The organism is Phenylobacterium sp. (genome assembly GCF_965229015.1).
Classification (GTDB): Bacteria; Pseudomonadota; Alphaproteobacteria; order Caulobacterales; family Caulobacteraceae; genus Phenylobacterium.
In genome coordinates this window covers 1,158,204-1,212,742 of sequence record NZ_CBDDIM010000001.1, presented here as the reverse complement: position 1 = coordinate 1,212,742, position 54,539 = coordinate 1,158,204, and the positions used below count along the sequence as shown (strand labels likewise).

Genomic DNA, 54,539 nt, shown 5'->3' with positions numbered 1-54,539 from the left:
GGTCGGTGATCACGACCTGGACCAAAGTATTGGCCAGGCGAATGATTCGACCACCACCCGCAGATGGCGCGACGAAAAACCCCAGGCCGGGCGGCCTGGGGTTCATGTCGTTCCGAACGTTCGGCCTGGGACCTTAGTCCGCCAGTTCCGGGGCCGCGTTGGCCGCGTCCTCGGCGGGGTTCTCGATGACCGGCGCGCCGGGCTCGTGACCCTCGCCCTCGATCTCGAAGGCCAGCTTGGAGTCCTTCAGCACCACCTTGACGTGGCCACCCTTCACCAGCTTGCCGAACAGGATCTCGTCGGCCAGCGGCTTCTTGATGTGCTCCTGGATGACCCGGGCGAGCGGCCGGGCGCCGTAGAGCTCGTCGAACCCGTTCTTGGCCAGCCAGTCGGCGGCCTCGTCCGTGGTCTCGATGGTCACGTGACGGTCGGCCAGTTGCGCTTCCAGCTGGATGACGAACTTCTGGACGACCTGGCGGATGATGTCCTGGGTCAGGGGCTTGAACTGCACCACCGCGTCGAGGCGGTTGCGGAATTCCGGCGTGAACAGGCGCTTCAGGGCCTCGTCGACCTCGTCCTCCTGCTTCCCGCGGCCGAAGCCGATGGAATTGCGCTGGGCGTCGGAGGCCCCGGCGTTGGTGGTCATGATCAGGACCACGTTGCGGAAGTCGACCTTCTTGCCGTTGGAGTCGGTGAGGACCCCATGGTCCATGACCTGCAGCAGGATGTTGAAGACGTCCGGGTGGGCCTTCTCGATTTCGTCCAGCAGCACCACGCAGTGAGGATGCTGGTCGACGGCGTCGGTCAGCAGGCCGCCCTGGTCGAACCCGACATAGCCGGGGGGCGCGCCGATCAGGCGGCTGACCGTGTGGCGCTCCATGTACTCCGACATGTCGAAGCGCAGGAGCTCGATGCCCATGGTGCCGGCCAGTTGCCGCGCAGTCTCGGTCTTGCCGGTGCCGGTGGGGCCCGAGAACAGGTAGCAGCCGATCGGCTTGTTGGGATCGCGCAGGCCCGCGCGGGCCATCTTCATGGCTGCCGACAGCTGCTCGATGGCGTCGTCCTGACCGTAGACGGCGCGCTTGAGGTCCTCATGCAGCTGCTTCAGCGCCTCGGTGTCGGTCTTGGACACCGACTTCGGCGGGATGCGGGCGATCTTGGCCACGACGGCCTCGACCTCCTTCAGGCCGATGGTCTTCTTGCGACGGCCCTCCGGCAGCAGCATCTGGCTGGCGCCGGCCTCATCGATGATGTCGATGGCCTTGTCGGGCAGCTTGCGGTCGGTGATGTACTTGGCCGACAGCTCCACCGCCGCCTTGATGGCGTCGTTGGTGTAGCGGAGCTTGTGGAAGTCCTCGTAGTAGGTCTTCAGGCCCTTGAGGATCTTGATGGTGTCCTCGATCGTCGGCTCGTTCACGTCGATCTTCTGGAAGCGCCGGACCAGGGCCCGATCCTTCTCGAAGTGCTGACGGAACTCCTTGTAGGTCGTCGAACCCATGCAGCGCAGGGAGCCCGAGGCCAGGGCCGGCTTCAGCAGGTTCGACGCGTCCATGGCCCCGCCGCTGGTGGCGCCGGCGCCGATCACCGTATGGATCTCGTCGATGAACAGGATCGCATCGGCGTGGTTCTCAAGTTCCTTGACCACCTGCTTCACGCGCTCTTCGAAGTCGCCGCGATAGCGAGTGCCGGCCAGCAGGCTGCCCATGTCGAGGGAGAAGATGGTGGCGCCCGCCAGGACCTCGGGGACCTGGTGGTTGACGATCTTGCGCGCCAAGCCCTCGGCGATGGCGGTCTTGCCGACGCCCGGGTCGCCCACCAGCAGGGGGTTGTTCTTGGTGCGGCGGCACAGGATCTGGATGCAGCGCTCCACCTCGGCCGACCGCCCGATCAGGGGGTCGACCTTGCCCTGCTTGGCCTTCTCGTTGAGGTTGACGCAATAGGCCTCGAGGGCCTCGCCGCCGGTCTTCACCGCAGGCTTGTCCTCGTCCTCGGAACCCTTGACGGGCTTGGCCGCGCCTTCGGCGCCGGCCTTCTTGGCGATGCCGTGGGCGATGTAGTTCACCGCGTCGTACCGCGTCATGTCCTGCTCCTGCAGGAAATAGGCGGCATGGCTCTCACGCTCGGAGAAGATGGCGACCAGCACGTTGGCGCCGGTCACCTCCTCGCGGCCCGAGGACTGCACGTGGATGACCGCGCGCTGGATCACGCGCTGGAAGCTGGGGGTGGGCTTGGCGTCCTCGCCGTCGTCCACGACCAGCGAGCGCAGCTCGTTGTCCACGTAATTGGTGAGGGTTGTCTTCAGCGACGGGAGCTCGACGTCGCAGGCTTTCATCACGCCGGCGGCGTCCTCATCGTCGATGAGGGACAGGAGCAGGTGCTCCAGGGTCGCGTATTCGTGCTTTCGCTGATTGGCGAAAGCCACCGCGCGGTGGAGGGACTCTTCGAGGTGGCGTGAGAATGACGGCAAGCTGGGCCTCAATCCTTTTCCATGGTGCATTGCAACGGATGCTGATGCCGGCGCGCGGTATCAACGACCTGGGCCACCTTTGTTTCCGCCACTTCGTAAGTGAACACGCCGCACACGCCCACACCGTGTTGGTGGACATGCAGCATGATCCGCGTCGCGTCTTCGCGCGACTTATGGAAGTACTGCTCAAGCACGTACACGACGAACTCCATGGGAGTGTAGTCGTCGTTGAGGAGCAGCACCCGGTACAGAGACGGCTTCTGCGTCTTCGGCTTGGTCTGTGTGATGACCGCCGATTTCACGCCCGTCTCCTGATCACCTTGCTTTCGCTCGGCCATCGAACAGGTCTCCTCGGCGGTCACGGGACCGCCCTACAGATGGATTAGATATGGAAAAGATGGCCCTTTGGAAGGGTCGAAATGGTCGCGCGGGGCGAGATCGTTCCAAAGGCCGCAGTTTTCACCATGCTAACAGGGGGCCAGATGGGTCTGCGGCCCCTGGTTTTCAATCCTGGGCCGAGGATTTCCCGTGTAGGGCGCGTGCCGACGTCAGGGCCTTGGCTCCGAATCGCGCCCGGATCGCGTCGGCGGTCTTCTCTCCGGCCAGGGTCCGGCGCTCGTCGCCGCCGAAAAAGTCATCTTCCACGTCCTGCGGCTCGATCAATTCAGTGATCCCGACCCCGATCAGGCGCCAGGATCGGTTCGTCCCACCCGCCTTCAGTTCGGCCGCCAGGAGTTCCTTGCCGATCGCCAGGATGGTTCGCGTCGTCTGGGTCGGAACGGGCAGGGTCTTGCGGCGGGTGATGATCTTGAAGTCGGCGCCCCGCAGCTTCAACGTCACCACCCGGCCGGCGACGTTTCCGCCCCGCGCCTGGCGACCGACCTTCTCCGCCAGCCAGGGCAGCTGATCCTCCAGGTCGGTTTGGCTGCGCAGGTCCTCGTTGAAGGTGGTCTCGGCGCTGATCGACTTGCGGATCTGGTCGGGGTTCACGACCCGGGTGTCGCGACCGTGGGCGAGGGCGTGCAGGCGCAGGCCGTTGGGGCCGAACCGGGCGGCCAGGTCCTTGACGTCGGCCCGGGCGATGTCGCCGACCGTGACGTAGTTGGAGCTTTCCAGGCTGGAGACCATGGCCGGCCCCACCCCGGGCAGGATGCCCACGGGCCTTGGGGCCAGGAAGGCCTGGGCTTCGCCGCCGATCACCGAGAAGCCGCGGGGCTTGTCCAGGTCCGAGGCGATCTTGGCCAGGAACTTGTTGGCCGCCAGGCCGATGGAGACGGTGATCCCCACCTCGGTCTCGATCCGGGCCTGCAGGCGGGCCAGGGTCTCGGCCGGCGTCGCCCCGTGCAGGCGCTCGGTGCCCGACAGGTCCATCCAGGCCTCGTCCAGGGAGAGCGGCTGAACCAGGGGCGTCAGGTCGGCCATCATCGCCATGATCCGCCGGCTCTCGGCGCGGTACTTGGAGAAGTCGGGCTTGATGATCACCGCCTGGGGGCAGGCCTTGATGGCCTTGAACATCGGCATGGCCGAGCGCACGCCGTTGATCCTGGCGATGTAGCAGCAGGTGGTCACCACCCCGCGCCTGCCGCCGCCGACGATCACCGGCACGTCGCGCAGTTCGGGCCGGTCGCGCTTCTCCACCGAGGCGTAGAAGGCGTCGCAGTCCATGTGGGCGATGGAGAGCCGTTCCAGCTCGTCGTGCGCCACCACCCGCGGCGAGCCGCAGGCCGGGCAGCGGCGGGTGAAGTCGCCGTGGGTGAAGCAGTCGCGGCAGAGCGCGTTCACGCCCCGTCCTCCAGCGGCCAAAGCCAGGCCGCGCCCCGCACGCCGGAGGAATCCCCGTGCAGGGCCGGTCGCACCGGCGTGGTGAAGACATCCGAGAAGACGTGAGGCGCGATGGCTCCGGGCAGGCGGTCATAGAGGGCGCCGACATTCGACATGCCGCCCCCCAGGACGATGACGTCGGGGTCGAGGATGTCGCAGACCACAGCCAGGCCGCGGGCCAGGCGGTCGACATAGAGATCGAGGGCGGCGACCGCCTGGGCGTCCCCCGCCTCCGCGGCGTCCACGATGGCCTGGGCGCTCAGGCCCTGGCCATGGTCGCGGGCGAGTCCGGACCCGGAGACATAGAGCTCCATGCAGCCGCGCCGGCCGCACCAGCAGAGCGGGCCCGGATGCTCGGCCTCGGTGGGCCAGGGCAGGGGCATGTGGCCCCATTCGCCCGCGAAGGCGTTGCGACCCTCGATGATCTGGCGATCCACCGTGGTCCCGGCCCCGCAGCCGGTGCCCAGGATGGCGGCGAACACCACCCGGCTGTCGGCGCCGGCGCCGTCCGTCGCCTCCGACAGGGCCAGGCAGTTGGCGTCGTTGGCGTAGCGCACGGGCCTTTCCAGCACCCGGGCCAGATCGGTGGGGAAGGGGCGGCCGTTCAGCTCGGTGGAATTGGCCCCCCGCATCAGGTCGCCGGCGGGGGAGACCGAACCTGGTCCGCCGACCCCTATGCGCGCCGCCCGGGCCCCGGCCTGGCGCTCGGCCTCGGCCACCAGGTCGCGGACGGCCAGCAGGCCGGCCTCATAGTTGCGGGGCGAGACGCCGCGGACGCGCGCGACGAACCGGCCGTCGGCGTCCAGGGCCGCCGCCTCGATCTTGGTGCCGCCGAAGTCCACGCCGATGCGGATCATCGTTGAAGCATACCCGATTTGTTCTTCAGGCGATGGCGTCTTCGATGGCCGCGCGCAGCTCCTCCCAGTCGTCGATCCGGGTGTGAAGGTCGGGCTTGGCCGGCGCCAGGGGGCGCAGCCGGGGGTCGGCCACGTGCTGGAAGCGGCTGATGGCCGGCGCGCTCTCGGCCACCGAGTCGAGATTGGGGATCAGGTCGTCGATGAACACCGCGCGCCCCGCCGTCTGGGACGCCAGGCCGGCGGCCAGGGGGCCCTTGGGGCCGGTGTTGAGGATCAGGGGGTAGTCCATGCCATGCCGGCCCAGCCAGCGGGCCCGGGCCAGCCTGGCGGGCCCCGGGGCGTTGGTCAGGATCACGACCCCGGCCCGCTCCGACAGGCGCCGCAGGGCCTGGGCCCCGCCCGGCGTCGGCGTCATGTCGCCGCACCCATAGCGAAAGAAGTCCTCGTAGTGCTTACGTCCCTGGTCGATCTCCAGGTGTTCGGCGTCGCCGGGTCGGTAGATGTTCTGAAAGAGGGCGAACTTGTCGACGCGGAACTCCAGGCCCCGATCCTCCAGGAAGCGCCCGAACCCTTCCATGAACAGGCCCAGCACCTCGTCGACGTCGACGATCAGCAGCGGTCGGGCGGTGTCGACGCCGATGTCGGACAGTCTGGGAGCGCGGAGCGGTTCGGCCACGGGGCCTCCGAATGCGACTAACGCGAGTTTAAGGATATCCGTGAGATCAAGAGGCTCAAGGTGAGATCGGTTACCGATTCGCCAGACCGAAGGATCGTCGGGACGAAAATGGCCAAGAAGGTCCTCATCGTCGAGGATAACGAGCTGAACATGAAGCTATTTCATGATCTCCTCGATGCCCAAGGCTACGAAACGCTGCAGACCCGCGAGGGACTGCAGGCGCTGGCGCTCGCGCGCGAACACCGTCCGGACCTGATCCTGATGGACATTCAGCTTCCCGAGATCTCGGGGCTGGAGGTCACCAAATGGCTCAAGGAAGACGATGACCTCGCCCACATCCCGGTGGTGGCGGTGACCGCCTTCGCCATGAAGGGGGACGAGGAGCGCATCCGCGAGGGCGGCTGCGAGGCCTATATCTCCAAGCCTATCTCGGTGTCGCACTTCCTCGACACCATCCGCCGCCTGTTGGAATAGCCGCCATGACCGCGCGTATCCTGGTCGTCGACGACATCGAGGCCAATGTCCGCCTCCTCGAAGCCAAGCTCTCGGCCGAGTACTATGAGGTGCTGGTGGCCTATGACGGCCCGACGGCGCTCGCCATCGCGGCCAAGGAAAAGCCCGACATCGTCCTGCTGGACGTCATGATGCCCGGCATGGACGGCTTCCAGGTGTGCCGCCGCCTGAAGGACGATCCGGAGACCCGCCACGTGCCCGTGGTCCTGGTGACCGCCCTGGACGGCCGTGCCGACCGGATCGCCGGCCTCGAGGCCGGAGCCGACGAATTCCTCACCAAGCCCATCGACGACATCATGCTGTTCGCCCGCGTGCGCAGCCTGACCCGCCTGAAGATGGTGATCGACGAACTGCGCGACCGGGAGGCCTCGGGCCGCCGTATGGGTGTCATCGCCGGCGCGGCTTCGCGCCTCGGCGGCACGGGCGGCCGGGTGCTGATCGTCGACGACCATGAGCGCCAGGCCCAGCGCATCGCCGCCGAACTGGCCATCGAACACCGCCCGATCATCGAGAGCGACCCGGAAAAGGCCCTGATGACCGCCAAGGGCCCCGTGGACCTGGTGATCGTCAACGCCGCGGCCCGCTCCTTCGACGGCCTGCGCTTCACCGCCCAGCTTCGCTCCGACGAGGCCACGCGCCACCTGCCGGTCCTGGCGATCGTCGACTTTGACGAACGCCAGCGCCTGGTGAAGGCCCTGGAGATCGGGGTCAACGATATCCTCTCCAAGCCGATCGATCCGCAGGAGCTCTCGGCCCGGTCCAAGACCCAGATCCGCCGCAAGCGCTACACCGACTATCTGCGCGACAATCTCGACCATTCCCTGGAGCTGGCGGTCACCGACCAGCTCACCGGCCTGCACAACCGCCGCTACATGGTGGGGCAGCTGGAGGCCCTGGTGAAGCGCGCCAGCCTGGGAGGCGATCCGGTCGCGGCCCTGCTGATCGACATCGACCACTTCAAGAAGATCAACGACGGCTACGGCCACGACGTCGGCGACGAGGTGCTGCGCGAGTTCGCCGTGCGCCTGGCCTCCAATGTGCGCGCCATCGACCTGCCGTGCCGCTACGGCGGCGAGGAGTTCGTGGTGGTCATGCCCGACACCAAGATCGAGGACGCCGAGCGCATCGCCGAACGCATCCGGCTGCACGTGGCCGGCTCGCCCTTCCGGGTGATGGGCGGCGCCGAGCTGCTGACCGTCACCATCTCCATCGGGGTGGCCGCGACGCTGGGGGCGGGGGACAAGCCCGAGGCCCTGCTCAAGCGCGCCGACGAGGCCGTCTACGAGGCCAAGGCCTCGGGCCGGAACAAGGTCATCGCCCGCGCGGCTTAGCTCTAGGTGTCATCCCGGTTTCCGCGCAGTGGAAGACCGGGACCCAGAAGCACAGATCTATCCTGCATGCCCCGCGCCTATGGGTCCCGGACAACGCTTCGCGTTTCCGGGATGACACCCGTGGGTGCTCAAACGGCGCTCTGAAACGAAAAACGCCCGGTCCTGCGACCGGGCGTCTCGGAATCTCGTTTGGGTCGGCAGACCTACTTGATCTTGCCTTCCTTGAACTCGACGTGCTTGCGCACGACGGGATCGTACTTCTTCATGACCAGCTTGTCGGTCTTGGTGCGGGCGTTCTTCTTCGTCACGTAGAAGAAGCCGGTGTCGGCCGACGAGTTCAGGCGGATCTTAATTGAGGCGGGCTTCGCCATGGTCGGTCCTCGCGCGGCCGGCTGCGCAGTCGCGCCGGCTGGGTTCTAAAGAGCCGCGGACAATACGAATCCCGAACCCAAAGTCAATCCGCTCCAGGGGAAAGCCTAGAGATGGGTGATCTGCGACCCCTTGCGGACGAACCGCATGTAGGGGATCGGCCGTTCGGGGACCTCCAGGCGGTGGGCCACCTCGCGCACCACGAAGCGGGTGACGCCGGGCAGGTCGAGGGCGAGCGCCTCGTCCAGGTCCACCCAGGCGATCTCGTCCAGCTCCCCGCAGTCGGCCTGGCGCTCAAGGCTCATCAGGCGGTCGGCCTCGGCCATGAAGAAGCGGGCGTCAAAACGCTTGCCCACCATGGGCGGGGTCACGGCGCGGGCGACGAACTGCATGGCCGCGAGGTCGGGGGCGGCGCCCTGTTGCAGGAATTCCCGCCAGGGGCCGGCGCCGGGGCGCTCCGGCGCGGGCTTGGCCAGCAGCAGGCCGGCTTCCTCGAAGGTCTCGCGGATGGCGGTGAGCGCCAGGGCGCGGGCCCGCCGCTCCGGGGTGCCATGCATCAGCTTGAGGGCCACCTCGGGGCTCAGGTCGGTCGCGTAGGGGGCGTTGAAGTCCGAGCGGTCGATGCGGCCGCCGGGGAACACCCACTTGTCGGGCATGAAATCGTGACCCTTGGCGCGGCGGCCCATCAGCAGGCGCGGCTTCTTGGCGTCGCGGCGCACGATGATCAGGGTGGCGGCGTCCCGGGGACGCACGGCCCGCTGGCCCGGCTTGCGGGGCGGTCCGCCACCATTGCCGCGGCCGCCCAGTGGGTTCTCGGATTCGTTTTGGCTCTCTGACATCAAACAAGTGTATGACCGCCGCCGCCGGCCTGGGAAGCCTGCCCCTGCGTCAAGCTCACATTTGCCGCGGCCCGTCGGGTCTCGGCTAGTGACGCTTGCCCTTGCGGACGCCCTTGGGCGGCCCGCCACGGCGCTTGGCGTCCTGGGAGCCCGGCGCCCGCCGGATCGCGCCGAGGCGAGGGCGCGGGGCGTTGGGATCGCGCGGCTGGGGCTCGCTCAGCATCTCGAACAGCAGGCCGCCGGTGATGGGGGTGGCCTCCACCAGCTTGACCTCCACCGTCATGCCCAGCGGCCAGCGGGCGCCGGAGCGCTCCCCCACCAGGGCGTGCATGCGGTCGTCGTGGATGAAGAACTCGCCGCCCAGCCGCGAGACCGGCACCAGGCCGTCGGCCCCGGTGTCGGCCAGCCGCACGAACAGGCCAAAGCGGGTCACCCCGGTGATCCGGCCGTGGAAGGAGGCCCCCACCTTGTCGGCCAGGAAGGCCGCCACATAGCGGTCGGTGGCGTCGCGCTCGGCGGCCATGGCCCGGCGCTCGGCGAAGGTGATGACCTCGGCGGTGTCCTTCATCTGGCTGATGTCGCGGTCGGTGAGGCCGTCGTCGCCGAGCCCCAGCGAGCGGATCAGCCCCCGATGCACCACCAGGTCGGCATAGCGCCGGATCGGCGAGGTGAAGTGGGCGTAGCGCTGCAGGTTGAGGCCGAAATGGCCGATATTCTCGGTGGAGTAGATGGCCTGCATCTGGCTGCGCAGCACCACCTCGTTGATGATGTCGGCGTGGGGGCTCTCGCGGGTCTCCCCCAGCAGCTTGTTGAAGCGGTCGGTGCGCGGCGCCTCGCCCTTGCTCCAGGGGATGTCCAGGGTGGCCAGGAACTCGGCCAGGGAGCTGATCTTGTCCAGGCTGGGGGTGTCGTGGATCCGGTAGATCAGCGGGGTCTTCTTGGCCTCGAGGGTCTCGGCGGCGCAGACATTGGCCTGCACCATCATCTCCTCGATCAGCTTGTGGGCCTCCAGAGCCGCGCGCGGGGTGATCGAGGTGATCTCGCCCTCGGTGTTGATGATGATCCGCCGCTCGGCGCTTTCGATGGCCAGGGGCGAGCGGGCGAGCCGGCCCTGCAGCATGCAGTGATAGGCGGCCCACAGAGGCTCCAGGATGGGCTTGAGCAGCGGCTGGGTCACATCGTCCGGCTGACCGTCTATGGCCGCCTGGGCCTGCTCGTAGGAGAGCTTGGCGGCCGATCGCATCAGGCCGCGGACGAAACGGTGGCCCTTCTTGCGTCCGGAGCGGTCGAAGACCATGCGGACGGCCAGGCAGGCGCGGTTCTCGCCCTCGCGCAGGGAGCACAGCCCCGCCGACAGCCGCTCGGGCAGCATGGGCTCCACCCGGTCGGGGAAGTAGACGCTGTTGGACTTCTCGCGGGCGGCGATGTCCAGGGCCGAGCCTGGCCGCACATAGGCCGCGACGTCGGCGATGGCGACCCAGACGATCCAGCCGCCCTTGTTGCCGGGGTCGGTGTCGGGCTCGGCATAGACCGCGTCGTCGTGGTCGCGGGCGTCCGGCGGGTCGATGGTCACCAGGGGGACCTGGCGCAGGTCCTCGCGGCCGCTGAGGGTCGGCGGCTTGGCCGCCTCGGCCTCGGCCTCCGCCTCCTTGGAGAAGCCGGTGGGGATGCCGTGGGAGTGGATGGCGATCAGGGAGGCGGCGCGGGGCTGGTCCTCGCGGCCCACCACCTCCAGCAGCTTGCCCCGCTTGGGGCCGTACCGCTCATGGGCGACGCCCACCTGGGCCACGACCAGGTCGCCGTCGCGCAGCTTCTGGGCCTCGGGGTCAGTGAGGATCAGGCTTTCCTTGGACTTGCGGTCCACGGGCTCGACCCGGACCTCGCGGTTCGACTTGCGGATCACGCCGAGGATCTTGTGGGCGCTGGCCCCCAGCCGCTTGATCAGTCGAGCCTCGGTCTCGCCGGTCTCCAGGACCTCGAAGCGCACCAGCAGGCGGTCCCCCAGGCCCGGGGCGCCGCCGAGCGGATCGCTGCGGCTCGGCGCCAGGCGCACGGTCGGGGTGTCCTCGCCCTTGGTCAGGCGGACCAGCAGTTCGCCGTCGGTGTCCTTCTCCACGACGTCGACCACGCCGACCGGGGGCAGGGCGCCGGCCTCGGCCAGGCCCTTGCGCCCCCTCTTGCCCAGAGCGCCGGAGGCCTCCAGCTCCCGCAGCATCTCGCGGAGCGCCTTGCGGTCGGCGCCCTTCAGTCCGAACACCTTGGCGATGTCGGCCTTGTCGGTCTCACCCGCCTCGCGGATGTGCTTCAGCAGGGTCTCGCGGTCGGGCAGGCCCTGGGCGGGCTTGGGTTTGAACCGGGAGGCTTTGGGGGCGCGGAGTTTGGCCATGCCGCCTTGTAACGCGCATCGGCGAAACTCGCCTCCCCAATCCTGGGGCGGCTAGCCCGGAAGGCGCTCGAAGGCCGGGATGCCGTCGGGGACGTGGTGGAAGGCCTGCTTGTCCACGGTGAAGATCGCCATGTCGGGCTTGAACACGCTGGGATCGTCCAGGGAGCCCACCTTGACGATCACGGCGGGGAAGCCCGGCGAGCGGGTGACGACGTGGGTGCCGCAGTCGGGGCAGAACTCCCGGGTCACGGCGCGTTCGAGATCGCTGCGGGTGAACTGCTTGGGCGTCCCCTTGGTGTAGGCGAAGCCGGCGATCGGCATGGCGATGAAGACGTTGGGGGAGCCGCCGGTGATGTACTGGCACTCCCGGCAATGGCACTGGGCCTTCATCATCGGCTCGCCCTCGGCGACGTAGCGCAGGCCGCCGCAGTAGCATCCGCCTTCGAGTTTCATGGTGTCCTCCCGTCTTGTTGGGCGGAACTCTAGGCGCGGGAAGGGGCCTGTAAAGCCTGACCCTCAGTCATCCTCGCGGAAGGTCCCCAGCCGGGTCAGACCCACGATGGCGGTGGCGCCCTCGGTCTTGGTGACGGTGCGCACCGTGCCCACGGTGGCTTTGGCGATCTCGGACGCCAGGGCCTCGGAATGGGTCACCAGCCAGACCTGCGAGCGTTCCGACGCCTGGCCCACGAGGCGGGCGAGCGGCTTCATCAGGGCCGGATGCAGGCTCGACTCCGGCTCGTTCAGGGCCACGAAGGTCGGCAGGCGATAGGCCATCAGGGCGCCGGCCAGGGCCAGGAACTTCAGCGTGCCGTCGGAGAGCTCGGCCGCCTCGAATACGCGGTGGGGAAAGTCCGGGAAGCTCATGCCGAAGCTGGCCATCCGGTCGGGCTCGGGCACGACGAGGCGCGCGCCGGGGAAGGCCTGGTCGATCACCGCGTCCAGGTCGGCGGTGTCCTGTCGGATGTGCGCCAGGGTGGCGAACACGGCCGCCAGGTTCGAGCCGTCCGAGGCGAGGGTCGGGCTGGCCACCGCCGTGCAGGGCCGGCGCAGCGGCGAGGCCGCGTCGGTGCGCAGGTCATGATAGAACCGCCACTCCAGCAGGGTGCGGCGGACGACGTCCAGGCCCGGGTACTTGCCGGGATCCTCGAGCCGGGCCAGCACGGTCTCCGAGGCCAGCAGGTCGATATCCACCTCCTGGGGCCGGCCCTCCTCGTCGCGGGCCATCACCGAGGGGCCCTTGCGGTCCAGCAGCCGCACGGGACGGCCCCCGCTCAGATAGGACAGCTGCTCGGTCTTGATCTGCGGTTCGGTGGCGAAGGCCGGCGAGGTGGGGAAGGGGAAGCCCACCTCCACCTCGTAGCGGTAGCCGACGCCCGGCCGGCCAGGCACGGACAGGTCGACGGAGAAACTCATCCGCGACGGCTGGTTCTTCTGGCGCGTCCCGGCCCAGAAGGCCGCCGCCATGCCCTCGCGGGCGAGCTCCGCCCCCAGGGTGTTGGAGGCCGCGGCCCGCAGCAGCTCCAGGGCCCGATAGAGGTTGGACTTGCCGACCCCGTTGGCGCCGACGAAGACCTCCAGGTTGGAGACCGGATAGGCGATCTGCCGAAGCGACCGGTAGCCCGAGGCGGAGAAGTCGCTGACGGGCAGCGCCATCGGGTCCTAGGCCTTCGCGACTTTCTTCGCCGCCGGCTTCTTGGCGGCTGTAGGCTTCTTCGCCGCGGCGGGTTTGGCCGCCGCCTTGGGCTTGGCCGCGGCCTTCGGCTTGGCGGCCGCCTTGGCCTTCTTCGCCGGCTTCTTGCCGCCGCCCTTCTCGACCCGCTCGGCGATCAGCTTGACCGCCTCTTCCAGGGTCAGGTCCTGGGGATCGGAGCCCTTGGGCACGTTGGCGTTGGTGGAGCCGTGCTTGATGTAGGGGCCGTAGCGGCCCGCCAGCACCTTCACCGGCTGGCCATCCTCGGGGTGGGCGCCCAGATCCTTGAGCGCCGCGGACTCGCCGCGACCGCCGCGGCCGCCGGCGCGCTTCTCGGCCAGCAGGGTGACGGCCCGGTTGAGACCCACCTCGAACACCTCGTCGGCGCTCGGCAGGTTGGCATAGGTGCCGTTGTGCAGGACGAAGGGCCCGAACCGGCCGATGCCGGCGGTGATCATGATCCCGTCTTCCGGGTGGGCGCCGACGTCGCGGGGCAGGCGCAGCAGGCGCAGCCCCTTCTCCAGGTCCATGGCCGCCGCCGACCAGCCCTTGGGCAGGCTGGAGCGCTTCGGCTTCTCGCCGTCGCCGAGCTGGACATAGGGGCCAAACCGGCCGGACTTCAGGAACACGGTCTCCCCGGTCTCGGGATCGACGCCCAACTCGCGGTCGCCGCTCTCGGTCTCGGCGTCATCGGCCGACTGGGCGATGGGCCGGGTGTAGCGGCACTCCGGATAGTTGGAGCAGCCGATGAAGGCCCCGAACTTGCCGGTCTTCAGGGACAGTTGGCCGGCGCCGCAGGTGGGGCAGGCGCGGGGATCGGAGCCGTCCTCCTTCTGCGGGAAGATGTGGGGGCCCAGCGCCTCGTTCAGCGCGTCCAGCACGTGGGTGACCCGCAGCTCGGCGATCTCGCCGACCGCGGCGTGGAAGTCCTGCCAGAACTCCCGCAGCAGGGCCTTCCAGTTCAGCTCGCCGGCCGAGACCAGGTCGAGCTTCTCCTCCAGGGCGGCGGTGAAGTCGTACTGGACGTAGCGGTTGAAGAACTGCTCCAGGAAGGCGGTGACCAGCCGTCCCTTGTCCTCGGGAATGAACCGGTTCTTGTCCATGCGGACGTATTCGCGGTCGCGCAGCACGGTGAGCACCGAGGCGTAGGTCGAGGGCCGGCCGATGCCGAGCTCCTCCATCTTCTTCACCAGGCTGGCTTCCGAATAGCGCGGCGGCGGTTCGGTGAAGTGCTGGTCGGCGCGGGCCTTGATGACCTTGGCGTCGGCGCCCTCGTTGACCATGGGCAGGCGGCCGCTCTCCTCGTCGCCCTCGTCGTCGCGGCCCTCTTCGTAGACGGCGAGATAGCCGTCGAACAGCACCACCTGGCCGGTGGCGCGCAGGCCGGTCTTCCCGTCGGCGCTCTCCAGTTCGATGGTGGTCCGCTCGATGCGGGCGGCCTCCATCTGCGAGGCGATCATCCGCTTCCAGATCAGCTCATAGAGGCGGCCGAGGTCGCTCTCCAGCCGCAGGGAGCCGGGGTTGCGGGCCAGGCTGGTGGGGCGGATGGCTTCGTGCGCCTCTTGGGCGTTCTTGGCCTTGGTCTTGTAGATCCGGGCGGTCTCCGGGACGTATTCCTTGCCGTAGAGGCCGCCGATGACCACACGGGCCTCGTCGAGGGCCTCGGGCGCCGACTGCACGCCGTCGGTCCGCATATAGGTGATGAGACCCACGGTCTCGCCGCCGATGTCGATGCCCTCGTACAGCTTCTGCGCGGCCTGCATGGTGCGCTGGGTGGAGAAGCCGAGCTTTCGGGCGGCCTCCTGCTGCAGGGTCGAGGTGGTGAAGGGCGGGGCCGGCGAACGGCGGGCCGGCTTCTTCTCGACGGAGGCGATCTTCAGCGTCGCGCCGTCCACGGCGGCCTTGGCGGCCATGGCGGTGGCCTCGTCGCCCAGGTCGAACTTGGTCAGCCGCTTGCCGTCATGCTTGACCATGCGGGCCAGGAAGGGGTCGCCCCCGGCGCTGACGTCGGCCTCGACGGTCCAGTATTCCTGGTTCTTGAAGCGCTCGATCTCGATTTCGCGGTCCACCACCAGGCGCAGGGACACCGATTGCACCCGACCGGCCGAACGCGAGCCCGGCAGCTTGCGCCACAGCACCGGCGAGAGGGTGAAGCCCACCAGGTAGTCCAGAGCGCGGCGGGCGAGATAAGCCTCCACCAGCTCCATGTCGATGTCGCGGGGATGCTTCATCGCCTCGGTGACGGCGGTCTTGGTGATGGCGTTGAACACCACCCGCTGCACGGTGGCGCCCTTGATGGCCTTCTTCTTCTGGAGCACCTCCAGGACGTGCCAGGAAATGGCCTCGCCCTCGCGGTCGGGGTCGGTGGCCAGGATGATCTTGTCGGCGGACTTGGCGAAGTCGGCGATTTCCGACAACCGCTTGGCGGACTTGGCGTCCACGTCCCACAGCATCAGGAAATCCTCGTCGGGCTTCACCGAGCCATCCTTGGCCGGCAAGTCGCGGACGTGGCCGTACGAGGCCAGGACCTTATAGTCCGAGCCCAGGTACTTGTTGATGGTTTTGGCCTTGGCCGGGCTCTCGACGACGACGAGGTTCATGCGATTTTAAGGGCGGTCCAGGGGCGAAGCGCCCGAAATTCAAGGGCCCGGAAGGTGGGGTGTGCGCCTAGCCCGTGTCAACGGCCCCTGTTCATCTTCAAGCTTTGCAATTCGTGGTTGACCCACAACCTTTCCGCGCGTGTCGCGTTGGAATCGGTTAATGTGATGTGTCAGACACATGGAACAGTGGAACCCCAAGGGCTCGCCCCAGGCGACCGCGGCCTTCATCGAGGAGGTCTTGAACCAGTTGGCGGAATTGGCCGCCACCCGGGGCTACCGCTCCCTGGCCACGACCCTGATGATGGCCGCCCTGGACGCCGCCCGCGCTGCCGCCGGACCGCCTGATCCCCCGCACTAGGCCCGTGACACCATGCCGCCGGGCAGGAGTTCGGCGCGGCCGGCCAGGGCGAGCTCCATCAAGGCCGCCAGCACCAGAGGCGCCGGCGCCTTGGCGGCGCGCACGATCTCGTCGCGCGACACCGGGGTGGGGGAGAGCAGATCGGCCACCTGTTCGCGCAGGGCGTCCGTGACCTCCGCAGGTCCGCCCGCATAGGGCTCGGAGGCCGGCTCGCGGAAGCCGCCGAACCCCTCCAGGGCCCGCAGCACGTCCTCGGCCCCCTCGCAGATCGCCGCCCCCTGGCGGATCAGGTCGTTGGTCCCCTTGGCTCTCGGGTCCAGGGGCGAGCCCGGCACGGCCAGGACCTCGCGGCCCTGCTCGGCGGCCAGGCGGGCGGTGATCAGCGAGCCGGAGCGGATCTCGGCCTCCACCACCACGACGGCCCGGGACAGGCCCGAGATGATCCGGTTGCGGCGGGGGAAGTCCTTGGCCTGGGCGGCCTGCCTGGGCCGGCTCTCGGAGACCACGCAGCCGGCTTCCACGATGCGGGCGTGCAGGTCGCGGTGCTCGGGCGGATAGATGTCGGCGATCCCGCCGCCCAGGACGGCGATGGTCCCGGTGGGCAGGGCCCCCTCGTGGGCCGCACCGTCCACCCCGCGCGCCATGCCCGAGACGATGACCTGGCCGGCCGCCCCCAGGTCGGCGGCGAGCCCGCGCGCGAACCTCTGCCCCGCGGCCGAGGCCACCCGCGCGCCGACCACGGCGACGCAGGCCCCCTGCAGCAGGTGGGCGTTCCCCCAGGCCCAGAGGATCGGCGGGGGCGGATCCAGGGCGGCCAGGGGCTGGGGAAAGTCGGGTTCGCAGGCGCAGATCAGCCGCGCCCCCAGGGCCCCGCCCTCGGCCAGCTCCTGCTCCACCTCGTCGAGGCTGGGGACGCCCAGGGGCGAGATTCGCCCTCCGCGCCGCGCGAGGTCGGGGAGGGCGGCGAGCGCCAGGGAGGCCTCGCCGTAGCGGGCGATGAGCTGGTCGAAAGTGACCGGCCCGACGTTCTCGGTGCGCGCCAGCCGCAGCCAGTCGCGGCGGGCGGCGTCGGTGAGCGTCCGGGTCAAGCGGCGTCCTTCTGCTTGGCCCCGATCTTCGGCTCCTGGCCCTTGAGCAGGCGGCGGATATTGTCGGCGTGGCGGATGAAGACCAGCACCGCCATGAACAGGCCCAACCACGCGATGGGCAGGGGCCGGTCGAAGACGAAGACGTAGATGGGAGCGAGCGCCACGGCCACCAGGGCCGCCAGGGAGGAGAGGCGCAGCAGGAAGGCCACCGCGAGCCAGGTGGCGGCCGCCGCCAGGCCCACGGGCCAGGCTGCCGCCAGCATGGTGCCGAAGAAGGTCGAGACCCCCTTGCCGCCCTTGAACTTCAGCCAGACGGGGAACAGGTGCCCGAGGAAGGCGCTGGCCGCGGCGATGGAGGTCAGGACCGCCTGGGCGTCCTTGGTGGCCTCCCGCGTCGCCAGCCAGGCGAGCAGGACGGCCACCGCCCCCTTGCCGCCGTCACCCAGCAGGGTGATCAGCGCCAGGTCCTTGCGGCCGGTGCGCAGGACGTTGGTGGCCCCGATATTGCCCGATCCGATGTTGCGCACGTCCCCGGCGCCCCCCATCCGGGTGGCGATCACCCCGAAGGGAATAGATCCCAGCAGATAGCCCCCGATGACGGCGGCGGCGATCAGTACGGGACTGAGTGACTCGAACATGGCGGTTCCCCCTTGGCAGGAGTCCTAGCCGCCTCCGGCGGTTTCGTCATCCAGCGCCGCGCGGACGGATCTGGCGAGCGCTGCGATATCCACCGGCGCGGTGGTGTCGACCTCGATCACCCGGCCCAGTCCGACGGGGCCGTCATACTCCGCCAGCAGGTCGGCGGGCAGATCGCGAAGGGTGTGGATGGCGTGGCGGTTTCCGATGACCGAACGGGCGGAGTAGCGCCGGCTCGCCTCTTCCGGCGGGCAGCGGCAATAGACCTCCACCAGCCGGCCGCCCAGGCCGCTCAGCATCCGGCGCTCATACGGATTCTTCGGCCGGAAATTGGCCTCCAGCACCACGGCGGGCGAGAGGGCCGCGAGCGTCCAGATCAGCTCCATCGAGGCGCTGCCCAGGGCCTTGGTCCAGACCTCGGGCTCGGCCCGCTGCCCCAGCACGTCGGCCAGCCGTTCCTTGATCACATCCTTGGAAAGCAAGGGCAGGGCAAGGGCCTGCGCGAGGGGGACGGCCAGGGTCGACTTCCCCGCGCCCGGCGCGCCGGAGACCATCACCACCTGGCGCATGGCGTTCAGACCTCGCCCGCCAGGGCCGCGGTCAGGGCCGCCAGCCGCGCCTCGTTCCGGCGATAGAAGGTCCACTGCTTGATGCGCTTGGGGGTCACCAGGCCCGCCTGGGTCAGGACCCGCATGTGCTCCGAGAGGGTCGGCTGGCTGACCCCCAGCTTCTCGGCGATCAGCACGCCGCAGACCCCGTCCTCCACCAGGTCGCCGTCCACCTGCTCACGGAAGTGGGCGCGAGGGTCCTTCAGCCAGGCCAGGATCTGCAGGCGGCGGTCGTTGCCGAGGGCCTTGAAGGCGATTGCGTTGGTCATATTGCCAATTGGCTAATTCACAAATAGCGTCAGGAAACCTAGGCGGGAGCGGGGCAATGGACAAGATCGACGGCCGCTACGACATCTCCAAGGACGTGCTGTTCGAGAGCCTGCAGGCCTTCGACGTCGGCGCCGTGGCCGCCGCCCAGACCCCCTGGTGGAACCGCACCCTCTGCGCGGTGAACGACAGCGTCGTGCGCCTGGCGGTGATCGAGGGCGAATTTCACTGGCACAAGCACGACGAGGAGGACGAGTTCTTCTATGTCGTGGAGGGCCGCCTCGGCCTCGACATCGAAGGCGGCGAGAGTGTCGAACTGACCCCTGCCCAGGCCTATGTCGTTCCCCGCGGCGTCGTGCACCGCACCCGCGCCCAGGGCCGCACCGTCATCCTGATGGTGGAGCAGGCCAGCGTCGTTCCGACCGGCGACTAGACCCGGTAGACGACCCGTCCATCCACCAGCGTCATGCGGATCTCGCCTTGCAGCATGCGCCCGTCGAAGGGCGAGTTCTTCGATTTCGAGCGCAGCTTGTCGGCGTCGATGACGATGGGGGCGGCGAGGTCGCAGAGCACCAGGTCGGCCGGCGCGCCCTTGGCGAGCGTCCCGGCGTTCAGGCCCAGCAGCTGCGCCGGTCGGCTGGTCACGGCCCGCATCAGGTCGATCAGCGGAATGCGTCCCTCGTGGTGGAAGGCCAGCAGGGCCGGGAGCAGGGTCTGCAGGCCGATGGCGCCCGGCGTGGCCTCGTCATAGGGCAGGCGCTTGTCCTCGGCGGGGGCCGGCGCGTGGGCCGAGACCACGATGTCGATCAGGCCGCTCGCCAGGGCCTCGATCACCGCCTGGCGGTCGTCCTCGCTGCGCACCGGCGGGTCGAACTTCATGAAGGTGCGGTAGTCGCCGATGTCGATCTCGTTGAACGACAGGTGGTTGATGGAGGTGGTCGCCATGACCGGCAGACCCTTGGCCTTGCCGCGAGCCAGGCTCTCCAGGGCGCAGGCGGTGGTCACCTGGTCCACAAGGAACGGGGCGCCGGTCATCTCCACCAGGGCCAGGTCCCGCTCCAGCATGATCTTCTCGGCGAAGGTGGGCGTGCTGGGCAGGCCCATGCGCCCGGCGAACTCGCCCTCGGTGGCCGCCGCCCCGTGGCTCAGCCAGGGATCGGCCGGCCGGTGGGCCACCAGAACCCCGAAGCTCTTGGCGTAGGACAGCACGCGGCGCATGACCTTGGAGTCCACGATGGGCCGGTCGGCGTCGGTGACATAGACGCAGCCGGCCTCGGCCATCAGGCCGATCTCGGCCATCCGCTCGCCCCGCGCGCCCTTGGTGGCGGCCCCGGCCGGATAGACGTGGACCAGCTCGATATCCCGCGTGCGGCGCAGGATGAAATCCACCACCGAGGCCTCGTCGATGACCGGATCGGTGTCGGGTTGCAGCACGATGGAGGTGACCCCGCCGGCCGCCGCGGCCAGGCCCGCCGACTTGAGGGTCTCCTTGGTTTCCGAGCCGGGCTCGCCGGTCTTGACGCGCAGGTCCACCAGGCCGGGCGCCAGCATCGCACCCTTCGCTTCTATGATCTCGATGTCGGCCGACAGGGAGCCCAGGTCGCCGCCATGGCTGACGTCGGCGATCCTGCCGTCGCGCACCAGCAGGGCGCCGGGACCGTCCCAGCCGCTGGCGGGGTCGACGATGCGGGCGTTGAGGAAGGCTGTGGGCCGCGCGCTCATAGTTCTGGCCGTCCGATCCATTTCTCCGTCACCGGCGCCTTGTAGGCGGCCAGGGCGTCCAGCATCTCGCCGCTCTCCGACTTGAAGACCAGCATGTCGCGGTGGGGCGCCTTCAGGAACGCTTCACCCACCGCGTGGTCCACGAAGGCCCGTAGGTGGTCGAAATAGCCCAGCACGTTCAGGAACCCCGCCGGCTTGGCGTGGAAGCCCAGCTGGCCCCAGGTCCAGATCTCGAAGATCTCCTCCATCGTGCCGACGCCGCCGGGCAGGGCGACGAAGCCGTCGGCCAGTTCGGCGATCCGCGCCTTGCGCTCGTGCATGGAGGGCGTGATCTCCAGCTTGGTCAGGCCCTCGTGGGCCCCCTCGCGATCCATCAGGGCGACCGGCAGGACCCCGAACACTTCGCCGCCCGCCGCCAGGGCCGCGTCGGCCACCGCGCCCATCAGCCCGATCTTCGCGCCGCCATAGACCAGCGCCAGGCCGCGGCCGGCGATGGCGGCGCCCATGGCCCTCGCGGCGGCCATATAGGCCGGATCCGCCCCCGGGCTCGTGCCGCAGAAGACCGCCACCGATCGCATCACGTGTTGTCCAGCCGCGCGGCCATGGAGGCCAGCACCGCCATCCGGGCGGCCACCCCCATCTCCACCTGATCCTGGATCAGGCTGACCGACAGGTCGTCGGCCACGTCGGAGTCGATCTCGACGCCGCGGTTCATCGGGCCCGGGTGCATGACCCGCACGCCCGGCGCGGCGCAGGCCAGCTTCTCGCGGTCCAGGCCGTAGAAGCGGAAATATTCGCGCTGGGAGGGGGCCATCACCCCGTCCATGCGCTCCAGCTGCAGGCGCAGCATCATGACCACGTCGCAGCCCGCTATGCCCTCGCGCATGTTGTGGAAGACCTCGGCCTTCCAGCGGTCGACGGCCGCCGGCATCAGGGTCGGCGGTCCCACCAGCCGAACCTCGGCGCCCAGCATCTGCAGCAGGCTGACATTGGAGCGCGCCACCCGGGAGTGCAGGACGTCGCCGCAGATGGCGACGCGCAGGCCCGCGATCCGCCCGAAGGCGCGGCGCATGGACAGCGCGTCCAGCAGGGCCTGGGTCGGGTGTTCGTGCTGGCCGTCGCCGGCGTTGATCACCGAGCAGGTGACCTTCTGGGAGAGCAGGCTCGCCGCGCCGGAGGAGGCGTGGCGAACCACCAGCAGGTCCGGCTGCATGGCGTTCAGGGTCACGGCGGTGTCGATCAGGGTCTCGCCCTTGGAGATCGACGAGGATCGCGGGCTCATATTGACCACGTCGGCCCCCAGCCGCTTGCCGGCCAGCTCGAAGGAGCTCTGGGTCCGCGTCGAATTCTCGAAGAAGAGATTCATCAGCGTCCGACCCTTGAGCAGGTCCAGCTTCTTGGAGGTTTGGCGGTTGAGCGACACGAAGCCGTCGGCGAGGTCGAGGAGGTTGGCCACCTCCACCTCGTTCAGATCGAGCACCGATAGGAAGTGTCGCCGCGGGAACGGGAAGGTTCTTCCGAGAACCTCGTTCAGACCAGGGGGCAGGGATGTCATTAAAGGCGCGTCGTAGCGGAGCCCGCGGACGGCGCCAAGCGAACTCGCCTTTTCACCCACAGGTCTGGGCGGCGAACTTGCGCGGTCGCGCCCTGGCTAGGGCGCGGTCGGCAACAGGTTCCGCATCGTCAGGGCGACGTCGTGGTCTTCGCTGTGCGACGAGGCCAGCAGGCCGTCGATCGCGCCAAGGCGATTTTCCAGCTTCTGCTTCTGGCCCATCTTCCAATTGCCTTCGAGCCGGTCGACGCGCAGGCGCAGGCCCACGATCGCGCCCATCATGGCGGCGAGATAGTCCTCCGGCGCATCGGTGAGCGTCCAGGGTTCGGGCCGGCCCGCCTCGTTCAGATCGCTCAGGTCCGACAGGTGCGACCGCAGCCAGGCGCTATCCTCGACGGCCTCCAAGGTTCCGTGGGCGTGGACGGCGATATAGTTCCAGGACGGCACGACCTTGCCGTCGGCCTTCTTGGTCGGGAACCAGCCGGGGTGGATGTAGGCCTGCGGGCCCTGGAAGATCGCCAGGGCCGGAACGCCGGCCTGCGCAGTGCGCCACAGATCGTTCGGCCGCGCCACGTGGCCTTCGAGTTCAATCGCGCCGTCCGCACCTTCCCGGACCAGCATGGGGATGTGGCTCGCCGACAGGCCGTCGCTCGACATCACCACCAGGGCGCCGAACTGGATGCTGCGGATGGCGGCGACCAGGACGTCCTGGCGGTCTTCGCGTGTGGTCGGGGAGGTGTACATCCGAGCCTCCTGTGGAGCGGAGGTAAGCTAAGCCTTCAGGATCGCGCGCGATCAACCTTGAACTAGGCCCCTAGGGATTTGCGGGCCTATCGAAGGTCACTCAGGCCTCTAAGCCAGGCCCCGCAACCGCTCCAGCGCGCCCTGCAGGATCCAGCCCGCCGCCATCTTGTCCACCACCTCGGCGCGTCGGGCGCGGTTGACGTCGGCCTCGTCGATCAGGAAGCGGTTGATGGCCATGGAGCTCATCCGCTCGTCCCAGAAGGCGATCAGCAGTTCGGGGCGCAGGCGCAGCAGGTTGCGGGCGAAGGCGCGGCTGGACTGGGCGCGGGGCCCCTCCGTGCCGTCCATGTTCACCGGCAGGCCGATGACGATCCCGGCGACCTCGCGGCCATCCATCAGCTTGAACAGCGCCTTGGCGTCGTCGGTGAACTTGGTCTTGCGGATCAGCTCCAGGGGACTGGCCACCATCCGGGTCGGGTCCGACACCGCCACGCCGATGGTTTTTTCCCCCAGGTCCAGGCCCACCAGGGCGCCGTAGCGGGGCAGGAGCGGGGGGAGTTCGGTCAGTTCGACGACGGCCATGGGGCTACATAGCGGGCAGGGAAGGGCGCGGCGACCGGGGAGTTTCGCGACGGATCGCTTGTCAAAGGCGGGGCCGCACGGCTAACCCCTGCATCGAACAATCAGGAGGCCCCCATGGCCATCGACGCGGCGACCGTCCGAAAGGTCGCCAGACTGGCCCGCATCGCCGAGCCGGAAGACCGGATCGAGCCGCTGGCCCGCGAGCTCAGCGGCATCCTGGCCTGGATCGAACAGCTCTCCGAGGTCAACACCGACGGCGTGGAGCCCATGACCTCGGCCGTGGCCGTGGCCGCGCCCATGCGCGAGGACGTGGTCACCGAGGGCGGGGACGTCAACAAGATCCTCGCCAACGCCCCCAAGACCAAGGACGGCTTCTTCGTCGTGCCCAAGGTGGTCGAGTAAACCCATGTCCCAACTGACCTCGCTCACCCTCAAGGCGGCGCTCTCGGGCCTCGCCGACAAGACCTTCTCCTCGGTGGAGCTGACCCAGGCCCACGTCGACGCCGTGGCCGCGGCCAAGCCGCTGAACGCCTACGTCCTGGAGACTCCGGAAAAGGCCCTCGACATGGCCCGCGCCGCCGACGCCCGCCGGGCGAAGGGCGAGGCCGGCGCCCTGGACGGCGCGCCGCTGGGGATCAAGGACCTGTTCTGCACGCAGGGCGTCCGCTCGACGGCCTGTTCCAACATCCTGGGCGACTTCGTGCCGACCTACGAATCCACCGTCACCGCCAATCTGTGGCGCGACGGAGCGGTGATGCTGGGCAAGCTCAACATGGATGAGTTCGCCATGGGCTCTTCCAACGAATCCAGCGCCTTCGGGCCGGTGGTCAATCCTTGGCGCGCCGAGGGCCAGAACGCCAAGCTGACCCCGGGCGGTTCCTCCGGCGGCTCGGCCACCGCGGTGGCCGCCGACCTCTGCCTGGGCGCCACGGCCACCGACACCGGCGGCTCCATTCGCCAGCCCGCCGCCTTCACCGGCACCGTCGGCATCAAGCCGACCTACGGACGCTGCTCCCGCTGGGGCGTGGTGGCCTTCGCCTCGTCCCTCGACCAGGCCGGCCCCATCGCCAAGACGGTGGAGGACGCGGCCATCCTGCTGAAGTCCATGTCCGGCCACGACGCCAAGGACTCCACCAGCCTGGACATCGAGGTCCCCGACTTCCCGAGCTTCGTGGGCAAGTCGGTGAAGGGCCTGCGGATCGGCATCCCGAAGGAATATCGCGTCGACGGCATGCCCGCCGAGATCGACGAGCTGTGGGAGAAGGGCATCGCCTGGCTGAAGGACGCCGGCTGTGAGATCGTCGAGGTCAGCCTGCCCCACACCAAGTACGCCCTGCCGGCCTATTACATCATCGCCCCGGCCGAGGCCTCGTCGAACCTCGCCCGCTATGACGGCATGCGCTACGGCCTGAGGGTCGAGGGCGCCAACCTCACCGAGACCTATGAGAACACCCGGGCCGCCGGCTTCGGGACCGAGGTCAAGCGCCGCATCCTGATCGGCACCTACGTGCTCTCGGCCGGCTATTACGACGCCTATTACGTCAAGGCGCTGAAGGTCCGCCGCCGCATCGCCGACGACTTCGACCAGGCCTTCCAGAAGGTCGACGCCCTGCTGACCCCCACGGCGCCCTCGGCCGCCTTCGGGCTGGGCGAGAACGCTGACGATCCGGTGGCCATGTACCTGAACGACATCTTCACGGTGACGGTGAATCTGGCGGGCCTGCCCGGCATGAGCATCCCCGCCGGCGTGGACCACAAGGGCCTGCCCCTGGGCCTGCAACTGATCGGCAGGGCGCTGGACGAGGGGACCCTGTTCTCCATTGGCGGCGCCCTTGAAAAGGCCGCCGATTTCCGCGCCAAGCCGGCGAAGTGGTGGTGACAAAAAACCCCCGCCCGTGAGGGCGGGGGTTCCTGTATCTCGGCGTCGAGGCGCTCTTACTTGGGCAGCTTGTCCAGGTCGGCCTGGACGGTCTTGAGCATGTCGTCGGTGAGCGCGCCCTGGCTCATCGGGGCGACCTGGGTCAGGGTCATCGACTTGAACTGGTCATAGGCCTCGTGGGTGGTCAGGCCCGGAATGTCCTTGTCCAGCACGGCCTTGGCGGCGGGATTGGCCACCAGGGTCTCGATCGGCGTGGACTCAACCGACAGGGCGGCGGCGGGCGCCTGGGCCAGGGCCGGGGCGGCGGCCATCAGGCCGAACGAGAGCGACAGGCCGACGAGGCCGGCGGCGAAAGTCTTCTTCATGGTGGTTCCCTTCCCCGAGGGGGCGATTTTTGCGCCGATAGTGAAGCTTCAAAATCGCAGGCCGTGCAAGGTGCTTTCGTTGGCGCGCGGCCCGGTTTAGGAAAGCGGCATGACTGACACCTCCAAAGTGATCCAGGGCCGTACCGGTCCGTGGGAAATGGTTCTCGGCCTGGAGATTCACGCCCAGGTGGCCTCCAAGGCCAAGCTGTTCTCGGGCGCGGCCGTGGGCTTCGGCGCGGGCCCCAATGAGCAGGTCAGCCTGGTGGACGCCGCCATGCCGGGCATGCTGCCGGTGATCAACCGCTACTGCGTCGAGCAGGCCGTGCGCACCGGCCTTGGCCTCAAGGCTCAGATCAACCTGCGCTCCAGCTTCGACCGCAAGAACTACTTCTATCCCGACCTGCCCCAGGGCTATCAGATCAGCCAGTTCAAGGACCCGGTCGTGGGGGAGGGCGAGGTCATCGTCGAGCATGACGACGGCTCCACCTTCACCGTGCGCATCGAGCGTCTGCACCTGGAGCAGGACGCCGGGAAGTCGCTGCACGACCAGGATCCCAACGCCACCTATGTCGACCTGAACCGCGCCGGCACCGCCTTGATGGAGATCGTCTCCAAGCCCGACATGCGCTCGGCCGCCGAGGCCGCGGCCTATGTGAAGAAGGTCCGCACCATCCTGGTCTATCTGGGCACCTGCGACGGCGACATGGAGAAGGGCAACCTGCGCGCCGACGTCAACGTCTCGGTCTGCCGCCCAGGCGCCTACGAGAAGTTCCGCGAGACCGGCGACTTCAGCCACCTGGGCACGCGCTGCGAGATCAAGAACGTCAACTCCTACCGCTATATCCAGCAGGCCATCGAGTACGAGGCCCGCCGCCAGATCGAGATCATCGAGGACGGCGGCAAGATCGATCAGGAAACCCGGCTGTTCGATCCCACCAAGCTCGAGACCCGCTCCATGCGGTCCAAGGAAGAGGCGCACGACTACCGCTACTTCCCCGATCCCGACCTGCTGCCCCTGGTCCTCGATCCGGCCTGGGTGAAGAAGATCCAGGACTCGCTGCCCGAACTGCCCGACGCCAAGAAGGCGCGGTTGCAGTCGCAGTACGGCCTGTCGGCCTATGACGCCGGGGTGCTGATCACCGAGCAGGCCCGGGCCGACTTCTTCGAGGAAGCCGCCAAGGGCCGCGACGCCAAGCTGACCTCCAACTGGGTGACCAACGAGCTGGCCGCCCGGCTGACCGCGGCCGGCCAGGACATCGGCGACAGTCCATTGAAGCCCGCCGACATCGCCGAGCTGGTGGCCCTGATCGAGGAGCGCGTCATCTCCTCCAAGATCGCCAAGGACGTCTTCGACCGCATGTGGGCGGGCGAGGGCGGCGCGCGCGCCATCGTCGAGAAGCAGGGTCTGCAACAGGTCTCCGACACCGGCGCCCTGGAGGCCATGATCGACAAGCTGATCGCCGCCAATCCGGGCCAGGCGGCCGCGGTGAAGGACAAGCCCCAGGCCATCGGCTGGTTCGTCGGCCAGCTGATGAAGGAGACCGGCGGCAAGGCCAATCCCGGCACGGTCAACCTACTCCTGAAAGCCAAGCTCGGGATCGGCTGATGTTCGGCTTCGGCGAGAAGCGGCCTTCCCTGAAGGCGCTCTGGTTGGACAAGCCCGACGCCTTGGCGCGCATCGAACGCTCGCGGGTCTCCGACGAATTCAAGACCGCGGCCCGGGAGCTGAGCACCGATGGCTTCACCATCCTGCGGGGCGTGGTGGACGGCGATCTCTGCGCCAAGGTGATCGACGACTACTACCGCTACGCCCGCGAGAACGCCGACTATGTCGCCCAGAATCTCGACGAGATGGGGCGTGAGAAGCGGCTGGTGAACTTCCACCTGTGGTCGGAGGCCGAGCTGGCGGTGGTCGCCAACGCCAAGGTCATGCGGCTGCTGGACTATCTCTTCGACGAGAAGGCCTGCGTCTACACCACCCTGACCTTCAAGTACGGCACCCAGCAGCCCCTGCACCGCGACACCCCGCACTTCGCCACCTGGCCGGAGAGCCGCTTCTTCGGGGTCTGGACGGCGCTGGAGGACGTCAGCGCCGAGGCCGGGCCGCTGATGTACGTCAAGGGCGGGCAGCGCTTCGTCATGGAGCACCACCGCGACATCATGCGTCGGGTGCAGCGCGACCGGCCCGACCTCGGCCCGCAGGATCAGCTCACCCTGGCGCTCGACCTCTATAATGGCCAGGTGATCCAGGACAGCCCGAGCGCCGGCGAGGTGGTGACCGCCCCGATCAAGCGCGGCGACGTGGCCATCTGGCACCCGCAACTGCCGCATGGCGGCTCGCCCGCCGTCGACCAGATGCGCTCGCGCTGGAGCGTGGTGGCCCACTGCGCGCCCGAGGCGGTGCAGCTCTACATGATGGACACCTTCTTCCATCACGACGGTCCCGAGCCGCCGCCCCGGCGCTATGGCTTCCTGCGCAAGGCCCACGGCCGGCGCATCGCCGACTCCGGCGCCACGGCCTACATGTAGCCCACGAAAAAGGCCCCGGGGCGCGAACTCCGGGGCCTCTCGGCTGAGCCATCGCCCTAGTTGTTGCTGATGATCTCGAAGATGATCCCGGTGGCGATCGCCGCCAGGACATAGTCGTTGCCGGTGCGGTACCAGGCATAGCCACGCGGCGGCTGACGCAGGCGGTAGCGCCCGTAGTCATAGACCGGGTAGCTCCGGTAGTAGGCGGGCAGGGCCGCGCCGCGGCGCCACTGGGCGTATCCGGGACGGTAGTAGGGGTTGCCGTAATAGGCGGCCGGCGGCGGACCGTAGGTCCAGCGGCCTCCCGCATAGTAGCCGTTGTAGCGGCCGCGATCCCAGTCGCGACGGTCGTGACGATGGTCCCGGCGGTCATACCGGTCGTCGTAGCGATCGCGATGATAGGACTGCGCCTGGGCGGCGGTGGCCGTGGCGGCCATGGGGCCGGCGACGGCCGCCACGGCGGCCAGGCTCAAGATCAGACGTTTCATATCCACGCCTCCTTCACCACGCCCGGATGGGCGAGCATCCCTCGTGCGTCACGGTGGCGGATTCCGCCTGAACCGCGCCTGAACGCTGGGCATGGGGAAACGCCGGACCCCGGGCGAAGGCTCCAAACGGGAGCGCCCGGGGAGCTGTCCTGCGTCCCTCAGGGGAAGGTGACGATCCGGAGAACCTCGCCGGTGGAGGTGCTGGCCAGGATGTATTCGTTGCCGACCCGGTACCAGGCGTAGCCGCGTTTGCGGGCCAGGCGGTTGTCGGTGACCATGTAGCCGCGGAAGTAGGGCGGCAGCAGCAGGCCCGGGCGCCAGACGCTGCGGCCCGGCTCGTACTGCTCGAAATAGCCCATGTTGTTCTGACCGCCGGCGGGGGGCGCGTAGTAGGTCGCTCCGGCCGGGGGCGGCGGCGCATAGGCCTGGCGGTCGTCCTGATAACCGCCGCTCCGGCGCTCCTCGTAGGAATAATAGTGATCCCGGCGCGCGTCATAGTCGTAGCAGTCGCAGCGCTCCTCGCGCCTCTGGCTGGAATAGCCGGCGTGGGGATCCCAGGACTGCGCCTGGGCGCCGGTGGCCGCCAGGGCGAAGCCGCCGAAAATCGCCGCCAGGGCGGTCATGCTCAGGATGGTGTGCTTCACTCAGATCTCTCCAGCCGCAGGATCGCTCTCTCCAACCGCAGCCGAGAGATGTGGCTCAAGACCTACTCAATCCAAGCTTGGCCGTCTGCCAGTCTCGCGTGTGGCGGGAGCGCCCGATCGCCGTCGGCGTTAACCAGACGCCCGGCGAAAGAACCCATTTTGGGTTTGCATTCGGCGCGGAGGTTTGCGTGCAGTAACGCCCGCGAATGCTGATTTGGCCTGCGGCTGAACACCGCAGTCCTTGAGTTTAACCATATGTTCAGTGGCTATCGACTTCTCTGATCCCACGACGGTCGGAGACGCGCGCCAGAACGGGGCCTGCCGACCACAGAGGGAAACGAAGTCATGCTTACGAGCGTGGAATCGGAGGGCGGCCTCCCGCTGCCAGGCGCCGATGCCTCCGGGGACGAACTGTTCCGCATGGGTCTGCTGTACTCGACGGGACAGGGCGGCGCGCCGCTGGACTATGTCTCGGCTCACATGCTGTTCAACCTGGCCGCCATGCGCGGCTCGATGGAAGCCAAGATCTACCGCAAGGAACTGAGCCAGGAGATGGCCTCCGACGAGGTCGCCGAAGCCCAGCGCCAGGCGCGAGAATGGCTGGCCCACGGCTGATCGGCCGGATCGGAGCTTGATCCCACGGCGCCGGCGTTCGCTGGCGTCGCCGTCCGCGGCTATTGTCCCGCGGCCTGGGCGCCCAGGGCGTAGCTGAATCCGAACTGGATCGGCGACAGGTCGCGGAAGTACTGCTGGACGAACAGGGCCGCGTTGGCCACGCCGCTGCGCGGCACATAGACGATGTCGAACCGGCGCAGGGGCACGAGGTCCGCGGCCGGATTCTTCAGGCCCTTCCCCAATTTCACCGTCCGCATCATGCCGCGCCCGTCCGGGCCGCGCCGCAGGATGATCACCTTGTCGCGGTCGCCGCTGGGCTTGAAGTCGCCGGCCTGGATGACCGCGCGCAGGGCGTCGGTGTCGCCCACCATGTCGTAGACGCCGGGGGTACCCACCTCGCCGCCCACGAACACCTTCAGCGGCGCGGCCTTCGGGGTCACGTCGACGACCGGGCGCAACAGCTGGCTGGCATAGGCCTCCGACAGGGCGCCCTGCAGTTCGGGTCCCGTGCGGTCGGCCGCCATCACCCCGCCGATCAGGGGCAGGGAGATGCGGCCGTCGGGCTGCACCGTCACCGTCTTGTTGAGTTCCGGCGCCGAGGGCAGGCTGACCTCGATCTCGTCGCCCGGATAGAAACGGTAGGGCGGCTCATAGTCGCTCCAGGTCGCGTAGGGGATGTCGCCGAAGTTCCCCTGGTCGTCGCGCTGCGCCCGCGCCGCGCGGGGCTCTGGCTCGTCGATGCGGCCCAGCAGATCCATTCGCGGCAGGCGCGGCAGGTGAGGGGCGCAGCCGCCGGCCGCGAGGCTCGCACAGGCCAGCAGGGCGGACGCGAATTTCAGGCTGGGACGCATGACCGCAAACCTTAACGAGAATGGGTAATGGAACGTTAATCGTCCCCCGCCACGGTCCCTCCGTAGGGCTAGAACAGTCGGAATCGCATGGCCGCGCCAGGGGCTTGGACAATCAGACCGCACGATCAGGCGCCGCGCCCCGACTGGGCCGCGCGGCCGCGCTACGCCGTGTCGGACTTCGCGACCCTTCTGTGGCGTGAACGCTACCTCATGGTGGCCGTCTTCGCGATCATCTTCGTCCTGGGGGCCGCCGCGGCCTTCACCATGAAGACCACCTATCCGGCCTATTCCAGCGTCCTGGTCCGGCTGGGCCAGGAATATGTCTATGAGCCGCTCTCCGGCGACGCCGGCCGCGGCGCGGTGCCCGACTCCGACCAGGTCATCCAGTCGGAAACCGAAATCCTCGGCTCAGGTCAGCTCAAGCAGCGCGTGATCGACAAGCTGGGCCTGGCCCGGATCTATCCGGTCCTGGCGGCCAAGTACGCCACCGCCGACGCCAGCGAGAAGAAGCTGATCCTGGGCCAGGCGATCCGCAGCCTGGACAGCTCCACCAAGATCGAGACGGCGCCCGACACGCCCATCATCCGCATCAGCTTCACCCACGAGAATCCCGAGACCGCCGCCCTGGTGCTCAACACCCTGCTGGAGGAGTACCTGATCTATCGCCGCTCGGTGCTCACCGACCCCACCTCGCCGGCCCTGGCCCGCCAGCGGGAGGCCTTCGCGGCCCGACTGGCTCAGGCCGACGCGGCCTATGAGGACTTCCTGAACAACAACCGCATCGGCGACTTCGCCGCCGAGAAGACCTCGCTGGGCCAGCTCCAGCAGCAGATCGAGCAGCAGAAGTACCAGACCGACACCCAGCTCCAGGACCGCATGGGCCGGTTGGCCATGCTGGAATCCCAGATGGGTCAGGTCTCGCAGGAGGTCGGCCTCTATCGCGACATCTCCAGCGCCGCCAACGACAAGCTGATGACCCTCAAGCTGCAGCGGGAGGATCTGCTGTCGCGCTACAAGAACGACGCCCGCCCGGTTCAGGAGCTCGACGCCCAGATCGCCCAGCTGGAGGCGGGCATCTCCAGCGGCCGCACCCAGGGCGAGGGCGCCCGGCGGATCGGGGTCAATCCGGTCTACCAGACCATCCAGACCGAGAAGATCCAGCTCACCGCCGAGGTGGCCGCCCTGAAGCAGTCCCAGGTGGCGCTCGCCAACCAGGTGGCCCAGCTCACCGAGCGTCGGATGCGCCTGGCCGAGCTGGAGCCGAGATTCCAGGCCCTGTCCCTGGACCGCGACGTCCTGCAGGCCAGCGTCCGCGACTTCACGGTCAAGGAGCAGCAGAGCCGAGCCGCCAGCGAGATCGCCTCCACCACCAACGACAACATCCGCATCGTCAGCCGGGCCACGCCCCCCACCAAGGGCAAGAGCCTGAAGAAGCCGGTGATCGTGCTGGCCTTCCTGTTCGCCGCCTTCACCGCCCTGTGCGCGGGCCTGCTGCGGATGTTCCTGCGGCCCGGCCTGCCCACCGCGCAGTCGGCCTCACGCACCCTGGACCTGCCGGTGCTGGCGACCGCGCCGATGAAGGTCCGGTGACCGGGGGTGGCGAACGGCCGCCGTTCGCTCGCCCAGAACTTGCGGTAGTTTGAACAGCTTGCGCGCGTATCGATTCGAGGGATGGTGGACCTGAACGCCGAGATGGCCGACCTGTGGGCGTCGCTGGGCGCGCCGGCCTCCGGTCGCGCGCGCATCGTCCAGGTCGTGGCCGCGCGCCGGGGGGAGGGCACGTCCACGGTGGCGCGCGAACTCGCCTTCTTCGCCGCCAAGCGCGCCGGCCGGTCCGTCTGGCTGGTGGACCTCGATCTGCTGGCTTCGCCGCAGCACGCCGCCATCGGCGCCGAAAGCGACCGCTATGGCCCGCTCGGCGAGCCCGCCGCCGCCAGCCCCGACGGCTCGATCTTCTTCACCGTCCAGCCCGCCTCCCACGGCCCGGACGGCCAGCCCTGGCCCGACGCTCGCTATCTCTGCGCCCACCGGGTGGGATCGGCTCGCTGGTGGGTCACCCGCTTCCGCCGCGAGGGGCTGAAGGGCCGCCAGAGCGTCCACATCCTGCCCACCGGCGACTACTGGACGGCGCTGCGCAAGTACGCCGACCTGATCATCGTCGACTGCCCGTCGCCGGAGCGGTCCCAGGCCGCCCTGACCGTCGCCCCCTTCATGGACCAGACGGTCCTGGTGGTGGCCGCCGACGAAGCCGACGTGCGGGCGCCGGCCCAGCTGCGCGACGCCATCGCCGGGGCGGGCGGGACGGTGACCGGAATCTTCTTCAACCGCGCCACCGTGGCCCAGCCGGCCTTCCTGAAGGCGATCCTGCCGTGACCGTCCACGCCGCCTGGTCGGGGGCCGACGTCTCGGGGCGGCGACAGATCAGCGTCTGGGACCTGGCGATCTTCGCCGCCAGCGTCTCGATCCTGCTGATCTTCAGCGAAGGCTGGGTCTTCCCCCTGCGCGGCGACGCCAACAACACCGCCTTCGACAAGCTGATCCCGCTGGGCTACCTGCCAGCCTACGCCGCCGCCGCGCTGCTGATGGCCCTGACCCCGGTCAGCGTCGTCCGCGCGGTGATCCGTCAGCCCTTCCTGATCATCCTGATGCTGATCGTCGGGCTGTCGATCTTCTGGTCCACCGCGCCGGACATCACCGTGCGGCGGGTCGTGGCGGTCTACGCCACCACCCTGGGCGGGGTGGTCCTGGCCGCGCGCTATCGATGGGCGGAGCTGGCGGAGATCTTCGCCACGGCATTCGCCGTCCTCGTCGTCATCTCCTTCATCATGCCCCTGGCGGTCCCCTCCATCGGGGTGATGCACGAGCTGTTCCCCGGAGCCTGGCGCGGGGTCTGGGCCGACAAGAACGCCATGGGGGGCATCATGTCCCTGGGCTTCGCCATCCTGGCGGCGGCGGCCATGCTCAATCCCCAGCGGGCCAAGATCTGGTGGCCCTTCGCGGCCCTGGCCGTCCTGCTGGTGATCATGTCCACCTCAAAGACCTCCCTGGTCACGGTGATGATGGCTCTGGGCGGGCTGATGTTCGTCGGCCTGGCGCGGCGCAGTCCCGCCGCCGGGGTGGCGACAAGCTGGCTCGCCGTCCTCGGGATCGTCATGGTGGCCAGCGTGGCGATCTTCGCCGCCGACCTGTTCTTCGACCTGCTGGGTAAGGACGCCACCCTTACCGGACGGACCGAGATCTGGGACGCCGCCATCCACCAGATCGAGAAGCGGCCCTGGACCGGTTACGGCTACAGCGCAGTCTGGGACGACACCAGCCGCTGGGGGCCGCTGCCCAAGATCGTCAAGGAGGCCGGCTGGAAGCCGCACCACTCCCACAACACCTGGATCGAGCAGTGGCTGGGCCTGGGGGTCTTCGGCCTGGCCGCCTGGGGCCTGTGCTTCCTGCAGACCATGGTCCTGGCCGTGGTCTCGGTGTTCCGGGACAAGGGCGCCTACCTGGCCCTGCCGTTCCTGCTGGTCTACGGCCTGACCTCGCTCACCGAGAGCGTGGCGGTGAACTACAACGATTTCCGCTGGGTGATCTTCGTGGCCCTGGCGGTGAAGCTCTGCTGGCCCGACCGCGAGGTCACGACCTAAAGACCCAGGCGACGCGCGCCTTCGCGAACCGTCACCACCTCGAAGCCGTCGGCCACCGCCCGGTCGATCAGCCGGGCCAGGACCTCAGGCGTGCAGCCCCACGGTGAGGGGTCTGGCCGGACGTCGTGCGTGTAGAGGATCAACCAGGCGGTCCTGGCCTTGGCCTCGTCCAGCCAGCGGCGGGCGACGATCTCGCCCTCGGGACCTTCGATGCCGACAGCCGGGGCCTGGTTGAGGTCGCAGCCCTTCTCGACCAGGCCGTGATGCAGGGCGCGCAGGGTGGAGAACCGCCTGGCGAGCGTCTGCTTGGGACCGCCGGCGACATCGCCATAGGGATAGGCGAAGCTTACCAGGTCCTCGAGGCCCCACTCGGCCATCGCCTGGGCGTTGCGGTCCACGTCGGCCAGGGCCGCGGGGCCGGTGGCCTGACCGCAGTCGAGATGGGAATAGGTGTGGCAGGCGATCTCGTGGCCCGCCTTGGCCAGGCGGCGATAGTCCACAGCCTCCGCGCAGACCCCCATGGGGGCCTCGGTCCCGGCCAGGCCGGCGGAGACGTAATAGGTCCCGGCCAGGCCGCGGGTTTCCAGCAGGGCCGCGCCGGCCACCGCGGCGGTCAGGGGGGCGTCGTCGAAGGTGAAGGAGACCATGGGCCGCTCCGGCGCCTTGGCCAGGGGGCGGCGATGCACCAGGCGCACCAGACGGCGGCGCAGCTTGCCCTTGAGCGAACGGTCGGCGGAATAGGCCTCGGCATAGGTCGCCATCAGACCGCCTCGGCGTAGAGGGCGGCGCGATAGAGGCGCAGGGCGAAGGCGCGGGTCTTCAGCGGCGGTCCCTCCGTCAGGGCATAGGCCTTCAGCATCGGCCGCCACAGGCTGCGCAGCGGCGCGCGCTTCAGCACCCGGGCGACCTTGTAGCTGGGATAGCGGCTGATGACGGCGTGATGGGTGGCCACGATGCGCGCGAAGTTGCCGGTGGATTGCTCGTACTTGTCGGCGAGCGTCCTGGCGGTGTCGAGGCCCAGGTGGGTGGCGGTGTTCTCGACGTGCAGGATCGGCCAGCGGCGGGCCACCCGCATGCCCCATTCCACATCCTCCCAGCCCCAGCCGGCGAAACCTTCGTCGAAGGATTCCGAGGCGAAGACGTCGGCGCGGACCAGCAGGTTGGAGGTGAAGATCTTCTCCGGGGTCAGGGCCCGCTCGGCGGCCGGCAGGCAGTCGGAGTGGCCCGCCATGGCGCGGTGCAGGGCGTGGTCGGTCCGCGGCGGCGCCTGGTCCAGGGAGAAGCCGCCAAAGGCCACCGCCGGGTTCTCCCGGGCGATCAGGTCCAGCCAGGCGGCGATGAAATCGGGGGAGTCCGGCAGCATGTCGCTGTCCAGGAACAGGAAATGGCCGGCCCGGGCGTGGACCACCAGGCGGTTGCGCCCCTTGGATCGGCCCTCATTGGCCGCCAGTCGGGCGAAGCGGGCGGGCAGGGGGAGGGCCGCGATGGCGGCCTCGACCCGAGCGGCCAGCGCCGGGTCGCCGGAGCCGTCGTCCAGGATCACCACCTCGGCGTCGCCGGTCTCGCGGGCCAGCGCCGCCAGCAGCGGGGTGGGATCGTCCCCCTTGAACGGGATGAGGATGGACAGCGCCGGGCGGCCCTTGGCCCACAGCGGGTTGTCGAACAGGCTCTCGGCTTGCGGGGTCATGTGGCGCTCCGGGCGCGGAAGGTGCGGAAGGCCTCGCGGCCCCGGCTGCGCAGGGCGCCGGCGTCCAGCAGGGCCACCACCAGGCCATAGATCAGGGCGCCGGCGATGGCCTTCAGCGCCAGTTCCGGCAGGCCGCCCAGGGCCGGGATGCGGCTGACCGCGAGCGCCATCAGCAGGCTCGCGCCGCCCGCCTGGGCCAGGGTCAGCCAGGGGATCGGCAGGGCCAGGGTCCGGCGTCCCAGCAGGACGGACGCCGCCAGGCCGAGAGCGTAGCTGGCGGGCGTCGCCCACAGGGCGCCGTCGAGGCCGAAGCGGGGGATCAGGATCAGGTTCAGGACCACATTGGCCCCCGCGGGCACGATCATGGCGATCAGGAGGAAGCTGGTCCGCCGTCCCAGGGTGAAGGCCTGGTGGAAGTAGTAGGTGGTCAGGCCCGCCAGCAGGCCGCTGAGCGCGATCCACGGGGTGACGTGCGCCGCGCCGGTGCTGAGGGTCTCACCGATCATCAACTGCGACAGAGGGGCGGCCACCAGGGCCAGGCCGGTGGCCGCGGGGACGGTGAGCAGGATCATCAGCTGGGCCTGTTCGCGGGCGGCCTTGGCCAGGGCGTCGCGGCCGCCGCGCTCCAGGGCCATGATCAGGGCCGGACCACCGGCGGCGCCCAGCCAGATGAAGACCACGTCCAGGGTGCGGTTCGCCAGGCTGTAGCCCGCGTGATAGACGCCCACCGCCGCCTGATCGAGGAAGGCGGCCAGCAGGAAGCGGTCGGTGGTGGCCAGCACCAGGGCCAGGATGAGGGACAGGGCGACGGGCGCGCCGTAGGCGGCGTGCTCCCGGGCCCGGTGAGCGGCGAAGGCGCCGGGCTTGGCGCGGGCGAACTCGCCGGGCAGGAACCATAGGGTGCACAGGGCCGCGGCCAGGCCGTAGCCCATCATCGGCGCGGCCCCGCCGAACCCGGCCCAGGCCAGACCCGCCCCGAGGATGAAGCCGCCGAGGGTCTGGGCGATGTCGAGACTGGCGGCCCCGGCCACCTCGCCCGCGGCGCGGCGGCGCTCCTGGGCCAGCTTGGCGAAGGTGCGGAAGGGGACGGCGGCCAGGCCCGCCAGCACCGCGACGCGCAGGCCGGGCGTCATGGGCCACAGGACGGTCAGCCCGGCCGCGACGGGGACCAGGGCGATCAGCAAGAGCCAGGTGCGATAGACGGTGGCGGCATGGTCGGCCCCGCCGTTGCGCTCGGCCTCGCGGGCCCAGAACCGCGCCATCGCCGCCTCGTTCCAGGTGAAGACGGCGGTATGGGTCAGGGTCATGACCGAGAAGCCCAGGGCGTAGTCGCCGAACTGGGCCGGGGTCAGCAGGCGGGTGAAGGCCACGATGGTGAGCAGGCCCACGACACCCTGCACGATATTGACGGGCAGATAGCCGACCACCCCTCGCCAGAACATCGTCGCAGCCTCTTCGAAACGCCGGCGAGCGGGCCGCCGGGATTGAGGCTCAGCTTGCCCCACAAGGCGGTTTCAAACGGTTAAGGCCGTGGGCCTCAGCGGATGTTCTCGCGGTCGCCCAGCAGGCAGGGCAGGGTCATGGCGATGATGTAGAGGTCGAGCAGGAAGGACTGCCGCTCGATGTACTCCACGTCCAGGGCCACCCGGCGCTTGACCAGTTCCGGGGTGTCCACCGGGCCCCGCGAGCCGTGGATGGCGGCCCAGCCGGTCATGCCGGGCTTCATCCGGTGGCGATGGGCGTATTCGGCCACCAGGCGGGCCGATTCCACGTCGCCGGTCATCATCCCCACCGGATGAGGCCGGGGCCCCACCAGGGACATCTCGCCGGCCAGCACGTTGAAGATCTGCGGCAGCTCGTCCAGGGAGGTCTTGCGGATGAAGCGGCCGACCCGCGTGACGCGGTCGTCATCGGCCTGGGTCTGGCGCACCTTGGTCTGGGGCGTGGCCTGGACCTGCATGGAGCGGAACTTCCACACCACGATCTCTTCGTTGTTGAAGCCGTGGCGGCGCTGGCGGAACAGGGCGGGGCCGGGACTGTCCAGCTTGATGGCGAGCGCCACCAGGCCCATGACCGGGGCGGCCACCACCAGGGCCAGGGATCCGACCACAAGGTCTTGAATACGTTTGACGATCACCCGGCGGTCGTCCAGCGGCGCGCCGGAGATGTGGGCCAGGGGGACGTCGGCGATGCGGCTGATGGCGGCGGCCTCGTGGGCGGCGTCCTCGCCGTCCAGCAGCAGGGTGACCTCGTTGGGCAGGACCCGCAGCCGCTCGATCACCTGGCCGACCCGGGCGCGGGCCTGGGAGGGGACCGTGATCACGATGCGGTCGACATAGGGCATGATGCGGTGGGCCAGCAGGGCGTTGGTGTCGCCGAGCACGGGGACGCCGCGGATGCCGGCGGGGCTGCGGGCGGCGCGATCGTCGAACACCCCCAGGATATTGGCCTCGCGGCTCAGCAGGGTGGCGACGATCAGGCGCTCGGCCGCGCCGGTCGCCCCGACCACGACGATATTGGGGGTCAGCCGGCCGCTGGCCCGCCAGCGCCGCACGCAGAGCCACCAGACGATGTGCAGGCCGTAGGTGGCCGCGAAGGCCAGCGGGCCCCAGATGACCATGGCCTGGCCGAGGGCGGCCAGGGACACGAAGGGGATCAGGGCGACGAAGGCCGCGCCGGCCCCGACCGCGAAGGCCCCGCTGAGCCGCGCCAGGTGGTAGGCCAGGCCCTCGCGGCGGCCGAAGCCGTAGGCGCGGAAGATCGAGAGGGCGAGGAGCACGGCCAGGACGCCGGCGCAGGTCACCGAGAGGCCCGCGGCGCCGATCGCGCCCAGGCCATGGGCCGCGAAGCCGGCGAGGACCAGGACGGCCGCGTCGCCGCCCTGGAACATGCGGGCCACCACGCGGCCCTGCAGGCGGGCGCGGGTCGGGATCAGGGCCTTGGGACGGAATGGACCGCGGCGGTCGGTGGAGTCCTCCGACTCGGCGGCCGGCAGGGCCGGCGCTTCGACGGCGCGCGCGGGTTCAGCCTCGAGCTCGGCCTCGGGCCGGGCCTTGCGCTGGAACTGGACGATCGAAGCCATTGAGCGAGAGCCACGCACACAGAATTGGGTCGCTGCAATGTGACGCAGGGGTCTGATCGTCGGGTTAACGAGGCGGCAGGTTCGTTGAAAGCCAAGGGATTCGGGGGGCGCGCGCGGAAAGCGAGCGACTCGATTGCCAGCCGCTTTCGAAACCGCTATCCGTCCCGGCCTTGATGGTGACGTGGCCGAGTGGCTTAAGGCAACGGTTTGCTAAATCGTCATACGTGAAAGCGTATCCAGGGTTCGAATCCCTGCGTCACCGCCAAGACCTTCCCCCTCATTTCTTCACGCACAGCCACCGGGCGCGGTGGAAGTTGGAGACGTTGTCCACCCAGCCGGTGACCTTCGGGCTCACCAGGTTGCGGTTCACGACGTAGTAGATCGGCGCGATGGCGTCCTCGCTCAGCATCATCTGTTCGGCCCGTTGCAGGATGGCGGCGCGCTTGACCCCGTCCGGCTCGCGGTCGGCGGCGTTGAGCAGGGCGTCATAGGCGGGGTTCTTGTAGTCGCCGTAGTTCTGGCCGCCGGTGTCGGACTTCATCAGGGCCAGGAAGGTCACGGGATCGTTGAAGTCGGCGAACCAGCTCATCGCGCCGATCCCGAAATCGCGGTTGCGGTAGGCGGCGAAGGCGATCTGGCTCTCGTTCTGCACGATCCGGGCGTCGACCCCGATGGCGGCCCAGTCGGCCTGGACGGCGCTGGCCAGCAGGATGGTGTCGGGGCTGTTGCCGATCTTCAGCTCGAAGCCGAGCTTGTGGTCGGGGCCGTATCCGGCGGCGGCCAGCAGCTTCCGGGCCTCGGCCTGCCGTTCGGCCAGGGGCCTGCCCGCCCAGACGGTCTTTGCGCCTTGGGCGTAGTTGGCGGTGCCCGGCGGAACGAAGGCGTAGGCCGGAATCTGACCCGCTCGCAGCAGCTTCTGGGTGATGAAGTCGCGGTCGATCGCCTCCGACAGGGCCCGGCGGACCCGCGGGTCGCGGAAGGCTGCGATCTCGCGGGTGTTGAAGGAGAGATAGGCGGTGGCCAGGGAATTCTTGGCCCGCACCACGTCGGGCATCCGCTCCTTCAGCCGCACGAAGCGGTTGGATTGGAACGAGGTGTTCACGTCCAGCTCGCCCCGCTCGATCCGCCGTTCAGCCATCACGGAGTCTGGGGTGGGGAAGTAGTCGATGCGGTCCACGCAGACGTTCTTGGCGTCGTAGAAATAGGGGTTCTTCACCACCTCGATGTGGTCTCCCAGCTTCCAGCTCACCAGCTTGTAGGGGCCGTTGCTGACATAACGGCCGGGCTTGACCCAGGCGTCGCCCCATTTTTCCACCGCGTGTTTGGGCACCGGGAAGAAGCTCTGGTGCTTCAGCAGTTCCGGCAGATAGGGGGCAGGGTGCTCCAGGGTCAGTTCCAGGGTGCGGGGATCGATGGCGCGCGCGCCGACGGCGGTCAGGGGCGCCTTGCCCTCGTTCACCGCCTGGCCGTTCTTCAGCAGGTAGACCAGGTAGGAATAGATCGAGGCGGTCTTGGGATCGAGGATGCGGCGATAGGCGAAGACAAAGTCGTCGGCGGTCACGGGAACCCCGTCCGACCACTTGGCGTCCCGCAGGTGGAAGGTCCAGACCAGGCCGTCGGGGCTGACGACCCAAGACTCCGCCATGGCCGGGATCGGCGTCCCCTCCGGCGAGTCGGTGGTGAGGCCGAAGATCAGGTCGGCGATGATGTTGAATTCGTCCACCAGATTGCTGGTCTGGGGGTCCAGCGACCCGGCCTCGCCGTTGGCGCCGTAGGCCAGGCAGACCTCGCCGGCGGGGCAGGGCGGGCGGCTGACCTTGGCCTGGCAACCGGGCAGCAGCAGGGCCGCAAGACCAAGGCCGGCGAGCAGGGCGGGGCGGAGACTCTTGAACACCATGGCCTAGTCGTCCCACCGCCCGCGCGCCCTGTCGAGACTTGGCCTCGGCCCATCGAAAAACCGCGTGCATCGCCGTCTCCGCGCGCTATGTCGGTGCCCTCGCGCCGCCAGAGCGTACGGAGGGGACCATGGGCTATTCCGAGAAGCAGTTCCGGTTCGACGGCGCCGACGGCGCCTCCATCGCGGGCTTCCGCTGGGCCGACGAGACCGTCGCGCCGCGCGCGGTCCTGCAGATCGCCCACGGCATGGGTGAACATGCCCGGCGCTACCCCGAGCCGCTGATCCCGATCATGTCCGACGGCTTCGTCCTCTATGCCGACGACCATCGCGGCCATGGCTACACCGCGCCCTCCAAGGAAGCCCTGGGCGACTTCGGCGAGAACGGCGCCGAGCTGGTGGTGGAGGACATCGCCCGCCTGACCGACCTGGCGCGCGCCGAGAACCCGGGCCTGCCGCTGGTCCTGCTGGGCCATAGCCTCGGCTCGTTCTTCGCCCAGGCCTACGCCTTCGATCACGCCGGCAAGGTCGACGGGCTGGTGCTGTCGGGCACGGCCGCCTTCGGCGACCGCACTGGCCCGGCCAAGAAGCTGGACGAGATGAACGCCGAGGGCCCGCCGCCCCGCACCCCCTACGACTGGCTGTCGCGGGACGAGGCCGAGGTGGACAAGTACATCGCCGATCCCCTGTGCGGCTTCTCCCGCCAGCCCAGCGCGGCGGAGAGCTTCGCCCGGGTCGGTGCACGCCTGCGCGATCCCGCCGAGATCGCCAAGATCCCCAAGGACCTGCCGCTCTACATCTTCGTGGGCGACAAGGACCCCATCAACCGCGACCTGGAGCTGCTGCATCCCCTGGTGAACCGCTACCGCGACGCGGGTCTCACCCGGATGGAAGTGAAGATCTACGAGGGCGGCCGCCACGAGATGCTGAACGAGACCAACCGCGACGAGGTCGTGGCCGACCTGCTGGCCTGGCTGCGCAAGACGGTGGGATAGGGGGGCTAAGCCCCGTTGGCGGCCGCCAGGCTGTCATAGGCCATGACGTCGGAGGCGTCGTCGGCGTCCATGATCTTCAGCAGCCGGGTTCGCGCGCGGTTCACCCGGCTCTTGATGGTGCCCACCGCGCAACCGCAGATACTGGCGGCCTCTTCGTAGGAGAGGCCCGCGGCCCCCACCAGGATCAGGGCCTCGCGGTGCTCGTCAGGCAGCAGCTTCAGGGCGTCCTGCATGGCGTGCATGGCCACGCTCCATTCCTGGGTCGGGGCGGACCTCAGGGCGCCGGCATATTCGCCCTGCTCGTCGCGCACCTCGCGGCGGCGGCGGATGACCTGGGTGTAGTAGGTGTTGCGCAGGATCGTGAACAGCCAGGCCCGTAGGTTGGTGCCGTCCTCGAACTTGTCGCGGTTGGTCCAGGCCTTGATGAGGGTGTCCTGGACCAGGTCGTCCGCGTCGGATCCATTATGGCTCAAGGACCAGGCGAAGGCTCTCAGCGCGGGGATCATGCGAACGACGTCGTCGCGCCAGGTATCGCCGGACATGGGTTTCCTCGATCCGCCCCGCCGTCAGGTTGGGAGGCGGTCTTCACCGCCGCGCCCCGTCGCTCAGGTCAACGCGCGCAGACTCCATCTGTTCCACCTTGCGGTTGAGCGCCCGACCCCCAATCTAGGGAACGAAGGACGACCTTCGGTCGTTGACGGAAGCTTGGGGGCAAGCTTTCTCGCGGCCCGCGCCGCGACATCCCAGACGCGTTCATTCCGCAGGAGTATCCATGGCGCCCTCCGATGAGGCAGGTCCCTTGCCCGCCCCGCTCCGCGGCGTCCTTGGCCAGTCGGTAGGGCGGTATCACCGGATCCGCCAGGCCACCGAGGACCTGGTGCGGTTCCTCTCCAGCGAGGACATGGCCGCCCAGTCGATGCCGGACGCCAGCCCCGCCAAATGGCACCTGGCCCATACCAGCTGGTTCTTCGAGACCTTCATGCTGGCGCCGAACCTGCCCGGCTACAGGGTCTTCGACCCCCGCTACGCCTATCTGTTCAATTCCTATTACGAGGCGCTGGGTCCGCGGCAGCCGCGGCCCGAGCGCGGCCTGCTGACTCGTCCGTCCCGCGACGAGGTCCTGGCCTATCGGGCCCATGTGGACGAGGCGATGCACGACCTGCTGTCCTCCGGGACGCCGGGTCTGGCCGCGCTGCTGGACCTGGGCCTGGCCCATGAGGAGCAGCATCAGGAGCTGATCCTGATGGACATCCTGCATCTCTTCGCCCAGTCGCCCCTGAAGCCCGCCTATTCCCCCACCACCGCCCTGCCGGTGAGCGGCGATCCGGGGCCGGCCGGCACGGTCAATTTCGATGGCGGCCTGGTGGAGATCGGCCATGGCGGCGAGGGCTTCGCCTTCGACAACGAGGGGCCGCGGCACCAGGTCTTCCTGCAGCCCTTCAAGCTGGCCGACCGGCTGGTGACCAACGGCGAGTGGCTGGCCTTCATGGCCGATGGCGGCTACGCCCGTCCCGAACTGTGGCTGGCCGAGGGCTGGGCCCAGGTCCAGGCCCAGGGCTGGACGGCGCCGCTCTACTGGCAGGAGGCCGCCCACGGCTGGTCGGCCATGACCCTGCAGGGCCTGCGCGCCGTCGCGCCCCACGCCCCGGTCACCCACATCAGCTTCTACGAGGCCGACGCCTACGCCACCTGGGCCGGCGCCCGCCTGCCCACCGAGGCCGAATGGGAGCACGCCGCGGCGGGCCTGCCCATCGCCGGCAACTTCATGGGCTCGGGTCAGCTCGGCCCCGCCGCGACCCAGGCCGGACCTGGGCTGCGCCAGATGTTCGGCGATGTCTGGGAATGGACCCGCAGCGCCTATTCGCCCTATCCGGGCTTCCATCCGGCCGCCGGCGCCGTGGGGGAGTACAACGGCAAGTTCATGATCGGCCAGATGGTGCTGCGCGGCGGCTGTTGCGCCACCCCGGAGCATCATGTGCGGGCGACCTACCGCAACTTCTTCCACCCGCAGCAGCGTTGGATGTTCTCAGGCCTGCGCCTGGCCTGGGACGGCGAGCCCAAGCGCGCCGCGGCGCAGGACGACAGCTTCGTCGCCGACGTGCTGGCGGGGCTGGGCAAGCCGCAGAAGTCGATCCCGGCCAAGTATTTCTACGACGCCGAGGGCTCGCGCCTGTTCGAGGAGATCTGCGACCTGCCGGAATACTATCCCACCCGCACCGAGGCCGCCCTGCTGCGCGCCAAGGCCGGTGAGATGGCCGCCGCGATCCCGGCCGGCGCGGCCCTGGTGGAGTTCGGCAGCGGGGCCAGCACCAAGACCCGGCTGTTGCTCGACGCCGCGCCGCAGCTGGCGGCCTACGTCCCCATCGATATCAGCAAGGACGCCCTGGACGCCGCCGCCCAGGCGATCGGCCGCGACTATCCCGACCTGGTGGTGGCGCCGCTGGTGGACGACTTCACGACCGCCCTCAGCCTGCCGGCGGCCGTGGCCGACATGACCAGCGTCGGCTTCTTCCCCGGCTCCACCATCGGCAATTTCCGCCCTGACGAGGCGATCGCCTTCCTCTCAGGCGCGCGCCGCCTGCTGGGGCGGGGGGCGGCCTTCCTGGTGGGGATGGACATCGTCAAGGACGAGGCGACCCTGGTGGCCGCCTATGACGACGCCCAGGGCGTCACCGCGGCCTTCAATCTGAATCTGCTGACCCGCATCAACCGCGAGCTCGACGGGGACTTCGACCTGGGCGCCTTCCGGCACAGGGCCGTCTGGAACGCGGAGGAGAGCCGGATGGAGATGCACCTGGTGAGCACCCGCGCCCAGACCGTCTCGGTGGCGGGGCGCAGCTTCGCCTTTGCGGCCGGTGAGACCCTGCACACCGAGAACTCCTACAAGTTCACGGTCGAGGGGTTCGGAAAGCTGGCGGCGGCGGCGGGGTGGCGGCTGGAGCAGCGCTGGGAGAGCGCGGCGCCGAGCTTCGCGATGGTCCTGTTGAGGGCCTAGCGGCCGGAGGACCGGAGGGCGTCCAGTCCCGGTGGCGCGTAAAGAAACGGCTCCGAGGGGGATCGGAGCCGTGCCTTGTCTCAATCGAGGGTCGGTGCGGTCAGCCTTCGAGCGGGCCGCGGGTGCGACCGCCGCCGCGGGAGGATTCGCCGCCCTTGCGCCCGGCCGAGGCCGCGAGGTCGCGGTCCTTGGCGAAGCTGCGTTTCTCGCCGGGGACGCTGGCGCCGCCCTTGCGGGCGATCTCACGCCGGCGCTCGGGGTTCATGGCGGCGAATCCGCGACGGGACTTCGGCTTGGCGTTGGGATCGAGGTCCATGGGGCTACTCCTGATGATGCGAGCCTGACGGGGAGGCGGATGGGGGCCGCTTCACGTACGGTTACGCTCAGGCAAACCCTCAAGATGCGGGAGAGGTTGCGAGAAAAGTTGCGTCTTATTCGCGGCGGCGCGCCCAAGTCGGGTTGAGGGGGCTCGCTGGCCAGGCGCGGCGGCGCACCCGCCGGGCCCGTGACATGTCGGGCCACGAGCCCGGCCAGACGGGAATTGGGCCGGCTGGGCCTCGATCTCTGCGGCGGCGCTCGGCCCCAGGACGGCGACTGAAAGACCTCGAAGTCCCCTGCCAACGATCGCGTGATCGACGACGAAGTCAGAGCGGCAGTTGCACCCGAGCCGTCAGGCCGCCGCCGGTGCGGTTGATCATCACCACGTCGCCGCCATGGCCGCGCGCCACCGAACGGACCACGGCCAGGCCCAGGCCAATGCCCCCTGTCTGGCGGCTGCGGGAGGGTTCGCGGCGGTAGAAGGGCTCGAACACCCGCTCGGCGTCGGCCGGCGGAATGCCCGGTCCGTCGTCCTCGATCTCGACGATGGCGGTGGCGGCGTCGCGATAGACCCGCGCCCGGGCCCGATCGCCGAACTTCACGGCGTTCTCCAGCAGGTTGGTGAACAGGCGGCGCAGGGCCACCGGATCGCCTTCGATCACCACCTTCTCGCCGCGCTCCACCTCGGTGTCGAAGCCGGTCTCGGCCATCTCGTCGCAGACGCTCTCCAGCAGGGAGGAGAGCTCCAGGGGCGTGCGGTCGGCCGGGCGGCTGGCGTCGCGAACGAAGGTCAGGGCCGCGGCGATCATCTCCTCCATCTGGTCGATGTCGGCCGCCATCTTGGCGCGGGTCTCCTCGGGCACGTTCTCGATGCGGAAGCGCAGGCGGGTCAGGGGGGTGCGCAGGTCGTGGGCGATGGCGCCCACCATCGCGGTCCTGTCCTCGACGTAGCGCCGCAGCCTGTCCTGCATGTCGTTGAAGGCCCGCACCGCGACATTGATCTCCGCCGTGCCCTTGAGGGAGACCGGCAGGCGTGCGCCGCGCGGATCGCGGCCCAGCTGCTCGGCGGCGTCGGCGAACATCTGGAACGGCTGGGCCAGGCGGCGGGCAAAGATGTAGGCCACCGGCGCCAGGGCCAGGCCCGACACCACCAGCCACAGCACGATCCGCTGCTGCCAGGGATCCAGACCCAGGCCAGGGGTCGGGCGAACCACGTCCCATCGGCCATCGGCACGCTGCACCCCCACGTCGAAGGGGGCGATCAGGAAGTGTTCCTCGCGCTCGCCGCCGGCCCGGGCCATGCGGTCGCGGATGATCCGGAACACCCGGCGGTCGGAGACCGGCAGGCGCGACGGCGCGGCGATCACCACCCGGTCCGCCGTGACCCCGAACTCCCGGGCCAGCTCCGCCCGGATCTGCGGCACCGTGCGGCCCTCCATGGCCGGGGAGGGCGGCTTGGCCACGATCTTCAGCTCCAGCGGTCGCCGCTCGGTGAAGGCCGGGGCGTTTCCGCGGAATGTCTGCACCACCTCGCTCAGCCGGTAGAAGTCCGGCGCCGGCGGCGGCAGGTTGAAGATCATGAACAGGCTGATGGCCTGGGACGCCACCAGGCTGATGCCGATCAGGGTCAGCAGCCGGGCGAACAGCGACGCGGTGGGCCGCCCCGACCACGCGCTCGTCATGTGCGCTTCACCTTGGCGGTGAACATGTAGCCCTCGTTGCGGATGGTGCGGATCAGGTCCTGGCCGCCGCCGCCGTCGTCCAGTTTGCGGCGCAGGCGACTGATCTGCACGTCGATGGCGCGGTCGAAGGCGTCGGAATCGGGGCCGCGGGCGAAGTCCAGCAGTTGGTCGCGGGTCAGGACCCTTTGGGGCCGTTCGACGAAGGCGCGCAGCAGGGAGAACTCGCCGGAGGACAGGTTCACCACCACGCCGGGCGGCGAGCGAAGCTCCCGCCGCACCAGGTCCAGCCGCCAGCCGGCGAACTCGCAGCCGGCGCCGATGCCGTTGGAGGCGCCCCGCTGCTCGGCCCGCCGCAGAACGGCGCGGACCCGGGCCAGCAGCTCCCGGGGATTGCAGGGCTTGGCCAGGTAGTCGTCGGCGCCCAGCTCCAGGCCGACGATCCGGTCGGTGTCCTCGCCCATGGCCGAGAGCATGATGATCGGCGGGCCGTCTCCGCTCAGCCGGCGGGCGATGGACAGGCCGTCCTCGCCGGGCAGCATGACGTCCAGGACGATCAGGTCGACGGGGCCGCGCTCCAGGGCCTGCTCCATCTCGCGGGCGTCGCCGGCGGTGTCGACGAGGTAGCCGTGCTTGCCCAGGAAGTCGGAGACGACGTCGAGAATGCCGGGGTCGTCGTCGACCATCAGGATGCGGGCGGTCGCGGGGACCTGGTCTGTGCTGGGTTCCATTCGCGCCATTTTCAGCCCTCCGCGTAACGCACAGATTTCACGACTGAAACCGCTAATCGTCGGCCAGTACGTCGTCGGCGACGAAGGGGTTGGTCCGGCGCTCGGCGCCGAACTTCGACATCGGTCCGTGGCCGGAGACGAAGGCCACGTCGTCGCCGAGCGGCCACAGCTTGCCGGTGATTGAGGCGATGAGCTGCTGGTGGTTCCCGCGCGGGAAGTCGCTGCGCCCCACCGAACCCTGGAACAGCACGTCCCCCACCTGCGCGAAGCGCGCCTCGCGGTGGAAGAAGACCACGTGGCCGGGGGTGTGGCCGGGGCAGTGATAGACCTCGAACTGGGTCTCGCCGAGGGTGACCACGTCGCCGTCCTCAAGCCAGCGATCGGGCGTGAAGCGCCTGGCCTCGGGCATGCCCCACTTGGCGCCGCTGGCCTCCATCTGGTCGATCCAGAAGGCGTCGTCGCGGTGCGGCCCCTCGATGGGGACGCCGGTGATCGCCTTCAGGGCCGCCGTGCCCCCGGCGTGGTCCAGGTGGCCGTGGGTGATCCAGATCTTCTCCAGGGTCAAGTCGTGGGCCTTCAGCGCCTCCAGCAGGCGCGGGACCTCGCCGCCCGGATCGATGATGGCCGCCTTCTTGGTCTTCACGCACCAGACGATGGTGCAGTTCTGCGCCAGGGGGGTGACCGGCGCGATGATGGCGCGGATGGGGGAGGCCGTCTCGGACATGGTCCTAGCATCGGCGCTCGCGCCCCATAAGAAAAGGCCCGGGATGTGATCCCGGGCCTTGCCGTGGACTTGAGCTCAGTGCGAGCCGGGCGGCGGCGCGCCGGGCATCGGCGGGACCGATTCCGGCGGCGCGTCGGGCGACAGCTCGGGCACCTCGACGATGCCGCGGGCCATGTGGCTGTTACGGAAACCGTAGAGGAAATAGACCACCAGGCCGATGGCCGCCCAGATCACGAAGAGCAGCTGGGTTTCCTTCGACAGGCTGAAGAACAGATAGATGCAGCCCGCCGCGGCCAGGGGGGCCACGATCATCACCGCCGGGGTGCGGAAGGGACGCTTGCGGCCCGGATCGGTCTTGCGCAGCACCATGACCGCGATGGCCACCATGGCGAAGGCGAACAGGGTGCCGGAGTTGGAGATGTCGGCCAGCACGCCCACCGGGAAGAAGGCCGCGAACAGGGACACGAAGACCCCGGTGATGATGGTGATGACGTGCGGGGTGTGGAACTTCGGGTGCACCTTGGACAGCACGGCCGGCAGCAGGCCGTCACGGCTCATCACGAAGAAGATGCGGGTCTGGCCGAACATCATCATCAGGATGACCGAGGGCAGGGCCAGGCCGGCGGCGAGGCCGAGCAGGTTGCCGATCTGGGGCCAGCCGATCTTGCGCAGGGTCCAGGCGAGCGCCTCCTTGGAGCAGACCACGTGGTCGCCGGCGAGCGCGCCGCAGGCGGCGGTCATCTCGGGGCTGCCGGGACGCAGGCCGTGGCCAGCGGCGTCCATCACCGGCTGGGCGCCGACCGTGCCGATCACGCCCGAGGCCACCAGGATGTAGAAGATGGTGCAGACCCCCAGCGAGCCGATCAGGCCGATGGGCATGTTCCTCTGAGGATTCTTGGTCTCCTCGGCCGCGGTGGAGACCGCGTCGAAGCCCACATAGGCGAAGAAGATCGAGGCCGCGGCCGCCGAGATCCCGGCCATGCCGAGCGGGGCGAAGGGCTCGAAGTTCTCCATCTTCATCACCGGCAGGGCCAGGACGCAGAACAGCGACAGGGCCGCGACCTTGATGGCCACCAGGATGGCGTTGACGGTGGCCGACTCCCGGGTGCCGATCACCAGCAGCCAGGTCACCAGCAGGGCGATGCCCGCGGCCGGCAGGTTGACGATCCCGCCGTCCATGGGCCCGAGCACCAGGGCGTTGGGGATGTCGATGCCGAAGGCGTTTTCGATAAGCCCGACCACGTAGCCCGACCAGCCCACCGAGACGGCGCCGGCGGCGACGGCGTATTCCAGGATCAGGGCCCAGCCCACCATCCAGGCCACCATCTCGCCCATGACGGCGTAGCTGTAGGTGTAGGCCGAGCCCGAGACCGGCACCATGGCCGACATCTCGGAGTAGCAGAGCGCGGCGACCGCGCAGACGAAGCCCGCGATGACGAAGGCGGCGATCATGCCGGGGCCCGCCTTCTGGGCGGCCTCGGCGGTCAGGACGAAGATGCCGGTGCCGATGATGGCCCCGATCCCCAGCATGGTCAGCTGGAACGCCCCCAGGGATCGGTGAAGTGATTTCTTTTCAGCGGTCGCGAGGATCGCGTCGAGCGGCTTTACACGCCACATATTCCCTCCCAGTCGCGGCGGTCCCCCCGCCGCGCGAATTAAGCTTGCCGGACCGTGCGGTCTGCTCACCCGGCGGTCAAGCGGCAAGGCTTGGCGCGGCCCCTGGGCGCGGATAGACCCCCACCATGCTGCCTGTTGAGGAAATCGTGCCTGACTTGCAGGCGGCCCTGGTCGAAAAGACCTCCGCCGTCCTGGTGGCGCCGCCGGGCGCCGGCAAGACCACCCTCGTGCCCCTGCGCCTGCTGGACCAGCCCTGGCTCGGCGGCGGCAAGATCATCATGCTGGAGCCCCGCCGGCTCGCTGCCCGCGCCGCGGCCGAGCGCATGGCCAAGACCCTAGGCGAGCGGGTGGGGGACACCGTCGGCTACCGGGTCCGCATGCAGTCCCGCATCTCGGCCCGCACCCGCATCGAGGTGGTGACCGAGGGCGTCTTCAGCCGGATGATTCTCGGCGATCCGACCCTCGAGGGCGTCGGACTGGTGATCTTCGACGAGTTCCACGAGCGCAGCCTGGACGCCGACCTGGGTCTGGCCCTGGCCCGCGACGCCCAGGGCCTGCTGCGGGACGACCTGCGCCTGCTGGTGATGTCGGCCACCCTGGACGGGGCCGCCGTCGCCCGTCTGCTGGACGCGCCGGTCCTCGAGAGCCAGGGCCGCGCCTATCCCGTCGACACCCGCTACCTGGGTCGCGACGACCGCCTCCGGCTGGAGGACCGCGCAGTCCGCGCCGTCGAGCGGGCGCTCGCTGAGGAGACCGGCAGCATCCTGGTCTTCCTGCCGGGGCAGGGGGAGATCCGCCGCACCGCCGACCTGCTGGCCGAGCGGGTCCGGCGGCCCGACGTGCTGATCGCCCCCCTCTATGGCGCCCTCGACCCGGCCGACCAGGACCGGGCCATCTCCCCGCCGCCGACGGGCGTGCGCAAGGTGGTCTTGGCCACCTCCATCGCGGAGACCAGCCTGACCATCGAGGGCGTCCGCGTGGTCATCGATAGCGGCGTCGCCCGCGTGCCCCGCTTCGACCCCGCCAGCGGCCTGACCCGCCTGGCCACCGTCCGCGTCAGCCGCGCGGCCGCCGACCAGCGCCGGGGGCGGGCCGGCCGCACCGAGCCCGGCGTCGCCTACCGCCTGTGGGACGAGGCCGAGACCCGGGCGCTGCCGGCCTATGCCGACCCGGAGATCCTCGACGCCGACCTCTCGGGTCTGGCCCTGGACCTGGCCCGCTGGGGCGCAAAGGACGTGGGGAGCATGGCCTTTCTCGACGCGCCGCCGGCCGCCGCCTTCGCCGAGGCGCGGGCCCTGCTGCGCCGCCTGGAGGCCCTGACGGACGACGGCGTGCTGACACCGCACGGTGAGGCGCTGAGCGAGATGCCGCTGGCGCCGCGCCTGGCCCACATGATCCTCAAGGCGGCCGAGACCGGCCAGGCGTCCCGCGCCGCCCGCATCGCCGCCCTGGTCACCGAGCGAGGCCTGGGGGGCCGCGACGCCGACCTGCGCCATCGCCTGGAGGCCTTCGAACGGGACCGCTCCCCCCGGGCCCGCGACGCCAGGGCGCTGGCCGACCGCTGGGCGGGCATGGCGGGCAAGGCCGGCAAGGGCGAAGCCTTGGACGACGGCCTGCTGCTGGCCTTCGCCTATCCCGAACGTGTCGCCAAGGCGCGCGGACCCACCGGCGAGTTCCAGCTGGTCAGCGGCCGGGGCGCCTTTCTCGAGCCCACAGACGCCTTGGCCAGGGAGAAGTGGCTGGCCATCGCCGAACTGGGGGGCGGAGACCGCCGCGACCGCATCCTGCTGGCCGCGCCCCTGGACGAGGCCGATCTGATGGCGGCCTTCGCCGGTCAACTCGTCGTCGAGAGCCGGCTGGAGGAGAGCGGGGCGGGCCGCCTGCGCGCCAAGCAGATCACCCGCCTGGGCCGCCTGACCCTGCGCGAGCAGATCGACGAGAACCCTGATCCCGCCCTCATCGCCCAGGCCCTGGCCGACCGCGTGCGCAGTGAGGGGCTCGGGGCGCTGAAGTGGGGGCCGGCCGCCGAGGCCCTGCGCGCCCGCGTCGGCTTCCTGCGGGCCGCCGGCGGCGACTGGCCCGACCTTTCGGACGCCACCCTGATCGAGACCCTGGACGACTGGCTGGTCCCCCTGCTGCCGGGCGTCCGTTCCCTGGCCGCCCTGAAGCCCGACGCCCTCGACGCGGCCCTGCGCGCCCTGATCCCCTGGGATCAGCAACGCCGCCTGGACGCCGCGGCGCCTCTGAGATGGACGGCGCCCACCGGCAACGCCTTCGCCATCGACTACGCCGCCGAGGGCGGCCCCCGCGTCGACGTCCGGGTGCAGGAGGTGTTCGGTCTGAAGGAACATCCCACCGTCGCCGGCGGAACGCCCCTGACCCTGTCCCTGCTGTCCCCGGGCCATCGCCCGGTCCAGACCACCAAGGACCTGCCGGGCTTCTGGGCCGGCTCCTGGAAGGACGTCCGCTCCGACATGCGCGGCCGCTACCCCAAGCACGTCTGGCCCGAGGACCCCGCCAACACCGCGCCGACGGCGCGGGCCAAGCCGCGCGGGAGCTAGTCGTAGTCGGTGGGCAGACTGGGGTCGGCGTGGTGGTCGAACATCCGGGCGATGTGCTGCGGGATCACCCGGGCGGGCGACAGCTCCGGCAGGGCGTCCAGGGCGAAGAAGGCGGGCTGGCCGGTCTCGATGCTGTCCCGGGGGCTTCCGCCGACGATCTCGCAGAGGAAGAACAGCTTGTAGGCCTGGAACGGCTCGGGGAGGTAGGCGTGCTTGTTCCGGTCGATCACCGCCGCCAGCTTGCGGACCTCGACGACGTAGCCGGTCTCCTCGCGGACCTCGCGGATCACACACTCGCTGGGGGAGGCGTTCACGTCGGCCCAGCCGCCGGGCAGGGACCAGCGGCCCCCGTCGATCAACTCTGGGACCATCAGGATCTTGTCGTCGCGGATGATCGCGGCGCGGACATCGACCTTGGGCGTCGCATAACCCGCCTGGCGCGCGAACAGGTCGAGGATCGTCTCGGGCGCGGCCTCGCTGCCGGCCGCCATCATCGCCACCGCGATCTCGCGGACCCGCTCGTAGCGCTCCTTGTCGTATTCGCTCTGCGTGTAGTGCAGGCTGGTCTGGGCCAGGGCCTGCAGTTCGCGCGCCCAGGCCAGCCATTGCGGCTGATCGTTCATGCCGCGGTCGCCGCGTAGATCATAATCCCCGTCGCCACTGAGAGGTTCAGGCTGTCGGCCCGGCCGCGCATGGGGATCTTGACGTTGACGTCGCACAGGGCCGCCATCTCCGGCGTCAGGCCTTGTTGCTCGTTGCCCATGAAGACCAGGGCGGGCTTGGCGTAGGTCGCCTCGTGGTGCGCCATGGTGGCGGTGAGCAGGGTGCCGATCACCGAGCCGGGCCACTTGGCCCGCCAGGCGGCGAAGACGTCCTCGCTGGCCCGAACGATGGGCACGGCGAAGATCGAACCCATGGTGGCGCGCACCGCCTCCACCGAAAACGGGTCGCAGCATTCCCCCACCAGGATCACCGCCCCGCAGCCGGCGGCGTCGGCGGTGCGCACGATAGTCCCCAGGTTGCCGGGGTCGCGCACCCGGTGCAGGGCGACGAAGCATGGGGCGACCTCGGGATTCAGGTCCTCCAGGGCGGTGAACACCTGGCGGAACACCCCCACCACCGCCTGCGGGTTGTCGCGGCGGGAGACCTTGGCGAGGATCTCGGGAGTCACTTCGATCACCTCGCCGCCGGCCGCCTTGGTGGCGCTCATGGCCTGGCGAAGCAGGGGATGGCCCGTCGCCTCGGCGCCATACATCAGGATGGCCGGGGCGTGGCCGGTCTCCACCGCCTCGGTGACGATCTTCAGCCCCTCGGCCACGAACAGGCCGGTCTCGTCGCGTTCCTTGCGCAGGTGCAGGGCCCTCACGGCCTTGACCGTGGGATTGGTCAGGGAGGTGACGGTGCGGTCGCTCACGGCGCCCACCGGGCGTAGAAGGACATGCCGATCTGGCGGGATCCGTCCTGCTGCACCAGGGCCAGTTCGCCCCATTCGATGCGGCCGCCGCGATCCTTCAGCCGATCGGCCAGCAGCCCGGCCAGGGCCGCGCCGGAGATGCGCTCGGCATAGGCGTTGAGCAGCAGGAATTCCGCCTTATCCGAGAGAAGTTCGGCGCATAGCGCCGAAAGCTCAGGCAGGTTCTCGAACAGCTTCCACACCTCGCCGTCGGGGCCGCGGCCGTATTTCGGCGGATCGAGGATGATGCCCTCGTATTTCGAGCCCCGCCGCACCTCCCGCTGCACGTAGCGGCGGGCGTCCTCGCAGATCCAGCGGATCGGCTTGTCGGCCAGGCCCGAGGCCTCGGCGTTCTCGCGCGCCCAGCCTATGGCCTTCTTCGAGGCGTCCACATGGGTCACCGCCGCCCCGGCCGCGGCGCAGACCAGGCTGGCGACGCCGGTATAGCCGAACAGGTTCAGCACCCGGGGCTGGCCCGGGGCGGCGCGGACCTTCTCGTCCAGCCAGGCCCAGTTGGCGGCCTGCTCGGGGAAGAAGGCTAGATGGCGGAAGGCGGTGAACCGGGCCTTGAACGTCACGTCCTGCCAGGCCAGGGGCCAGGTGTCCTTGGGTTGTTCGCGGAATCGCCAGCGGCCGGCGTCCTCCTCGTCGCTGGGATCGAAGACGGCGTCCGCATTGGCCCAGACGT

The 54,539-nt window shown here is 69.4% G+C and carries 53 protein-coding genes and 1 tRNA gene (1 of these 54 only partly in view); 16 read left to right on the top strand and 38 right to left on the bottom strand.

Features of this window, described 5'->3' with window-relative positions; all coding sequences use genetic code 11:
• Positions 1-133 precede the first annotated feature (133 nt).
• The 5 genes from clpA to ACO06I_RS06010 form a co-directional block, all read right to left on the bottom strand.
• Positions 134-2,467 carry an ATP-dependent Clp protease ATP-binding subunit ClpA gene (gene clpA / locus ACO06I_RS06030; RefSeq protein WP_421931682.1) on the bottom strand — a complete coding sequence of 778 codons (2,334 nt, stop codon included), beginning with the start codon at positions 2,465-2,467 and terminating at the stop codon, positions 134-136.
• A gap of 8 nt (positions 2,468-2,475) precedes the next feature.
• Complete coding sequence (gene clpS / locus ACO06I_RS06025) at positions 2,476-2,805, bottom strand: ATP-dependent Clp protease adapter ClpS (RefSeq protein ID WP_340646316.1); 330 nt, start codon at positions 2,803-2,805, stop codon at positions 2,476-2,478.
• 166 nt (positions 2,806-2,971) lie between these two features.
• A complete protein-coding gene (locus tag ACO06I_RS06020; protein WP_421931681.1) occupies positions 2,972-4,249 on the bottom strand; it encodes a DNA polymerase IV in 1,278 nt (425 codons plus the stop codon).
• Positions 4,246-5,145: an ROK family protein gene (locus tag ACO06I_RS06015; RefSeq protein ID WP_421931680.1), complete on the bottom strand. Its 900-nt coding sequence runs from the start codon at positions 5,143-5,145 to the stop codon at positions 4,246-4,248. Before ACO06I_RS06015 ends, ACO06I_RS06020 begins: the two co-directional genes overlap by 4 nt.
• A gap of 25 nt (positions 5,146-5,170) precedes the next feature.
• Positions 5,171-5,821 (bottom strand): hypothetical protein, encoded by a 651-nt coding sequence (locus ACO06I_RS06010; protein ID WP_421931679.1) that lies wholly within the window; start codon positions 5,819-5,821, stop codon positions 5,171-5,173.
• 108 nt (positions 5,822-5,929) lie between these two features.
• On the opposite strand from ACO06I_RS06010, the gene ACO06I_RS06005 reads away from it, so the two are divergent.
• Positions 5,930-6,295 carry a response regulator gene (locus tag ACO06I_RS06005; RefSeq protein WP_304699590.1) on the top strand — a complete coding sequence of 122 codons (366 nt, stop codon included), beginning with the start codon at positions 5,930-5,932 and terminating at the stop codon, positions 6,293-6,295.
• 5 nt (positions 6,296-6,300) lie between these two features.
• Positions 6,301-7,665, top strand: a complete 1,365-nt coding sequence (locus tag ACO06I_RS06000) for a PleD family two-component system response regulator (protein ID WP_421931678.1) — start codon at positions 6,301-6,303, stop codon at positions 7,663-7,665.
• A gap of 203 nt (positions 7,666-7,868) precedes the next feature.
• On the opposite strand, the gene rpmG is transcribed toward ACO06I_RS06000, so the two are convergent.
• The 6 genes from rpmG to topA all read right to left on the bottom strand — a co-directional run bounded on the left by rpmG (position 7,869) and on the right by topA (position 15,549).
• On the bottom strand, positions 7,869-8,036 hold the full coding sequence (gene rpmG, locus ACO06I_RS05995) for a 50S ribosomal protein L33 (RefSeq protein WP_215340033.1): 168 nt from the start codon (positions 8,034-8,036) through the stop codon (positions 7,869-7,871).
• Positions 8,037-8,141: 105 nt separating this feature from the next.
• Positions 8,142-8,873 carry an NUDIX hydrolase gene (locus tag ACO06I_RS05990; RefSeq protein ID WP_421931677.1) on the bottom strand — a complete coding sequence of 244 codons (732 nt, stop codon included), beginning with the start codon at positions 8,871-8,873 and terminating at the stop codon, positions 8,142-8,144.
• A gap of 85 nt (positions 8,874-8,958) precedes the next feature.
• Entirely contained in the window at positions 8,959-11,259 is a 2,301-nt protein-coding gene (rnr, locus tag ACO06I_RS05985; RefSeq protein ID WP_421931676.1) for a ribonuclease R, read from the bottom strand.
• Between the two features lie 51 nt (positions 11,260-11,310).
• A complete protein-coding gene (locus ACO06I_RS05980; protein WP_421931675.1) occupies positions 11,311-11,712 on the bottom strand; it encodes a GFA family protein in 402 nt (133 codons plus the stop codon).
• A 63-nt stretch (positions 11,713-11,775) separates the two neighbouring features.
• Positions 11,776-12,912, bottom strand: a complete 1,137-nt coding sequence (locus ACO06I_RS05975; RefSeq protein WP_421931674.1) for an AAA family ATPase — start codon at positions 12,910-12,912, stop codon at positions 11,776-11,778.
• A 6-nt stretch (positions 12,913-12,918) separates the two neighbouring features.
• Positions 12,919-15,549 carry a type I DNA topoisomerase gene (topA, locus tag ACO06I_RS05970; RefSeq protein WP_421931673.1) on the bottom strand — a complete coding sequence of 877 codons (2,631 nt, stop codon included), beginning with the start codon at positions 15,547-15,549 and terminating at the stop codon, positions 12,919-12,921.
• Between the two features lie 178 nt (positions 15,550-15,727).
• Between topA and ACO06I_RS05965 the strand changes: the two genes are divergently transcribed.
• On the top strand, positions 15,728-15,907 hold the full coding sequence (locus ACO06I_RS05965) for a hypothetical protein (RefSeq protein ID WP_421931672.1): 180 nt from the start codon (positions 15,728-15,730) through the stop codon (positions 15,905-15,907).
• Here the strand turns inward: ACO06I_RS05965 and dprA are convergent.
• From dprA to ACO06I_RS05945, 4 genes are read right to left on the bottom strand one after another with little or no spacing between them, the layout of a single operon-like run.
• Positions 15,904-16,995 (bottom strand): DNA-processing protein DprA, encoded by a 1,092-nt coding sequence (gene dprA, locus ACO06I_RS05960; RefSeq protein ID WP_421931671.1) that lies wholly within the window; start codon positions 16,993-16,995, stop codon positions 15,904-15,906. The two genes, ACO06I_RS05965 and dprA, sit on opposite strands and share 4 nt — an antisense overlap.
• The gene (gene plsY / locus ACO06I_RS05955) at positions 16,992-17,633 is read right to left on the bottom strand and encodes a glycerol-3-phosphate 1-O-acyltransferase PlsY (protein WP_421931670.1); all 642 of its coding nucleotides are present in this window, start codon (positions 17,631-17,633) and stop codon (positions 16,992-16,994) included. The genes dprA and plsY overlap by 4 nt, the downstream gene beginning before the upstream one ends.
• A 24-nt stretch (positions 17,634-17,657) precedes the next feature.
• Entirely contained in the window at positions 17,658-18,200 is a 543-nt protein-coding gene (locus tag ACO06I_RS05950; RefSeq protein WP_421931669.1) for an AAA family ATPase, read from the bottom strand.
• A gap of 5 nt (positions 18,201-18,205) precedes the next feature.
• On the bottom strand, positions 18,206-18,508 hold the full coding sequence (locus ACO06I_RS05945; protein WP_421931668.1) for an ArsR/SmtB family transcription factor: 303 nt from the start codon (positions 18,506-18,508) through the stop codon (positions 18,206-18,208).
• A gap of 56 nt (positions 18,509-18,564) precedes the next feature.
• Between ACO06I_RS05945 and ACO06I_RS05940 the strand changes: the two genes are divergently transcribed.
• On the top strand, positions 18,565-18,939 hold the full coding sequence (locus tag ACO06I_RS05940; RefSeq protein WP_421931667.1) for a cupin domain-containing protein: 375 nt from the start codon (positions 18,565-18,567) through the stop codon (positions 18,937-18,939).
• On the opposite strand, the gene pyrC is transcribed toward ACO06I_RS05940, so the two are convergent.
• The 5 genes from pyrC to ruvX all read right to left on the bottom strand — a co-directional run bounded on the left by pyrC (position 18,936) and on the right by ruvX (position 23,106).
• Complete coding sequence (gene pyrC / locus ACO06I_RS05935; RefSeq protein ID WP_421931666.1) at positions 18,936-20,228, bottom strand: dihydroorotase; 1,293 nt, start codon at positions 20,226-20,228, stop codon at positions 18,936-18,938. The two genes, ACO06I_RS05940 and pyrC, sit on opposite strands and share 4 nt — an antisense overlap.
• On the bottom strand, positions 20,225-20,806 hold the full coding sequence (locus ACO06I_RS05930; RefSeq protein ID WP_421931665.1) for a TIGR00730 family Rossman fold protein: 582 nt from the start codon (positions 20,804-20,806) through the stop codon (positions 20,225-20,227). The genes pyrC and ACO06I_RS05930 overlap by 4 nt, the downstream gene beginning before the upstream one ends.
• Positions 20,806-21,783, bottom strand: a complete 978-nt coding sequence (locus tag ACO06I_RS05925; protein WP_421931664.1) for an aspartate carbamoyltransferase catalytic subunit — start codon at positions 21,781-21,783, stop codon at positions 20,806-20,808. The genes ACO06I_RS05930 and ACO06I_RS05925 overlap by 1 nt, the downstream gene beginning before the upstream one ends.
• 96 nt (positions 21,784-21,879) lie before the next feature.
• Entirely contained in the window at positions 21,880-22,524 is a 645-nt protein-coding gene (locus ACO06I_RS05920) for an FMN-binding negative transcriptional regulator (protein ID WP_421931663.1), read from the bottom strand.
• A gap of 108 nt (positions 22,525-22,632) precedes the next feature.
• Positions 22,633-23,106 carry a Holliday junction resolvase RuvX gene (gene ruvX / locus ACO06I_RS05915; protein WP_421931662.1) on the bottom strand — a complete coding sequence of 158 codons (474 nt, stop codon included), beginning with the start codon at positions 23,104-23,106 and terminating at the stop codon, positions 22,633-22,635.
• A 114-nt stretch (positions 23,107-23,220) separates the two neighbouring features.
• Between ruvX and gatC the strand changes: the two genes are divergently transcribed.
• Both gatC and gatA read left to right on the top strand, forming a co-directional pair.
• On the top strand, positions 23,221-23,508 hold the full coding sequence (gene gatC, locus ACO06I_RS05910; RefSeq protein WP_421931661.1) for an Asp-tRNA(Asn)/Glu-tRNA(Gln) amidotransferase subunit GatC: 288 nt from the start codon (positions 23,221-23,223) through the stop codon (positions 23,506-23,508).
• Positions 23,509-23,512: 4 nt separating this feature from the next.
• On the top strand, positions 23,513-24,985 hold the full coding sequence (gatA, locus tag ACO06I_RS05905; protein ID WP_421931660.1) for an Asp-tRNA(Asn)/Glu-tRNA(Gln) amidotransferase subunit GatA: 1,473 nt from the start codon (positions 23,513-23,515) through the stop codon (positions 24,983-24,985).
• Positions 24,986-25,041: 56 nt separating this feature from the next.
• On the opposite strand, the gene ACO06I_RS05900 is transcribed toward gatA, so the two are convergent.
• The gene (locus tag ACO06I_RS05900; RefSeq protein WP_421931659.1) at positions 25,042-25,350 is read right to left on the bottom strand and encodes a hypothetical protein; all 309 of its coding nucleotides are present in this window, start codon (positions 25,348-25,350) and stop codon (positions 25,042-25,044) included.
• Positions 25,351-25,459: 109 nt separating this feature from the next.
• Here ACO06I_RS05900 and gatB point away from each other — a divergent pair, with 109 nt between their 5' ends.
• Both gatB and ACO06I_RS05890 read left to right on the top strand, forming a co-directional pair.
• Positions 25,460-26,956, top strand: coding sequence for an Asp-tRNA(Asn)/Glu-tRNA(Gln) amidotransferase subunit GatB (gene gatB / locus ACO06I_RS05895; protein WP_421931658.1), 1,497 nt, complete (start codon positions 25,460-25,462; stop codon positions 26,954-26,956).
• Entirely contained in the window at positions 26,956-27,879 is a 924-nt protein-coding gene (locus tag ACO06I_RS05890) for a phytanoyl-CoA dioxygenase family protein (protein ID WP_421931657.1), read from the top strand. The genes gatB and ACO06I_RS05890 overlap by 1 nt, the downstream gene beginning before the upstream one ends.
• 56 nt (positions 27,880-27,935) lie before the next feature.
• On the opposite strand, the gene ACO06I_RS05885 is transcribed toward ACO06I_RS05890, so the two are convergent.
• Entirely contained in the window at positions 27,936-28,367 is a 432-nt protein-coding gene (locus ACO06I_RS05885) for an RcnB family protein (protein ID WP_421931656.1), read from the bottom strand.
• Between the two features lie 158 nt (positions 28,368-28,525).
• Entirely contained in the window at positions 28,526-29,011 is a 486-nt protein-coding gene (locus ACO06I_RS05880; RefSeq protein ID WP_421931655.1) for a hypothetical protein, read from the bottom strand.
• Between the two features lie 345 nt (positions 29,012-29,356).
• On the opposite strand from ACO06I_RS05880, the gene ACO06I_RS05875 reads away from it, so the two are divergent.
• Positions 29,357-29,626, top strand: coding sequence for a sel1 repeat family protein (locus ACO06I_RS05875; protein WP_304697417.1), 270 nt, complete (start codon positions 29,357-29,359; stop codon positions 29,624-29,626).
• A gap of 59 nt (positions 29,627-29,685) precedes the next feature.
• Here ACO06I_RS05875 and ACO06I_RS05870 read toward each other — a convergent pair whose 3' ends face one another.
• Positions 29,686-30,477 (bottom strand): polysaccharide biosynthesis/export family protein, encoded by a 792-nt coding sequence (locus ACO06I_RS05870; RefSeq protein ID WP_421931654.1) that lies wholly within the window; start codon positions 30,475-30,477, stop codon positions 29,686-29,688.
• Between the two features lie 168 nt (positions 30,478-30,645).
• Here ACO06I_RS05870 and ACO06I_RS05865 point away from each other — a divergent pair, with 168 nt between their 5' ends.
• From ACO06I_RS05865 to ACO06I_RS05855, 3 genes are all read left to right on the top strand, one after another.
• Positions 30,646-32,067, top strand: coding sequence for a GumC family protein (locus ACO06I_RS05865; RefSeq protein WP_421931653.1), 1,422 nt, complete (start codon positions 30,646-30,648; stop codon positions 32,065-32,067).
• An 81-nt stretch (positions 32,068-32,148) separates the two neighbouring features.
• Positions 32,149-32,850 carry a sugar kinase gene (locus ACO06I_RS05860; RefSeq protein ID WP_421931652.1) on the top strand — a complete coding sequence of 234 codons (702 nt, stop codon included), beginning with the start codon at positions 32,149-32,151 and terminating at the stop codon, positions 32,848-32,850.
• Positions 32,847-34,115, top strand: coding sequence for an O-antigen ligase family protein (locus ACO06I_RS05855; protein WP_421931651.1), 1,269 nt, complete (start codon positions 32,847-32,849; stop codon positions 34,113-34,115). Before ACO06I_RS05860 ends, ACO06I_RS05855 begins: the two co-directional genes overlap by 4 nt.
• Here the strand turns inward: ACO06I_RS05855 and ACO06I_RS05850 are convergent.
• The 4 genes from ACO06I_RS05850 to ACO06I_RS05835 all read right to left on the bottom strand — a co-directional run bounded on the left by ACO06I_RS05850 (position 34,112) and on the right by ACO06I_RS05835 (position 38,884).
• Positions 34,112-34,876 (bottom strand): polysaccharide deacetylase family protein, encoded by a 765-nt coding sequence (locus tag ACO06I_RS05850; protein WP_421931650.1) that lies wholly within the window; start codon positions 34,874-34,876, stop codon positions 34,112-34,114. The genes ACO06I_RS05855 and ACO06I_RS05850 overlap by 4 nt on opposite strands.
• Entirely contained in the window at positions 34,876-35,802 is a 927-nt protein-coding gene (locus tag ACO06I_RS05845; RefSeq protein WP_421931649.1) for a glycosyltransferase family 2 protein, read from the bottom strand. The genes ACO06I_RS05850 and ACO06I_RS05845 overlap by 1 nt, the downstream gene beginning before the upstream one ends.
• Positions 35,799-37,244 (bottom strand): lipopolysaccharide biosynthesis protein, encoded by a 1,446-nt coding sequence (locus ACO06I_RS05840; protein ID WP_421931648.1) that lies wholly within the window; start codon positions 37,242-37,244, stop codon positions 35,799-35,801. The genes ACO06I_RS05845 and ACO06I_RS05840 overlap by 4 nt, the downstream gene beginning before the upstream one ends.
• 95 nt (positions 37,245-37,339) lie before the next feature.
• Positions 37,340-38,884 (bottom strand): exopolysaccharide biosynthesis polyprenyl glycosylphosphotransferase, encoded by a 1,545-nt coding sequence (locus ACO06I_RS05835; protein WP_421931647.1) that lies wholly within the window; start codon positions 38,882-38,884, stop codon positions 37,340-37,342.
• Positions 38,885-39,059: 175 nt separating this feature from the next.
• On the opposite strand from ACO06I_RS05835, the gene ACO06I_RS05830 reads away from it, so the two are divergent.
• Positions 39,060-39,149, top strand: a tRNA-Ser gene (locus tag ACO06I_RS05830).
• A 12-nt stretch (positions 39,150-39,161) separates the two neighbouring features.
• On the opposite strand, the gene ACO06I_RS05825 is transcribed toward ACO06I_RS05830, so the two are convergent.
• Positions 39,162-40,781, bottom strand: coding sequence for a peptide ABC transporter substrate-binding protein (locus tag ACO06I_RS05825; RefSeq protein ID WP_421931646.1), 1,620 nt, complete (start codon positions 40,779-40,781; stop codon positions 39,162-39,164).
• Positions 40,782-40,909: 128 nt separating this feature from the next.
• Here ACO06I_RS05825 and ACO06I_RS05820 point away from each other — a divergent pair, with 128 nt between their 5' ends.
• A complete protein-coding gene (locus ACO06I_RS05820; protein ID WP_421931645.1) occupies positions 40,910-41,773 on the top strand; it encodes an alpha/beta fold hydrolase in 864 nt (287 codons plus the stop codon).
• Between the two features lie 5 nt (positions 41,774-41,778).
• Here ACO06I_RS05820 and ACO06I_RS05815 read toward each other — a convergent pair whose 3' ends face one another.
• Positions 41,779-42,315 carry a sigma-70 family RNA polymerase sigma factor gene (locus ACO06I_RS05815; RefSeq protein WP_421931644.1) on the bottom strand — a complete coding sequence of 179 codons (537 nt, stop codon included), beginning with the start codon at positions 42,313-42,315 and terminating at the stop codon, positions 41,779-41,781.
• 257 nt (positions 42,316-42,572) lie between these two features.
• On the opposite strand from ACO06I_RS05815, the gene egtB reads away from it, so the two are divergent.
• On the top strand, positions 42,573-44,768 hold the full coding sequence (egtB, locus tag ACO06I_RS05810) for an ergothioneine biosynthesis protein EgtB (protein ID WP_421931643.1): 2,196 nt from the start codon (positions 42,573-42,575) through the stop codon (positions 44,766-44,768).
• A gap of 100 nt (positions 44,769-44,868) precedes the next feature.
• On the opposite strand, the gene ACO06I_RS05805 is transcribed toward egtB, so the two are convergent.
• The 5 genes from ACO06I_RS05805 to ACO06I_RS05785 all read right to left on the bottom strand — a co-directional run bounded on the left by ACO06I_RS05805 (position 44,869) and on the right by ACO06I_RS05785 (position 49,837).
• Complete coding sequence (locus ACO06I_RS05805) at positions 44,869-45,084, bottom strand: general stress protein (RefSeq protein ID WP_215340069.1); 216 nt, start codon at positions 45,082-45,084, stop codon at positions 44,869-44,871.
• Between the two features lie 328 nt (positions 45,085-45,412).
• A complete protein-coding gene (locus ACO06I_RS05800; RefSeq protein WP_421931642.1) occupies positions 45,413-46,768 on the bottom strand; it encodes a sensor histidine kinase in 1,356 nt (451 codons plus the stop codon).
• Entirely contained in the window at positions 46,765-47,496 is a 732-nt protein-coding gene (locus ACO06I_RS05795; RefSeq protein ID WP_421931641.1) for a response regulator, read from the bottom strand. The genes ACO06I_RS05800 and ACO06I_RS05795 overlap by 4 nt, the downstream gene beginning before the upstream one ends.
• Positions 47,497-47,548: 52 nt before the next feature.
• Positions 47,549-48,220 (bottom strand): MBL fold metallo-hydrolase, encoded by a 672-nt coding sequence (locus tag ACO06I_RS05790; protein WP_421931640.1) that lies wholly within the window; start codon positions 48,218-48,220, stop codon positions 47,549-47,551.
• Between the two features lie 75 nt (positions 48,221-48,295).
• Positions 48,296-49,837, bottom strand: a complete 1,542-nt coding sequence (locus ACO06I_RS05785) for an amino acid permease (protein WP_421931639.1) — start codon at positions 49,835-49,837, stop codon at positions 48,296-48,298.
• A gap of 125 nt (positions 49,838-49,962) precedes the next feature.
• On the opposite strand from ACO06I_RS05785, the gene hrpB reads away from it, so the two are divergent.
• Positions 49,963-52,398 carry an ATP-dependent helicase HrpB gene (gene hrpB, locus ACO06I_RS05780; protein ID WP_421931638.1) on the top strand — a complete coding sequence of 812 codons (2,436 nt, stop codon included), beginning with the start codon at positions 49,963-49,965 and terminating at the stop codon, positions 52,396-52,398.
• Here the strand turns inward: hrpB and ACO06I_RS05775 are convergent.
• The 3 genes in view from ACO06I_RS05775 to ACO06I_RS05765 are tightly spaced (each overlapping or abutting the next) and all read right to left on the bottom strand, a layout consistent with a single transcriptional unit that may run on beyond the window.
• Positions 52,395-53,021 carry an NUDIX hydrolase gene (locus tag ACO06I_RS05775; RefSeq protein ID WP_421931637.1) on the bottom strand — a complete coding sequence of 209 codons (627 nt, stop codon included), beginning with the start codon at positions 53,019-53,021 and terminating at the stop codon, positions 52,395-52,397. The two genes, hrpB and ACO06I_RS05775, sit on opposite strands and share 4 nt — an antisense overlap.
• Positions 53,018-53,812 carry a TrmH family RNA methyltransferase gene (locus ACO06I_RS05770; protein ID WP_421931636.1) on the bottom strand — a complete coding sequence of 265 codons (795 nt, stop codon included), beginning with the start codon at positions 53,810-53,812 and terminating at the stop codon, positions 53,018-53,020. Before ACO06I_RS05770 ends, ACO06I_RS05775 begins: the two co-directional genes overlap by 4 nt.
• Positions 53,809-54,539, bottom strand: partial view of a class I SAM-dependent methyltransferase gene (locus tag ACO06I_RS05765; RefSeq protein ID WP_421931635.1) — the 3' portion only. Its footprint extends 172 nt past the window's final position; only the last 731 of its 903 coding nucleotides appear in the window; its start codon lies beyond the right edge, outside the window; its stop codon occupies positions 53,809-53,811. Before ACO06I_RS05765 ends, ACO06I_RS05770 begins: the two co-directional genes overlap by 4 nt.

Excerpts from the sequence above, each read along its gene's own strand:
- clpS (WP_340646316.1), bottom strand. The coding sequence starts at position 2,805 with ATGGCCGAGCGAAAGCAAGGTGATCAGGAGACGGGCGTGAAATCGGCG.
- ACO06I_RS06015 (WP_421931680.1), bottom strand. The coding sequence starts at position 5,145 with ATGATCCGCATCGGCGTGGACTTCGGCGGCACCAAGATCGAGGCGGCG.
- ACO06I_RS06005 (WP_304699590.1), top strand. The coding sequence starts at position 5,930 with ATGGCCAAGAAGGTCCTCATCGTCGAGGATAACGAGCTGAACATGAAG.
- ACO06I_RS06000 (WP_421931678.1), top strand. The coding sequence starts at position 6,301 with ATGACCGCGCGTATCCTGGTCGTCGACGACATCGAGGCCAATGTCCGC.
- rpmG (WP_215340033.1), bottom strand. The coding sequence starts at position 8,036 with ATGGCGAAGCCCGCCTCAATTAAGATCCGCCTGAACTCGTCGGCCGAC.
- ACO06I_RS05990 (WP_421931677.1), bottom strand. The coding sequence starts at position 8,873 with ATGTCAGAGAGCCAAAACGAATCCGAGAACCCACTGGGCGGCCGCGGC.
- rnr (WP_421931676.1), bottom strand. The coding sequence starts at position 11,259 with ATGGCCAAACTCCGCGCCCCCAAAGCCTCCCGGTTCAAACCCAAGCCC.
- ACO06I_RS05980 (WP_421931675.1), bottom strand. The coding sequence starts at position 11,712 with ATGAAACTCGAAGGCGGATGCTACTGCGGCGGCCTGCGCTACGTCGCC.
- ACO06I_RS05975 (WP_421931674.1), bottom strand. The coding sequence starts at position 12,912 with ATGGCGCTGCCCGTCAGCGACTTCTCCGCCTCGGGCTACCGGTCGCTT.
- topA (WP_421931673.1), bottom strand. The coding sequence starts at position 15,549 with ATGAACCTCGTCGTCGTCGAGAGCCCGGCCAAGGCCAAAACCATCAAC.
- ACO06I_RS05965 (WP_421931672.1), top strand. The coding sequence starts at position 15,728 with ATGGAACAGTGGAACCCCAAGGGCTCGCCCCAGGCGACCGCGGCCTTC.
- plsY (WP_421931670.1), bottom strand. The coding sequence starts at position 17,633 with ATGTTCGAGTCACTCAGTCCCGTACTGATCGCCGCCGCCGTCATCGGG.
- ACO06I_RS05950 (WP_421931669.1), bottom strand. The coding sequence starts at position 18,200 with ATGCGCCAGGTGGTGATGGTCTCCGGCGCGCCGGGCGCGGGGAAGTCG.
- ACO06I_RS05945 (WP_421931668.1), bottom strand. The coding sequence starts at position 18,508 with ATGACCAACGCAATCGCCTTCAAGGCCCTCGGCAACGACCGCCGCCTG.
- ACO06I_RS05940 (WP_421931667.1), top strand. The coding sequence starts at position 18,565 with ATGGACAAGATCGACGGCCGCTACGACATCTCCAAGGACGTGCTGTTC.
- pyrC (WP_421931666.1), bottom strand. The coding sequence starts at position 20,228 with ATGAGCGCGCGGCCCACAGCCTTCCTCAACGCCCGCATCGTCGACCCC.
- ACO06I_RS05930 (WP_421931665.1), bottom strand. The coding sequence starts at position 20,806 with ATGCGATCGGTGGCGGTCTTCTGCGGCACGAGCCCGGGGGCGGATCCG.
- ACO06I_RS05925 (WP_421931664.1), bottom strand. The coding sequence starts at position 21,783 with ATGACATCCCTGCCCCCTGGTCTGAACGAGGTTCTCGGAAGAACCTTC.
- ACO06I_RS05920 (WP_421931663.1), bottom strand. The coding sequence starts at position 22,524 with ATGTACACCTCCCCGACCACACGCGAAGACCGCCAGGACGTCCTGGTC.
- ruvX (WP_421931662.1), bottom strand. The coding sequence starts at position 23,106 with ATGGCCGTCGTCGAACTGACCGAACTCCCCCCGCTCCTGCCCCGCTAC.
- gatC (WP_421931661.1), top strand. The coding sequence starts at position 23,221 with ATGGCCATCGACGCGGCGACCGTCCGAAAGGTCGCCAGACTGGCCCGC.
- gatA (WP_421931660.1), top strand. The coding sequence starts at position 23,513 with ATGTCCCAACTGACCTCGCTCACCCTCAAGGCGGCGCTCTCGGGCCTC.
- ACO06I_RS05900 (WP_421931659.1), bottom strand. The coding sequence starts at position 25,350 with ATGAAGAAGACTTTCGCCGCCGGCCTCGTCGGCCTGTCGCTCTCGTTC.
- gatB (WP_421931658.1), top strand. The coding sequence starts at position 25,460 with ATGACTGACACCTCCAAAGTGATCCAGGGCCGTACCGGTCCGTGGGAA.
- ACO06I_RS05890 (WP_421931657.1), top strand. The coding sequence starts at position 26,956 with ATGTTCGGCTTCGGCGAGAAGCGGCCTTCCCTGAAGGCGCTCTGGTTG.
- ACO06I_RS05885 (WP_421931656.1), bottom strand. The coding sequence starts at position 28,367 with ATGAAACGTCTGATCTTGAGCCTGGCCGCCGTGGCGGCCGTCGCCGGC.
- ACO06I_RS05875 (WP_304697417.1), top strand. The coding sequence starts at position 29,357 with ATGCTTACGAGCGTGGAATCGGAGGGCGGCCTCCCGCTGCCAGGCGCC.
- ACO06I_RS05870 (WP_421931654.1), bottom strand. The coding sequence starts at position 30,477 with ATGCGTCCCAGCCTGAAATTCGCGTCCGCCCTGCTGGCCTGTGCGAGC.
- ACO06I_RS05860 (WP_421931652.1), top strand. The coding sequence starts at position 32,149 with ATGGTGGACCTGAACGCCGAGATGGCCGACCTGTGGGCGTCGCTGGGC.
- ACO06I_RS05850 (WP_421931650.1), bottom strand. The coding sequence starts at position 34,876 with ATGGCGACCTATGCCGAGGCCTATTCCGCCGACCGTTCGCTCAAGGGC.
- ACO06I_RS05845 (WP_421931649.1), bottom strand. The coding sequence starts at position 35,802 with ATGACCCCGCAAGCCGAGAGCCTGTTCGACAACCCGCTGTGGGCCAAG.
- ACO06I_RS05840 (WP_421931648.1), bottom strand. The coding sequence starts at position 37,244 with ATGTTCTGGCGAGGGGTGGTCGGCTATCTGCCCGTCAATATCGTGCAG.
- ACO06I_RS05835 (WP_421931647.1), bottom strand. The coding sequence starts at position 38,884 with ATGGCTTCGATCGTCCAGTTCCAGCGCAAGGCCCGGCCCGAGGCCGAG.
- ACO06I_RS05825 (WP_421931646.1), bottom strand. The coding sequence starts at position 40,781 with ATGGTGTTCAAGAGTCTCCGCCCCGCCCTGCTCGCCGGCCTTGGTCTT.
- ACO06I_RS05820 (WP_421931645.1), top strand. The coding sequence starts at position 40,910 with ATGGGCTATTCCGAGAAGCAGTTCCGGTTCGACGGCGCCGACGGCGCC.
- ACO06I_RS05815 (WP_421931644.1), bottom strand. The coding sequence starts at position 42,315 with ATGTCCGGCGATACCTGGCGCGACGACGTCGTTCGCATGATCCCCGCG.
- ACO06I_RS05805 (WP_215340069.1), bottom strand. The coding sequence starts at position 45,084 with ATGGACCTCGATCCCAACGCCAAGCCGAAGTCCCGTCGCGGATTCGCC.
- ACO06I_RS05800 (WP_421931642.1), bottom strand. The coding sequence starts at position 46,768 with ATGACGAGCGCGTGGTCGGGGCGGCCCACCGCGTCGCTGTTCGCCCGG.
- ACO06I_RS05795 (WP_421931641.1), bottom strand. The coding sequence starts at position 47,496 with ATGGAACCCAGCACAGACCAGGTCCCCGCGACCGCCCGCATCCTGATG.
- ACO06I_RS05790 (WP_421931640.1), bottom strand. The coding sequence starts at position 48,220 with ATGTCCGAGACGGCCTCCCCCATCCGCGCCATCATCGCGCCGGTCACC.
- ACO06I_RS05785 (WP_421931639.1), bottom strand. The coding sequence starts at position 49,837 with ATGTGGCGTGTAAAGCCGCTCGACGCGATCCTCGCGACCGCTGAAAAG.
- hrpB (WP_421931638.1), top strand. The coding sequence starts at position 49,963 with ATGCTGCCTGTTGAGGAAATCGTGCCTGACTTGCAGGCGGCCCTGGTC.
- ACO06I_RS05775 (WP_421931637.1), bottom strand. The coding sequence starts at position 53,021 with ATGAACGATCAGCCGCAATGGCTGGCCTGGGCGCGCGAACTGCAGGCC.